Origin of the sequence: Metabacillus indicus, from assembly GCF_046603695.1 — a bacterium.
Classification (GTDB): domain Bacteria; phylum Bacillota; class Bacilli; order Bacillales; family Bacillaceae; genus Bacillus_P; species Bacillus_P indicus.
Map to the genome: position 1 here is coordinate 2,914,242 of NZ_CP176757.1, position 57,257 is coordinate 2,971,498.

Here is a 57,257-nt window from a genome sequence, read left to right on the forward strand (position 1 = left end):
TTCCTGCTTTGCCGGGTACGATTTTACCACTTAATTTGTTACGGCGTTCTGCACAAAAAAACAGGCCCATCCGCCATAATAGCGAACAAACCTGCCGTTTTCCCTAAGGTTTATGAACAGCTCTACATCTCATCAGATGTCTGGCCAATTTGTTTTGCGCCATGAGAACTGCTTTTTGTTTCATCTGGAACGTGTTCCATTTTGAGCTTTTCATTTTCACTCAGCAGCTCGGCATTCTCTTTTTCAAGAGCCTTCACTCTCCGCTGCAGGGAAAAAATTCTGGTCAGTCCGGCAGAAGCAATCATCAGGCCGCCAAGCAGAACAGAGCCTAAAATAATCAGAATCAGAGGCCATCTGGCTTCTCCGAACAGATAATCCACTTCAACCGAATCCACGTTGATGACTGCAAAAACCGCTACAATAAGTGCAAATAGGATGGCAAAAAGAAAACTCCACTGTCTTTTCATCCTGTACTCCCCCTTTCTTTCGATTCTCTTTTATACCCGGATTTTCCAAACCGCAAAACATGGGGGCATAGAGAATCATTTTCCCATTCTACTATGATGTCCTTTTGTATGGAAAGCATGAATGTGTTCATCGGGTAAGGGGGAGCCTTCTGAAACTTGCAGCTTCAGCATCAATAACTGCTGTAAGCTTTAGTAAACACTCGCACATGTTCCTGCTTTAGGTTCATAATAACAATGTTTTTTGAATTGCCCGGAATGAGGCTGGCCGTACCACGTCGGCGGGCATGGCGCATATGGATTGAAATACCACAGAGCATATTTCGCCGGATGATCTCTCCAGGATTCCAAAGTTCTTCTGGCAAGCTTCTGTTCGGAGGATCTTGCTCTGTTGTAAAAGAGATTGCCTTTTTGAACCGCTTCAAACGAATAATTACCGCCCTGAACCTGGTAAATGACCTGCCTGATCGTTCTGACATCTTTAAAATCCAGACAATCCGCCACCGCCCGGTTGACAATGACATTGCCTACATACAGCATTCCCTGCTTTCCTTCCCCCTCTGCTTCTGCTCTCATCATTCTCGCCACTAAATCAACGTCTGCACTTGTGTATTTCACCCTTGGCATTTATATCACCCCATAATTAGTGTATGAGCAGGAGCCGCATTGATGCTATTTGGGGCCTTTTCTGAAGCTGCCGCATAAAACAAAAACCGCGGAATAGTTTCCGCGGTTCCCGTTAAACAATCGGTTCTTCCTGATCCTGTACTTTTTTCGCTTTGCTTTTCTTTTGGATCTCTCTCCACTTCCACATCATCCACAGCTGTGATGCGATGAACAGGGACGAATAGGTTCCTGAAATCAAGCCGATCAGAAGAGCAATGGAGAAGTTCCGGATTGAATCGCTTCCGAAAACAAGTAATGCGATGACACAGAAAACAACGGTCAGGACCGTGTTGACGGATCGCGTAAACGTCTGCTGAAGGCTTCGGTTTACAATGCTTTTCAAATCATCGTATGTTTTAACCTTGGTTTTCTTATAAAGCTCTCTGATCCGGTCAAATGTAACAATTGTATCGTTAATGGAATACCCCACGATCGTGAGTACAGCCGCGATAAACGTGATGTCCACTTCAAGCCTTGTAATGCTGAAAACTGCAATGATAAAGAAGGCATCATACAGCAGGGCAAGAACAGCAGCCACGGCCATTTTGTATTCGAATCTCAAGGATACATAGATAATGATTCCCAAAGAGGCTATAAGCACGCCGTACATCGCGTTTCTCGCCAGTTCTTTTCCTACTTCAGGAGATACCGTGCTGATGCTCGGTTCTTTGCCGTACTTTTCATTAAAGAAGTCTTTAACTTCAGCAATTTCCCCTTTATCAAGCACGCCTACGAACCTCGCAACCGCTGTCTGATTCTGACTGCCTGCAAACACGATATCTTTTGCTTCCAGATCAAGTGTTTCAAGATCTTTCTCTACTTCCTCGGCTGTAAGTGTCTTATCGGCTCCGATTTCAATGCGGGTACCGCTTGAAAAATCGATGCCAAGGTTCAGCCTGAAGATGATCAGCAGGACAAGACCCGCTGCAAGCAGGATGCCTGAAGCAGCAAAGAATTTTTTTCGGTGCTTAACAAAATCGACTTTATCAAATTTAGTCGGAGCATCCACATCTTCTGTTGATTTGCTCAGATCGATAATATCTTTTTTGTTCACGCCGAAATATCCCGGCTTTTTATCAAGCCATCTGCTTTCAACCAGTAATCCAAGCAGCAGTCTGCTCAGGAAAACGGACGTCAGGAAACTCATTAAGATACTGAGAATAAGACTTGTCGCAAATCCTTTGACAGCACTCGTTCCAAAGAAGAACAGCACACCGCCTGCAAGCATCGTCGTAATGTTGGCATCGAAGATTGTCGCAAACGACCTTCTGCTGCCCGCTCTGTAGGCTGACCGGATTGATTTTCCGAGTTTGATTTCTTCTTTTATCCGTTCATATGTAATGATGTTGGCATCAACAGCCATACCCACCCCAAGTATTAAAGCCGCAATACCCGGCAGTGTTAGAACAGCATTCATCCAGTCAAATACCTGCAGGACAAAAAACAGATAGGTTGAAAGAGTGACTACTGCGATAATCCCCGGCAAACGGTAGAAATACATCATGAACAGGAAAATAAACCCGATTCCAATGATACCTGCAAGAACCGTTGTCTGAAGCGCTTCTTCTCCGAATTGGGCTCCTACTGAAGTTGAGTAAGTTTCAACCAGCTTAACCGGCAGTGATCCTGCATTAAGAAGGTTGGCAAGATCTTTTGCCTCTTCTACGCTGAATTGACCCGTAATCGTTACATCTGTCGTATCAAATACTTCATTTACGTTTGGATTTGAAATGAACTTCGGCGACTCTTTTGATACTTCCTCTTTATAGGAATCACCTTCAGCATAATCAAGCCAGATAACAAGCTGATTTTCGTTTTGCGGCGCCATAGCAGAGATCTGCTGGGTTACCTTTTTGAATTTATCAGCGTCTTTCAGCTTTACAGCTACAATCGGCTCCTGTGTATCGGGGTCAAACGTCTGTTTAGACGCTCCCTCTACAAGGTCAGATCCATTCATCATCACCTTGTCATTCACGTCACGGAACGTCAGCTCAGCCTGTGTCGACAGAATCTCCCTCGCCTGATTCTGATCCTTTACACCCGCAAGCTGCACCCGGATCCGGTTTTCGCCTTCAATTTGAATGTTAGGCTCGCTTACACCCAGAACATTCGCTCTTTTTTGGAGGGCATTGACCGTACTGACAAGCGCGCTCCGGTCTATTTTATCCCCGTCATTAGCAGGCTCTACGTCATACAGGATTTCAAAGCCTCCCTGCAGATCAAGACCAAGGAGTATGTTCCCTGTTGCCTTGTTTCCAAAAGCACCAATTAAGCTTCCTACGCAAAGGACGAGTAAGAAAAAAACAATGATGCGTCCCTTTTTAACCATGTTGCATCCTCCTTAGAAAAAAACCGTTCAATATGTATTATTCTTTTGCCGTGCCTAGTTGTCTGCCTTCTTCACTGTCAAACCAGCTGCCCGATTTAAACGACTCAATCGTTGCAAACGTCATGAATTCACTTGGTTTTACAGCCATAATATCAGCTACCATTTCGTGAACCATCAGCTCGGTCTTCTTTTTCCACTTTTTATTTCTCAGGTAATTCCATATCTCTGATTCTGTCACATCGCCGTAGTCAAGAATCTTAAACTCTTCTGCTTTGCTGACAAGAGCCGGTTTCACGTGATGGCGGTATTTTTCAATTTCATCCTTTTGGGTCATGGCACGCTCCTCCATTCATTATGTATGCGTGATCGGGATTTTTACAGCGGCCATGCGCGAACATCTTGTCATGCTTGGCCAATCATAGCGCATATAGTTAATTGTATATGATTAGATGCTATTTGAGAAGGCGGGGAACGTGATGTCAAAGCAAACATTTTTACAGGGGACGCTCATTTTAATAGCCGCCGGCCTGATTACGCGTGTTCTAGGATTTATGAACCGGATTGTAGTCGCCCGATTTATAGGAGAAGAAGGCGTCGGACTTTATATGATGGCTATGCCGACACTTGTGCTGATCATCACCATTACTCAGTTTGGCCTGCCAGTGGCCATTTCCAAGCTTGTGGCAGAAGCAGAAGCGGAAGGAAATCAGAGGAAAATAAAAAAAATCCTGATTGTTTCTCTTGCAGTTACAGGCACTTTAAGCCTTTTATTTACGCCGGCCATCCTTTTTCTGGCCCCGTATTTATCAAATTCGCTGCTGACCGATCCTAGAACGCTCTACCCGCTGCTTGCCATTGCACCGGTTGTCCCGATCATTGCGGTATCTTCTGTCCTCAGAGGATATTTTCAGGGTAAGCAGAATATGCGGCCCGCTGCGATTTCACAAGTGCTTGAGCAGGTTGTGCGGATTTCTTTAATTGCCGTCTGCACGAAAACCTTTTTGCCTTACGGAATTGAATATGCTGCTGCAGGGGCGATGGCATCTGCTGTGGCAGGAGAGCTCATTTCCCTCTTGTATATGTTCTCCATGTTTAAAATGAAAAAGAAGTTCCGGGTACGCCGCAAGTTTTTCACTTCCCTGAAAGAAGGGAAAACAACCTTTCAGAACTTAATGAGCATCGCCCTTCCGACTACAGGAAGCCGCATGATCGGTTCGATTGCCTGGTTTTTCGAGCCAATCGTTGTGGCGCAGAGCCTTGCCATTGCAGGATTTACCGCCACAATGGCAACAAAGCAGTACGGAGAGCTGACAGGATATGCCCTGCCCCTTTTGATGCTCCCGTCATTTATTACGTATTCTCTCTCAACGGCTTTAGTTCCCGCGATAAGCGAAGCAATGGCCCAAAAAAAGCTGCACGTCGTTCAGCACAGGCTCCAGCAGGCCTTCAGGCTCTCTCTAGTAACCGGAGGATTTGCCGTCGTCATTCTGTACATCTATGCAGAACCGCTCATGAAAGCTATGTACGGCAGCAGCCATGCCGCTATTTTTGTTCAGGTCATGGCCCCGTTTTTTATCTTTTACTATTTCCAGGGTCCTCTCCAGGCAGTCCTGCAGGCGCTTAACCTGGCAAAGGCAGCCATGATCAACAGCTTCGTCGGCTCTGCGGTGAAAACCGCACTGATCTTTCTGCTGGCGACAAGACCGTCTCTCGGCATTATGGGAGCAGCGCTTGCCATTATGGCAGGCATCATGCTTGTCACGCTTCTTCATTTGGCAACAGTGATGAAAGTGATTTCCCTGACCATTAAAGTGAGTGAATATATCAGATGCTTTTTAACGATGATCTTATCCGGCATTGCAGGCTATTTCTTTTTCAAGATTCTGCCGCTCGGTTTGGGAATGAACCTGATTTTATCGGTTTGCTTCACTTTTTCGGTATACTGCATCCTGCTTGTTGCCTTCAGGCTTGTAATGAAAGACGATGTCGGCAGACTGCCGTTTATCGGCGGTCATCTTTCAAAATTTGTGCCGCGGTAATGCCTACTTGTCATCAATCAGATCTATAAAAAAAGTTTGTTTGTTGTGGGTGCAAAGTGAGATATTCTTCACATCAAAGTACCCGAGCTTTCTCAGCTGCTGTCTCAGCCATAAGTTCGTTTTTCCGATCCGGTACAGGTTTTCCTCCTGAATCAGTCCGTCCACAATAAGCGGCAGCTGCAGCTCCTGATGCTCGCTGCCATTCTCTTTTTTTATTACAGAGAGCTTGCCGGACGGTTCAAGAATGGCAAAATCAACCTCGCTTATATCATTCACATCCTTTTCTCTAAGCTGGGTCATGAGGTCATCGAAATTATAGCGCTGGGTTTTCATGGCATGCTCATTGATTTTCCCTCTGTCAATGATGATGGTCGGCTTGCCGTCGATCCATGCACGCACCTTTTGATTTTTCAGCGAAAAGTAGGCAAGGCTGATTTGAATGCCGAGAAGAAGAAACATTGGAATGATGGTATGTATCAGCGGATCATTCGTGTCTTCTATCGCCATGACCGCCATTTCTGCAATCATCAGAAAGACCACAAGATCCAATATACTGAGCTCCCCGATCTCCCGTTTGCCCATCAGTCTGAAAATAATCAGAATGAGCACGTACAGGAAAATGGTGCGTCCGATGATAATGAAATGCACTTCCATTTTTAAAGTCCTCCTTGCTGCATCGATACCTTTATTTTGAACGGATAAACCTTTTTCATGTAGAACAATTTCGATTCTATTTTTGCTTCATGTGAATAGGATGGTAGTAAGACGAGCGAAAACAAGCTAAGGAACAGAGGGGGAGATTAAAATGAATACACGCAGATGGGGAAAAGCCATCATGTATGGCTTATCAAGTATTTTAATCGCAGCGCTGGCTGTAAGCTTATTATTTTCTCTGCTGCTTAAATTCACTTCATTAACAGAGGATTCCATTAAGTGGGTTATTTTAGGCCTCTCATTTCTGGCTGTCTTTATAGGAGGATTTATAGCGGGCGGAAAAGGGAAAGAACGGGGATGGCTCGTTGGAGGCACAACAGCGCTTCTTTACACGCTGATCATTTTTTTCTTTCAGTTTTTGGGCTACGGCAAGACGTTTACAATGGAGCAGACGATGTACCACGGGGGATTTCTTGCGATCGCCATGCTTGGCGGCGTGATGGGAGTCAACTTGTCAGGTTCCAAATAGGCATAAAAAAAGAAGCGCCCGCGGGCGCTTCTTTTCTTTTTGCCGTATGTATTAGGCTTTTTCCATTGAGATGCCTTTTTGTTCAACAACGTCGCGGACTGCGCGGCGGTCAAATGTCAGACGGGATCCGTCTCCTGCTTTGATGACAACTTTCTCTTCATCGATTGAATCAACGATGCCATGCATTCCGCCGATTGTAACGACTTTGTCGCCTTTAGACAGACTGTCCTGCATTTCACGCACTTTTTTCTGCTGCTTCTGCTGAGGACGAATCAGCAAAAAGTAAAAAATCGCAAACATCAGTATCAGCGGTCCAACTGTAGTCAATAGTTCCATTTTTTTCACCCCTTTCAAGTCTCTCATCTGCAGTGCAGACACCGTATCTATGAAGCCGCCTGCATAGCAGGCAGCCGAACTAACTAGAAGTTTTTCGCGTTTGGTTTATTAAACCCGTACTGCTCGAAGAATTCATCTCTGAAATCCCCGAGGCGGTCTTCGCGGATTGCCTGTCTCACCTGCTCCATTAAGTTTAACAGAAAATGAAGGTTATGGTAAGAAGTTAATCGGATGCCGAATGTTTCATCACATTTCATGAGATGGCGGATATAGGCGCGGCTGTAATTGCGGCATGTATAGCAATCGCAATTCTCGTCAATCGGACCGTAGTCACGGGCAAATGCTGCGTTTTTGACGACCAGGCGGCCTTTGCTTGTCATAAGGGTTCCATTGCGCGCAATGCGTGTAGGAAGCACACAGTCAAACATATCAATGCCTCTTACCGCCCCGTCAATCAGTGAATCAGGCGAACCTACGCCCATCAAATAGCGCGGCTTATCAGAAGGCAATAGCGGTGTTGTAAACTCAAGCACGCGGTTCATCACATCTTTCGGCTCTCCGACTGACAGCCCTCCGACTGCGTAACCAGGGAAATCCATCGAAATCAGATCTCTTGCGCTCTGTTTCCTGAGCTCCTCATATTCTCCGCCCTGAACGATTCCGAAAAGACCCTGATCGTTTGGACGTTCATGTGCAGTCAGACAGCGCTCTGCCCATCTGCTTGTCCGCTCAACAGATTTTTTCATGTAATCATACTCTGCCGGGAACGGAGGGCATTCATCAAATGCCATCATTATATCTGATCCCAGGTCATTTTGGATCTGCATCGCTTTTTCAGGAGACAGGAAAAGCTTGTCGCCATTCAGATGGTTTCTGAAGTGGACGCCCTCTTCTTCGATCTTTCGGAATTCACTTAAACTGAAGACCTGGAAACCGCCTGAATCTGTCAAAATGGCGCGGTCCCAGTTCATAAACTTATGAAGGCCGCCCGCTTCTTTGACAATTTCATTTCCTGGACGAAGCCATAAATGATACGTATTGCTTAAAATAATGCCTGCTCCCATTTGAACAAGCTCTTCCGGAGACATCGTTTTAACCGTCGCAAGCGTTCCCACCGGCATAAAAACAGGCGTTTCAAATGACCCGTGCGGTGTATGGACCCGTCCGAGCCTAGCTCCTGTCTGCTTGCACGTTTTAATTAATTCATAGCGAATTGGTGGATATGACACCTTTTTTCCTCCTTCAAGGCAGTATTTCTAGATGATCAGCATGGCATCGCCAAAGCTGAAGAACCGGTATTTTTCCTTAACAGCCGTTTCGTAGGCATGCATGACGTGCTCTCTTGTTGCAAGAGCACTGACGAGCATAATCAGGGATGATTTAGGCAAGTGGAAATTGGTCACCATGCCGTCGATTGCCTTGAATTCATAGCCGGGATAAATGAAAATGCTGGTCCAGCCGCTGTCTTCCTTAAATGTACCGTTATTTGCAGACGCGATTGTTTCAAGAGTGCGGGTCGACGTCGTTCCGACAGAGATGATCCGGCCGCCTTTTTCCCTGACCTGATTTAGCAGCTGGGCAGTGCCTGCGCTCATCTGATAGAACTCGGCATGCATTTCGTGCTCTTCCACAACGTCAGCACTAACCGGACGGAATGTACCGAGGCCGACATGCAGCGTAATAAACGCAAGATGGACTCCTTTTTCTTTCAGAGCTTCAAGAATCTCTTCGGTAAAATGAAGACCGGCCGTAGGGGCTGCAGCAGACCCGACCTCTCTTGAGAATACCGTCTGATAACGTTCCTGATCATCAAGCTGTTCTTTAATGTACGGCGGCAATGGCATTTTACCGAGAGAGTCAAGCGCCTCATAAAAAATACCCTCGTACTTGAATTCAAGCATTCTGCCTCCGTGATCAGCCTCTCCTGTGCAGACCGCACGCAAAATGCCGTCGCCAAATACGATTTCAGTTCCGACTTTCACGCGTTTGGCAGGCTTCGCAAGAACTTCCCATACATCTCCCTGTTCCTGTTTTAACAAGAGCAGTTCAATTTTGGCGCCTGTATCTTTTTTCTCGCCAATGAGTCTTGCAGGCAGAACACGTGTATTGTTTAAAACAAGACAGTCGCCTTCATGAAAATAATCAATAATCGACTTAAACTTGCCATGTACCACCGATCCGGATTCTTTATCAAGCACCATCAGTCTTGACGCGTCCCGCTCGAGCAGCGGAACCTGCGCGATCAATTCTTCAGGCAAATCAAAATCAAACAAATCTACTTTCATTATTTCTCACCTTTTCCGTTATGCAAATCTCTAGTGTTTTGGAACTTCCATTTGAAAGTGATGATAAACTGCATCTGTTACCATTCTTCCCCTAGGAGTCCGCTGTATAAAACCAATCTGCAAAAGATATGGTTCATATACATCTTCAATCGTGTGCGATTCTTCGCCTATTGTAGCAGAAATCGTGTCGAGTCCCACGGGTCCGCCTTTAAATTTTTCAATAATGCCCATCAGCAGCTTGTGATCGATATGATCAAGGCCAAGTCTGTCCACCTGCAGCCTTTCAAGCGCTTCATTTGCGAGGCTGCCTGTAATGGCCGGTTTTCCGAGAACCTGAGCAAAGTCTCTTACCCTTCTGAGCAGCCTGTTCGCTATCCTCGGAGTCCCCCGTGACCTGCGCGCGAGTTCAAGTGATGCTTCTTTTTCGAGGCCAATGCCAAGAATATCCCCTGTCCGTTCGGCAATCAGGGAGAGCTGCTCTTCATTGTAGTACTCAAGACGGCTTAATACACCGAAACGGTCCCTGAGGGGGGCAGTCAGCAGGCCGACTCTTGTTGTAGCTCCAATGAGCGTAAACGGGGGCAGATCAAGACGCACGGACCGAGCTTGCGGTCCTTTTCCAATGACAATATCAAGACAGAAATCTTCCATTGCAGGATACAGCACTTCTTCAATGGAACGCTGAAGGCGGTGAATTTCATCAATAAATAAAACATCACCGGGTTCAAGGGCGGTCAGAATGGCGGCAAGGTCGCCCGGCCTTTCAATGGCCGGTCCTGAAGTCGTTCTGATATTTACGCCCATTTCATTTGCTATGATGGTGGCAAGGGTCGTTTTGCCAAGCCCGGGAGGCCCGTAAAGAAGCACGTGATCCAGTGTTTCGCTTCTCATCTTTGCTGCTTCAATAAACACCTTAAGATTATCCTTTACTTTATCCTGCCCAATGTACTGTGATAAAGTCCTCGGTCTCAGGGAGAGCTCAAGAGCTCCTTCATCAAGCTCCGCTTCACCGGAAACAAGACGTTCGTCCATAAATGATCACCTTACTTTAATAGCTTTTGCAACGCTTTTTTCACATACTGGTCTGTGGAAAGCTCCTCTTCCATCAGAGCAGGAACAACTTTGCTGATTTCCCGTTCTGCATAACCTAGAACCTTCAGGGCTTCAAGTGCTTCACTCAGTGATTTGGAGGCTGTTTCTGTTGCAGCATGCTCTTCGTGGGTAAATAAGTCAGGAGCAAGCCCGCCTGCTATGTCTCCAAGCTTTCCTTTAAGATCGAGAATGATTTGTCTCGCCGTTTTTTTGCCTACTCCCGGAAATTTCAAAAGGAATTTTTCATCCTCATTCTCTATGGCTCCGACTACTTGTGACGGATTCCCGGAAGCAAGTATCGCAAGAGCTCCTTTAGGACCAATGCCTGTCACATTTAAAAGCTTCATAAATAAGGCTTTTTCTTCTCTTGTATGAAAACCGTACAGCGCGAGGATATCTTCTCTGACATGCTGATACGTATAGATCGTCACTTCCGAGGAACGGCTGCGCTGGTAGCTGAATGGGTTAGGAGTGTGAACTTGATAGCCAATGCCCCCGCGGTCAATCACCACATACTCGGGAGTCACCAGATCAATGGTTCCTTTTATAAATTCGATCAAACTTTTCACCTCTTTATAACTGTACCTCATTGTAACATACTTTTTTTCTCTGACTGTAGTATTAAACAGCGGATTTTGACTAAAGAAAACAAAAAAATGCACCCGTTCAAAAGATCGGGCACACAAGACAGCTTCAGTTCACCTCTGCGGGTGACGAATAGGCTTTATAGGATTGTATGACTTTTAAGTAATGGTCTTTCGACTGGATGCGAATGCCGTGTCTCAGCTCGTCATGTTTCCGGGTCTCGAGCTTCCCTACATCAATCTGGAAGAAGGAATGGATGATCTCTGACGCATCATCAGGCTTGCCGTTGAAAATAGAAAATACCCCTTCTGATGAAAGGCCGAAATACCCGTTTGCTTTTAACAATGGGGAGATATCATCAACTTCTTTTTGAAAAATGATCTGATTATCATCCTGATCGACAAGCTGCCAGCCTTCATACTTAGCCCAGAAATCTTCCATCGCGAGGATGGTTTCTGTTTTAACCTCTTCGCTGATCTCCCCGTCAAGGTAGATCCGTTCAAGAACCACTGTCACAGTCAGGGGACCGCTGACTTCATAGGCCTGATCGTCATTGCCGGCTGCATCGTACGGTTCATGCACAGCAGGAAAAGAAAGAAAAAAGATTCCAATGAACGCAACTGCAGCTGTAAACAGGAAACGATGAGATGACATCATCTTTTACACCCCCATCCATTTACCGTTCTGGTAAAGAAATATTGATTCCTTACTAGTTTGACCATTATTAGCAGGTTTAACCATAGAAAAGCGGAATCAGCCGTTTAGCTCCGATAGGCAGATAAGAAATCACCGGAAAAGTCCGGTTTTGACTTTTTCGGGGATTTCGTTCTGGCGGAGGAGCTGGCTGATGGAGCTGGACACCATAGAAAAGCGGAAGCGCTCGTTTAGCTCCGGGAGTCAGATAAGGAAACAGCGGAAAAGGCGCTTTTTGCCTTTGCCGATGGTTCCGTTCTGACAGAGGAGCTGAGCGCTGGAGCTGGACACCATAGAAAAGTCCGAATCAAAATCGGACAAATTAAAAAGAGGCGCACTGAGGCACCTCTTTTCAGCCATTATCGGGCTTGCTGAACGGGCTTATTCATCATGTTCCCAATATCATCAAACAAATCACGGATATCAGCATCGATGGACTTTTTATCCTGCCCATTTTCGATATTGTCGTTGATTGTTCTCACACGGGAAAATGTTCCTTCATCTGTGACAACCTGTACGTCTTTTCCATTGGCGGCAGGTTTTACGGCATCCATTACTGCATTTTTCACATTTTTGTCATTCTTGTCGTCCGTGTCAACAGCAACAAGAACCTGGTCTCCATTTACAAGGGTGCGGACGTCGTCAACGTTTTTCACATCTGCAGCCCGCTCAGAAACCTTTTTAGCCAAAGCTTTCTCATTGTCATTGTAATAGCTGATCTGCTTTACCTGACCATGATAATTTTCATCGTTGCGGCTGAAACGATTATCTCTCTCGAGCATGCCGTCTTCATTTGAAAGCGGCGCAGTGGGATTATCCATTCTTCCATTATGAAAAGCAGTATCCCGATCGTTTACTTTTGTAAAGTAATTATCGTTCATATCGCCTTCCATCATTTCAGTCAGAGGTCCATCATTATCTACGTTGTCTGCATTGCCATTATTGCCTCGGTGCTCATTTGAATAATAGCCGATCGGTCTGGCATTATCATTGTAGCGCGTATCGAGCGCGCCTTCGTTGTTGTTGTTACATGCAGCGAGACCTGATGCAGCGACAGCAATTACAGCAAAAGCAGTAAGTTTATGCCTCAATATAAAAACCCCCTGATTTTTCTGATGCGAGCAAAACCGCTCTTGTATAGGTTGCTCGTTCAGGAGGGGATTAACCTGTTAGTTAAAGGTAAGTTCTTTAAATAATGGAGAGGAATTTTCACTTGTACCAGCTGCTGATTTTATTAAAAAGCATAAAAAAAAGAGACGAACAGATCCGTCTCTTCAGGCGACATTAGTCTTCTTCTTCTTCGTCAAATCTTGGCATGGCAAACTGATCACTCTGACCGAATTGGCCAGGCATCCCTCCGAATTGCCCCTGACCGCCCGGCATTCCTCCGAATTGGCCAGGCATTCCGCCAAATTGTCCTTGACCAAACTGACCTGGCATTCCGCCAAATTGACCAGGCATGCCCATTCCGTACCCCGGCTGGCCTCCGAACCCCGGTCCAGGTCCTCCGCATCCGCAATCCTCTTTATCCATTGCAGGACTGACTTGAGGCGGCTGGTTGTTATCCGGCGCTCCTCCGTATGCCCCCATCACTTGACCTGGCATGTTTGGCGCTCCGCCATATGCACCCATTACTTGACCAGGCATGTTTGGCGCTCCGCCATATGCACCCATTACTTGACCAGGCATGTTTGGCGCTCCGCCGTATGCCCCCATTACCTGACCAGGCATAGGTCCGCCGCCATATCCTCCCTGTTGAGGATATCCGAAACCCGGTCCAGGCATGACTGGGGATACCGGTACACATCCAGGCGGATATCCATAGCCCGGTCCTCCGAATCCCGGTCCGCCAAATCCTGGTCCGCCTCCATACCCTGGGGCTCCTCCAAATCCTGGACCCCCAAATCCTGGTCCTCCGAATCCAGGTCCGCCAAATCCAGGCTGCTGCGGGCTGTATGCACCCATTACATCATCATCGTCATCGTCATCAAACGGCATTTGCTGAGGCATTCCCTGCATTCCGCCATAAGGCTGCATTTGCGGGTATCCTCCAAATCCAGGGCCGCCGCCGAAACCAGGTCCGCCGAATCCCGGTCCGCCACCGAATCCCGGACCTCCAAACCCTGGTCCGCCAAATCCAGGTCCAGGCATGACCGGTGATACTGGATAACAGTCATCTCCTCCTGGTCCCTGATCCATCGCTCCGGCAACCATGCCCGGATTCTGGAACGGCGCTCCCTGCTGGCCTGGAAATCCTTGACCCTGACCCGGGAATCCCTGAGGGCTTTGCTGGCCGGGACCTCCCTGATAGGCACCCATTACCCCTTGCTGAGGCATGCTTGGTTTGTTTTCCATGTCTTTATCAGCCTCCTCTTTGCTTGCCGGCGATACATATTTCGGTTTTTCTTTTTCGGCAGGTTTCTCAGCCGGTTTTTCAGCCGGCTTCATCATTTCCGGCATGACATTTGACGGCTTAGGCGGCAGCTGTGGCTGAGGCGCCTGAGGCATCATCGCCATATTCAGCATGTAATAGTTGTTAATATCAAGCTCCGGATAAGCCGGCTGCTTCATATTAGGTACTGGCGGTACATAAGGGACAGATGGTTTTTCTTTAGGAACTTCTTTTGGTTTCGTATCCGCCTCACCCATGACTTGCTTCGGTTTTTCCTTTGAAAAAGGATGTTCTGATTTCGGCATTTCTTTTTTGCCTGAAAAATTAAGCTTCGTTTCGTTTTTCACAGGCACGCCGCCGGTTGGAACCTTTATTTTCATTCCCGGCATAATTAAATCAGGATTGCTGAGCTGAGAATTCATTTTTTTCACTTCTTCAAAGTCTACACCATATTTTTTGGCAATCTTCCAAAGGGTATCGCCTTTTTGAACAATGTGGATTTTCAACCTTTCCCCCTCCTATGCTTGAAACTTTATCGCATATGATTAGCAGGCAATGATGCCATTCTTCTTCATCACAACTTATGCTTGTGAAGACAAATATATGTTCAGGGGAAAAGAAAAAACTGACAAACCTAAGGCCTGCGCAAGCATCTTTGCTTACTCGGCCAAATGTCTGCCAGTTATGGGTTAGACGTGTTCAAGCATCCTCTCTAGAGCAAGAACAGCATCCTTTGCTGTATGTTCATCAACGCGAATCTGATTGACCGGTTTTCCTTGCGCAATTCCCTCAAGTGACCAAAGCAGGTGCGGGAGATCAATACGGTTCATTGTCAAACAAGGGCACATGAACGGATTCAGCGAAACAATCTCTTTGTCAGGATGCTGATCAATGATCCTCTTAACAAGGTTCATCTCTGTTCCGACTGCCCATTTGCTTCCAGGCTCTGATGCCTCGATGACATCGATAATGTACTTGGTAGAGCCTGCAAGATCGCTTGCCGCCACAACTTCCCTGCTGCATTCAGGGTGAACAATAATGTTCATATCGGGCTTCGTACTTCTGATATGCTCAATGTTCTGCACGGTGAATTTCTCATGTACAGAGCAGTGGCCCTTCCATAGAATCACAATAATTTCTTCGGGATTGCCGTCACATTCAAGCTCATTTGTATGAGGGTTCCAGACAGCCATTTTCTCAAGAGGAATGCCAAGGTTATAAGCTGTGTTTCTTCCAAGATGCTGATCAGGCAAAAAGAGAATTCTTTCCTTCTGCCCGAAAGCCCAGCTAAGCATTTTTTCCGCATTTGAGGATGTGACCGTTGCACCACCATTTCGTCCGACAAACGCTTTAATGGCAGCCGTTGAATTCACATATGTCAGCGGAAGGATGGTGTCGCCAAACAATTCCTGAAGCTTGATCCATGCCTGCTCTGTCTGGCTGATATCCGCCATATCGGCCATCGAGCAGCCGGCCCTCAAATCCGGCAAAAAGACCTTCTGCTGTTCAGTTGTCAGCATATCGGCTGTTTCAGCCATAAAATGCACGCCGCAAAAGACGATGTACTCTGCTTCTTTGTTTGCAGCTGCCGCCTGTGCAAGCTGCAGGGAATCACCCGTTATATCCGCAAACTGAATCACTTCATCTTTTTGATAATGATGGCCGGGAATCAGCAGTTTTTTCCCGTACCTTTCTTTAATTGCTTTCACTCGTTCAATCATTTCGTTTTCGCTTAGCTCTTTATAGTGCGGCGGCATTTTTTCATTTGTTTCAAATTGAAGCATATCCAAAACGTTCATGTCACGTTCCCCCTTCTATTCTACATTCATGCTCAAATCAAGCGCTTTTGCGGAATGAGTCAGCATACCGAGTGAAACATAATCCACTCCTGTGCGCCCGTAATCTGCTAAATTTTCAAGCGTTATGCCCCCTGATGCTTCTGTAATGATGGATTCAGGTGTGATGGCTGCAAATGCTGCCGCTTCATCCGGGGTCCGGTTATCAAACATAATGATATCTGCGCGTGCCGAGATGGCCTCGTGCAGCTGCTGTTCCGTTTCAATCTCAACCTCAATTTTGATCATATGACCGGCATGCGCTCTTGCTTTTTGAACCGCTTCAGCTATTGAACCCGCGCTTGCAATATGGTTATCTTTCAGCATGATGCCGTCATACAGTCCAAATCTGTGGTTGTACCCTCCTCCGCACCTGACTGCATATTTTTCAATCATTCTGAGGCCCGGGGTCGTTTTTCTTGTATCGCAGATTTTCGTATGATCTGAATTCAGCAGCTTTACCGCCTGATTGGTCAGCGTCGCAATTCCGCTCATCCGCTGCAGGAGATTCAGCACGACTCGCTCTCCTGTCAATATGGATGCAATCGGTCCGGTCAGGACAGCCGCCTTTTCGCCCCTGGAAATGGCCTCTCCGTCCCGCTTCAGAACCTGGACTGTAACCCGCGGGTCTAACACGGCATATCCGGCTTTCACCACGTCTGCACCGGCGAAAATGCCATCTTCCTTCGCACGGATAACGGCAGAACCTGTCTGGCCTTCCGAAAAAATAAACGTGCTCGTTGCATCAAAATCTCCGATGTCTTCTGCAAAAAAACCTTCCAGCTGCTTTTTTAATTTAAGTAAATTCAATGATCTTCACCTCTGAATGTTGTTGATAGCTGCACCCTTTTTTCGAAAGAAGAATTTGTTTTTTCAGCCAGAATGCATCATTTGAATCTGGAAAATCCAATCTGCAGTGACCCCCTCTGCTTTCTGTCCTCTGCAAAGCAGCAGATATAATCAGCCAGCCTGATGTCATCATGTTAAGACGTTCAGCATGATCATTTGTGAGGTCTTTCACATTAATAGCCCAATACGGCTTCAGCCATTTTTCAAACCAGTGCAAGGCTTTCGCAAGCTCTTCCTCCGTCCGTTCAATTCCCGCATATGCGGTCATAACCTGCTGAATGTCTTCCCGTTCCGGCAATTCGATGTCTGGAGGATATGAGAATACTTGTGTATCCATATTTAGATCAACTGTTTCTAGGATGCTCTGAATCTTGTTTGCCAGACGCTTTCCGAAGACCAGACCTTCAAGCAGGGAGTTGCTCGCCAACCTGTTTGCCCCATGAACCCCCGTGCACGCCGTTTCTCCTGCAGCATAAAGCCTGCTGACAGATGTCCGGCCATGCAGATCGGTCTTGATGCCGCCCATTAAAAAATGCATGCCCGGCGCCACCGGGAGCAGTCCGTTTTCCATTACTATGTTATATTTCCGGCACATCGCCGTAATGGTCGGAAACCGTTCTTCAAAGTTTAAAACCGGCAGGATGTTCAGATAAACGCTGCGCCCTTTTTTGATCTGCGAAAAGATAACGCGTGCAACGATGTCTCTCGGCGCAAGGTCTTTAAGAGGATGGATGCCTTCCATGATCCGTTCGCCCAAATCATTTTGAAGAAAGGCCCCTTCACCTCTTACTGCTTCAGAGATCAGTCCGGCACACCCTCCGCCTGCAAGCAGCATCGTCGGGTGAAACTGGGTAAATTCCATATCCGCAAGCACCGCGCCTGCTCTGTATGCAAGGGCAAGGCCGTCTCCTGTAATGCCGTCCGCATTCGACGAGTGCTGATACAGCTTTCCGCATCCGCCTGTTGCAAGTATCGTATGCTGTGCCGTATGCCTGTTTACAAGTCCGTTCTGAGATCTTGAAACAGCACCGAGACATATTCCGTTTTCTACAATCAATTCAACCACCATTTCATTTTCAAGAATGACCGTGTTTTCATTCAGACAAGACAAAAGAAAGCGCATCATCGCTCTTCCTGTGGCATCTCCCCCTGCGTGGAGAATTCTGCTGAAGCTGTGAGCGCCTTCCATGCCGAGAAGGAGCTCGCCTCTGCTGTCCCTGTCAAAAGGAAGCCCTTTTTCCGCCAGTGAAAGAACGTCTTTTGCTCCCTCCCTGACAAGCAGCTCAACTGCCTCTTCATCATTATGAAAATGGCCGGCATTAAGCGTATCCTCCGAGTGGCTCCTGTAACTGTCATTTGCACGAATGGCTGCAGCAATCCCGCCTTGAGCAAGCATTGAATTGCTGCTGACTTTCGCCCCTTTGGTGAGGATGGTCACATGTTTCGTTTTTTGCAGCTGACAAGCTGCAGATAAGGCTGCGATGCCGCTTCCAATGATTAATACGTCCGTTTGAGGCAAAAAAATAACCCCCATTCTTTACAAGTGTCTTGACACCTATATTTACACAAAACTAAACTAATGACAAGAGATTTTTTTGGAGGAGAGAATGGGATGATCTATCTTGATTACGCAGCAGCAGCTCCGCTCAGCGAAGAGGCTCTTCATGTTTTTTCTGAAGCGTCCAGGAAGGCGTTTGCCAACAGCAACAGTCTTCATGATGAGGGAGATCTGGCCGGTTCATTGCTTGAGGCATGCCGCAGCAAACTAGCAGGACTTATAGGCGGCACGGCTAAGGGAATTTGCTTTACATCAGGCGGCAGCGAGTCTAATGTGCTTGCTGTTGACACTCTTTTGGCGAATGCGGAGGGAAAGAATCACATCATTGCATCCGCATTAGAACATTCGTCGATCTATAACTACTTGACGTTTTTACAGAGGAAAGGCTATGAGGTAACATTTTTAATGCCGGACAATCATGGTAAACTACATGTGGACAGCATTAGAGAAGCACTGCGCGAGAACACCGCCCTAGTGACCGTTCAGCACGTAAATTCGGAGATAGGATGTATTCAGAATCTGCAGGAGATTGGTGAGTGGCTTTTAAAACAGCCGGTTTATTTTCACAGTGACTGTGTTCAGTCTTTCGGGAAGGTCTCTCTTAAGGCTGATGAATGGGGGCTTGATGCAGTGTCCCTTTCAAGCCATAAAATATACGGGCCAAAAGGGGTCGGCTGTTTATATTTAAATCCGAAACATGTTTTAAAACCGTACATTCACGGGGGAACACACGAAAATGGGTTCAGGGCAGGCACCGTAAACGTTCCCGGTATCGCAGCTTTTGCAGCTGCAGCTGAACAGGCATGTTCGGGTATGGAATCTGAATCTTTAAGGCTCAGCGAATTGCGGGACGTTTTTTTCGAGATGCTGAAGCCCTTTAGAGATCATGTGCACATCATCAATGAGCACAGCCCAGATCAGGTGCCGTCGATTATCGGCCTTCACATAAAAGGAATCGAAGGGCAGTACATGCTGCTTGAGAGCAACCGGAGAGGCGTGGCCATTTCAACAGGAACGGCCTGTCAAATCGGCATGCAGGAGCCTTCCAGAGCTCTTCTTTCCACCGGCTTGCCGCCTCAGGCTGCCCTGCAGTACATCAGGATCTCAACAGGTAAATACACCACGGCTGATGATCTGAAAAAAATGGCCGGCATTATCGGCCGGACGCTCAGTGAAAGACAGGCAGAAAGGACGTAAGAAAGAATGAAAATTCCGGGTAATGAAAGAAGAAATGTGATCCTTAACTGGCTGAAGGAAGCGGATGAACCGCTGAAGGGGAGTGAGATTGCGCAGCGGACCAATGTGAGCAGACAGGTCATTGTGCAGGATATCTCTCTTCTGAAAGCTCAAAATGAACCGATTCTTGCCACAAGTCAGGGCTATGTGTATGTCATGCAGGACAAAGAAGAGCTGCCTGTTTACAAGCGGATCATCGCAAGCAGCCACGGCCCTGAAGCAACAGAAGAAGAGCTGAACCTGATTGTGGATCACGGGGTAACAGTCAGGGATGTGATCATTGAACATCCTGTCTACGGGGAACTGACGGCCTCGATCATGGTCAGCAACCGCAAGGAAGTCAAAGATTTCATCAAAAAAATTGAAGACCGCAACGCCGCCTACTTGTCTCAGCTGACAGAAGGCCTCCACCTTCACACCCTGGCAGCAGACAGGCAGGAAAAAATAGATGAAGCGTGCGATGCACTGAAAGTGGAAGGATTTTTAGTGGATGAAGACGATTAAAAGTAAAAAACCGGCCTGAAGCACAGGCCGGTTTTTTAAATGGCATAAGCCGAATATGTCCCTAAAATCCTGACTCCGCAGCCAAGGGCTTCAAGCTCTGCCGTTGCACCCGGGATAAGGACTTCATCTAATTGCATATCAATGTCCACGATAAAAAAGTAATTGCCGAGGCCCGTTTTCATCGGCCGTGACTCAATCTTTGAGAGATTGAGCTTTCTCCATGAAAAGGCTGAGAGCACCTGATGCAGGGCTCCTGACTGATCGGACGGAAGGGTGATCATCAGGGTTGTTCGGTCAGTTACTTTCCTTAAATTTGTTCTGAAGGATGCTGCCTTGTCGGGATGAAGCACGGCAAAGCGCGTATGGTTATGAGGATAATCGTGAATATCCTTCCTGACCATCTTCAGCCCGTATTCCTCTGCTGCCAGCTCATTTGCAATGGCCGCAACTTTTTCTTCAGGATGTTCCTGTATGTATTTTGCAGCAGCACCGGTTGAGGCGGCATTTTCGTAGGCTGCATCCGGAAGCTCCCGGTGCAGGAATTTATGGCACTGGGCAATGGCGTGAGAGTGGGAGTATACTTTCTCCGTCTCTTCCCAGCAATGTTCTCTTTCAGGATGCACCAATAAATGCTGCTGGATCGGGGCAACAATCTCCCCTACAATCGGCAGCGGCTGTTCGTGCACGAGGTAATCCACTGTTAAATTAACAGATCCTTCAAGAGCATTCTCAAGCGGAACGACCGCCACATCGATTTCACCAGCCGCAACGGCATCTATGCATTTTGGTATATTCAAAAACGGAATCTGCTCTGCTTCATCTTCAAAATATTTCGTCACTGCAAGATGGGTAAATGTAGCTACAGGCCCTAAATAGCCAACCTTAAAAGACATACTCCTAATCCTCTCCTCTAAGCTCCAGATCCTAATATCTCTACTTTCTCAACAAATTCAAGCCGTTTAAGCTTTGCCATGACACTGTTTATATCTTCTCTCATTCCATTTGTGTTCAGGGACAGCGTGACGTTAGCCCTCCCCTGAAGAGGAATGGTCTGGTGAATCGTCAGAACATTGCACCCTGCCGATGCGACAACTGCAAGCAGCTGGGACAATGTGCCGGAACGGTCCTCAAGATGGAAGAAAAGGGTAATAATCCGTTCATTCACCATGGTGTGAAACGGAAAAACGGCATCACGGTATTTATAATAGGCGCTTCTGCTCATATCCACACGCTGAACAGCTTCTGCAACCGATTCCGCTTTTTTCCGCTCAATGAGCTGCTTCACTTCTAGTGTTTTTCTCATGGCTTCCGGCAGAACATCTTCTCTTACTAAAAAAAAGGTTTCTTCTTTCATGACCTTCTCCTTTATGAAAACTGCACTTTTTTCCTTTTGAAAAAAGAAGAGCAGGCAATCGCTCTTCTTTCATGACTATTCAACAAATTCAAATTCAAAATCAAGCAGGCGCACAATATCGCCGTCTTTCGCTCCGCGCTGACGCAGGGCTTCATCGACACCAAGTCCGCGAAGCTGTCTTGCAAAGCGGCGGATGGATTCCTCGCGCTGGAAGTTTGTCATTTTGAAGAGATATTCAACTTTCTCCCCTGTAACATTAAACGTGCCGTCGCTGTCACGGTTAATTTCAAACTCCGCTGCCTCTTTATCAAATTTATAAAGGACACGGTGATCAGACAGATCCTCTTCCTCATAAAGAGGGAACTCAGGCGTCTTCTCAATCGTATTCATCACTTCATAAAGCAGTTCGCGAACACCTTCGCGGGTAATGGCTGAAACAGGGAAAATCGGAAGGTCGTCCTCGAGCTTCTCTTTGAAGATCTTCAGATTTTCTTCTGACTCAGGCATGTCCATTTTGTTGGCGACAATAATCTGCGGTCTTTCAGTCAGGCGCAGGTTGTATTCTTTCAGCTCCGCATTGATCGTCAGATAATCCTCATAAGGATCACGGCCTTCGCCGCTCGACATGTCAATCACATGCACAATGACGCGTGTGCGCTCAATGTGGCGGAGGAACTGGTGACCAAGTCCAACACCTTCATGCGCCCCTTCGATCAGACCAGGAAGATCTGCCATAACGAAGCTGCGGCCATCGCCCGTTTCCACCACTCCAAGGTTTGGAACTAGCGTTGTAAAGTGGTATTCTGCAATTTTCGGCTTTGCCGAACTAACAACAGAAAGAAGCGTTGATTTTCCTACGCTCGGAAAACCGACCAGACCTACATCTGCAAGAAGCTTAAGCTCCATGATGATGTTGCGCTCCTGACCAGGCTCACCGTTTTCAGAAAGCTCCGGTGCCGGGTTGGCAGGAGTGGCAAAACGGCTGTTTCCGCGTCCTCCGCGTCCGCCTTTTGCAATAACAGCCTGCTGGCCGTGCTCTGTTAAATCAGCAATAACCGTTCTTGTTTCTTCTTCCATCACAACGGTGCCCGGCGGAACTTTGACAATCATCGCCTCCGCATTTCGCCCGTGCTGGTTTTTGGACATGCCGTGCTGTCCGCGGTCTGCTTTAAAGTGGCGCTGATAGCGGAAATCCATCAGTGTGCGCAGTCCTTCTTCCACCTGGAAAATGACATCTGCGCCTTTACCGCCGTCTCCGCCTGCAGGTCCGCCCTTCGGCACGTATTTTTCTCTGCGGAACGCGACAAGGCCATTGCCCCCGTCTCCGCCTTTCACATATATTTTCACCTGATCTATAAACATGGTAATCCTCCGTCCAAGCCAATTATGCAAGTTCAACCGCAACGGTCAATTCATTCGGGGAAAGCTCATAGTGCTTCACTTCAACCCCGCTTTGCTCATTTGCTTTCAGCCAGTTTAATAACAGTGCTTTATCTGTTATTATGCCGTTAAAGTCAAAAAAGAACCGGGCTTGTCTTTGATTGGCTTCTGTTTCTATTGTAATGCTCATATGATTTTCAGCGCAGCGGTCCGCAGCATCATCAAGAATCTGAAAGAATTGTCCGCACCAATCTGTAGCTGTCTGATCGAGTTCAGACAGATCACACGCAGTGCCGAGCACCTCGTATTCGAGGGCATACTGATGCCTGTGCCAGTTGAACGTCATCAGCATACTCGCAAACGAAAGCATCTTCAGATTGCAGAGCTTTGATTCATTCTGGGATTCAATCACAATTTCTTCGATAATCTGCTGTACGCGGTCATATTTATTCAGCGTTATGTTTCCTTTTAGTAACTGAAGTTTATTCATCCAGTCGTGGCGGGAATGACTCAGCACCTCGACAATATTCCACTCTTCATTTGTTTTTTTCATGTCGGCACTCCTGCTCCCTTATCTTTCTCTATTCATTTCTCTAGGAGTTTCAACTTGGAAACTGAATGTCGTACTAAATTATAACAAACAATCCAGGGGAAAATAAGGGCAATTTGAAAAAAGCAGAAGGAATCAGCTAGATGGGGGGTATTGAATGAGGCTGCCATCGTTTGCATTTAATAAACAAAAGAAAAACTCTAACCGGGGGCTAGAGTTTTCCTAAAGAAATTATGCTTCTTGTGCTACAGGATATACGCTAACTTTTTTGCGGTCACGTCCGAAACGCTCGAAACGCACAACTCCGTCCACTTTCGCGAAAAGAGTGTCGTCGCCGCCGCGGCCAACGTTTTCACCTGGATAAATTTTCGTACCGCGCTGACGGAAAAGGATAGAACCACCGCTTACGAATTCGCCATCTGCACTCTTAGCGCCAAGACGCTTAGAGATTGAATCACGTCCGTTCTTAGTAGAACCTACTCCTTTTTTAGAAGCGAAGAACTGAAGATCTAAAGTTAAAAACATTCTAGTCCACCTCCTGCTGGTTGTTATTTATAACAATGTGTATGAAATGTCCGTAGCTAAGTTCAATTGACTGCAGAGAGACAAGCATTCCCTCAAGCAGAAGCTGTGCCTTGCCGGCTGCTTCCTGCTCCAGGTCCTGCGGCAGCTGAAACGAAAGATATCCTCCGTCACCGCCCTGCTCGACAATCGGCGTTATGCCTGTTAATTTATGTACTGCATTAACAGCGCCGAATACGACAGCAGATGCTCCAGCACAGACAATGTCCTTGCCGTGAACATCGAAATCGGCATGTCCAGATAATGTAAACGATTCAATTAAGCCGCTGCTGGAGCGGTTAATGACTGCTTGTATCATCTTAAAAAGCCTTAAGCGTTGATTGCATCAATAACAAGTTTCGTGTATGGCTGACGATGACCTTGCTTTTTGCGGTAGTTTTTCTTAGCCTTGTATTTGAATACAGTGATCTTTTTAGCGCGGCCCTGTTTTTCAACTTTCGCTGTAACAGTCGCACCAGCAACGATCGGGCTTCCAACTTTCACGTCATCTCCGCCGATAAATAATACTCGGTCAAAAGTAACAGTGTCGCCTTGCTCACCAGCAAGCTTTTCAACGTAGATCGCCTGACCAGCTTCTACCTTGATTTGTTTGCCACCAGTTTCAATAATTGCGTACATTCCTATGCACCTCCTAATTAGACTCAGACTCGCCAGCAGACAGGTGTTCCGGATGAACCGAAAGGCTTAAAACCTGCATCTGAGCGGTTGTAGCACGGGTGCTACAATCAATAACATAACAATACTATCAAAAGCAGGCTATCTGTGTCAATCACATTTTCTCTTTCTTTTTCAGCAGGCGGATGATTTCTTCCGTGTCTCCCTCGTGCACAATTCTGTATGTGCCTGATTCAGATGAAGGATTCAGGAAGATGCGAAAGCGCAGAACGCTCTCAAGGCGCTTTATATGTTCGTCCTGTTCTCCCCTGAAAATCTGCGCTGCGTCTGCCGGAAGTTCGACTAAAACAGCTTCATGCTCCATATACTGACGCTCCCACAGCTCCCGCTCAAGCCTGAACGCTGTTGTTTCCGCTGAAACGACCGTACCGGTGCCGCTGCAGTGCGGGCAGGGGCTCATCAGCAGGGAAGCAAGATCCGGCCGCACTCTTTTTCTTGTCATCTGAAAGATATTCATCTGGGTAAACCCGATAATCCTTGACTGCACCTTATCACGCTTAGCCTCTTTCAGCATTTGTGAGAGAACAGCCTGCCTGTCCTCCTGCCTGTCCATATCAATAAAATCAATGATGATCATTCCGCTCAGATTGCGGAGCCTGATTTGGCGGGCGGCTTCCTTTGCAGCTGCAAGATTCGTCTTCAGCACTGTATCCTGAAGAGAGCTCTTGCCGGAAAATTTCCCTGTATTAACATCAATGACTGTCATGGCTTCAGTCTTGTCGATCACAAGGTACGAGCCATTAGACAGCCAAACAATCCTCTTGAGAGCTTTCTCTATTTCCTGTTCAACATCATACGCTTCAAAAATCGGCTGCTTAGACTGGTGAAAGATCACCTCCGTCCCGCTGCAACGAGCTTTAAGATCCAAAGCAAGCTCACTTTCATCACAGACGATCCGGTCAATTTCCCCCAAGTCATACTCCCGCAGCATCCGGTCAAAAAACGGCGTGCCCTCGGCAAGCAGACATGGTACTTTATCCGATTTCTTTCTTTTTGCTTCTTCGTATTTCCCTTTTAAATAATCAAATTCACGGCTGAGCTCCTCTTTCTCTCTTCCGTTTGCCGCGGTTCTGAAAACAAGGCCTTCACCTTCCTTGCAAAGAGAGGCTCCGATGGCAAGCAGCCTCTCTCTTTCAGCGGAGTCTTCAATTTTTTTCGAGACGGCTGTATATCCAGAATCAGGCATATAAACAAGATACTGTCCGCCAAACTCCAATTTTGCCGTGAGTTTTGGCCCCTTATGATCTGTCGCCTCTTTTACCACCTGAACGATGATCTGCTGTCCTTCTCTTATTCTTTTTTCCATAGAGGAAGGAAGGTCGTGGACAGACAGATAGCCGTTTTTCTCGGACCCAATATCAACAAACGCAGCCGCCATTCCCTTCAGAACATTTAAAACACGGCCCGCGTAAATGGCGCCGGCCGTTTCATGTATATGATGAATGTGTATCTCCTGGATCTGGCTGTCTTCAAGCAGCGCGCAGCGGTTCTCGCTGCCCTTTGCATTGAAAAGTAACGTACGCAATGAAACATCCTCATTTCTATAAGTGCTTTCTCTTATTTACTCATTTTATGAGGCCAGCGTCAATAGAGGTAGTTCAGCTCACCGACTGTCGACTGCACGCGTTTATCGGCAAAATAAGCATGCAGCAGCTCATTCTCATCAAGCTCAAACAGTTTTTTTCCGTCACGTTCAACAATAATTGGATGCTTGCATCCCCGCCTGAACTTCAGGAGGGTCTGATAGATCATCTCATCCTCATCTACTACAATCGGCTCAAGGATTCCCGGGTCCTGTTTATTGCCGTAATACCTCTCAAGCAGAAAACGCATGCTTACGAAGCTTCGGTGTTTGTACTCAGTATATAAGGAATAGATGAGAAATCCTGCAATGATCCAGACATTCAGCTGCTGCGGAGAGAACAGGAGAAAAAACAGCAAATACACTGCAAGAAAGACAGCTGACACAAGCAGCATCAATTTGTGGGCCTCCTGATAGGACCGCTTGGCGGAAACAAACAAAAACAGCAGCTTTCCGCCATCCAGCGGCCAGATCGGCAGCAGATTAAACAGAAAGATCATTCCGTTGTAAAACGTAAAAAGCTGAAATGTTTCCGGGCTCATATAGCCTGCTGAAAACAAAAGAAAGGCAGCTCCCTGCAGAGGAAGATGCTGAAACGGTCCCGCAGCAATCGTAATAAGCTCTTCCTTCAGCGGCCTGTTCCCATGCTCCTCAACCTCTGCAACCCCTCCAAATGGAAGGAGGACAATTGATTTCAGCCTCCAGTCAAAATGTCTTGCAGCCATCGCGTGCCCAAGCTCATGCACAAGAATGATCACAAGCAGAATCAGCAGTGACTGAAAGTGGGCAGTCATGACTGAGATTCCCATGATCAGCCATAGAATGGGGTGAATATGAATGTGAAGAAACACAGACAAATATTTATTCAAAGGAGATCACCTGTATCGGGTCTATAAATTGCTCACCCTTTTTAATAGCGAAATAATACGTTCCCTTCTGATCTTCTGCTGCTTTGATTTTGCCGATTTCCTTTCCGTTTTCAACGAAGTCATACAGGGAGACCTGCACTTCTTCGAGGTTTCCGTACCAGCTTTCTGTTGAATCGTCATGCTGGACGACTACCGTCAGACCTGACTCTTCCTTCTTTCCAATTTCAATGACAACCCCTTCATTCATCGCTTCCACAAGCGTGCTGCTTGTTTCAACCATGACCCCCTGGCCGTTATCTTCAAACGTTTCGAGCACCTTGCCTGACGCAGGAGCGGTATACTGGTCTGAAGCAGGCTGTTTGTCGGCAGCAGGCTTGATCAGAGCCAGCGGGTCACCGAACTGTTCCCCGTACCATTTCGATAGTCTCGCAAACTGGAACTCTTCTTCAAACGTGCCTGTTACAACATGCTGCACCTTTTCAAACGGAGGCGAATCATTTTTAAACACGATCGCTGATACCAGCACAAGACAGGCGCCGATCAGCAGCTTGAACATAAACACATCCGGCTTAAACAGCGGATGCTGTCCTCTCCCGCCGTCACTGCCGGGATCGTACGAATGATACGCAGCGCCGCTGTATTTTTCCTCATCATCCGTGTAAGGAAGAGCTGAAAACGGTTTGGGATCCCGTTTAGAAGCATCTCCCAATCGGAGCTCCCGTTTTCTCTTCGCCATTTTTTTCCGCAGATCATCCGCACGATTTCCCATTGCAGCTCCCATCCCCTCATAGCACATTTACTGCATCATATGCCTTGTCCGACGGGTTTATGACAAGCCCTCAATGGAATTGCCTGAATGCACTAAAAAAACAGCCTCCCTGAATAAGGAGACTGTCCGTTTATACTCTTACACCGAAAAAGCGTTTGATTTTTGTAAACATGCCTGGATTTGCATCCTCTAGCGACTGAAGAGGAACGGCTTCGCCAAGGATCCGGCGCGCGATGTTACGGTAGGCAATGGATGCGCGGTTTGATGCGTCCATTGCAATCGGCTCGCCTTTATTGGAAGCCTTAATGACATCATCGTCATCCGCTACAATCCCAATGAGGTCAATCGACAGATGAGCAACAATATCATCTATATCAAGCATATCGCCGTCTTTTACAAGATGATTCCGTATCCGGTTAATCACAAGTTTTGGAGGTTCAATGCCTTCTTCACGTTCAAGCAGTCCGATAATGCGGTCTGCATCCCGCACCGCAGACGTTTCGGGAGTTGTTACGACAATTGCCTTGTCCGCCCCTGCGACTGCGTTTTTAAAGCCCTGCTCAATGCCTGCCGGACAGTCAATGACGATATAATCGTAGTCCTGTTTCAGCTCATCAACAAGCTTTTTCATCTGATCAGGATTCACAGCAGATTTGTCGCTCGTCTGAGCAGCAGGAAGCAGGTAAAGCCTGTCTTCAAAGCGTTTATCTTTAACGAGAGCCTGATGAATTTTGCAGCGCCCTTCTACAACATCCACCAGATCATAAATGATCCGGTTTTCAAGTCCCATTACAACATCGAGGTTGCGAAGACCGATGTCAGTATCTATGAGACATACCCGTTTTCCTAAAATCGCCAATGATGTTCCCAGATTGGCAGAAGTCGTTGTTTTTCCAACTCCGCCTTTGCCAGAGGTAATAACGATTGCCTCACCCACGGTTAAATTCCTCCCTCAAACCTTGTCAATTCAGGTCGTAAATGAGTTAACTGCTGCAGCCGGTCAATGACGATCGACTCGCTTTCATCTATGTACGCACATTCCATCTCATGCGTTTCTTCCCGGTCATAATCAGGCGCTCTGCCGACTGTCGAGCCAATCCGGATCTGCGACGGCATCATCACGGATGCGGCAATGACAGCTGAGCTCTTCCCGTTATATCCGGCATGAGCAATTCCTCTGAGTGTTCCCATAATGAAGATGTTGCCCCCGGCAATCACTGTGCCGCCAGGATTCACATCTCCTATCAAAAGAAGATCACCGTCAACCTTCAGAACCTGGCCTGAGCGGATGACCTTTGCCGCAGAAACGATTTCCGCTTCTTTTTTCATGCGTGCGGCATGTTCTTTTGTAACCACATTGCTTTCAAATGTTTCAACAACCAGATTCCGCTTTTTCTGGATCACAGCCTCAATTTGTTCCTGATGGTTTCTGTGAAGCAGACGGTTGCCCGCTTTAACGTTAACGGTGATCGTTGGCCCATCTTCATGTATATACTGTTTTAGAGACAGCATCTGCTCAAGATCATTCAGCAGTTCTTCAAACGAACACGAATCATCAAGATGCAGGGTTAGGCCGTCTTTCGTGCCTTTTATCGTGACATAATGCTGTTTTTGAGCCTTCATGACGTTCACCTCAACGACTATACAATTTCGACAGATCGATGCCTTCTTCCTCTTTTTAAAACGCAATTTCTGAAACTTTGTCCGTTTCCTGATTCAGGAAGAATGGATCACAAGCAGTACTCATTTCACCCGGCCATCTGTTTGCACAGGCCGTAATCTGCTGTCAGATTACAGTCTACAAATCGTCCATATAGTCCCTTTTCACTTTTGAAATAAAACGGCTCATCGGATAGATCAGGACGATGGCGCCAACTGAGTTTGCAAGAATCGTCGGAAGAAGCCTCAGATTTGTAAAATCATAGAATGGCAGATTCGAATAGCCGATCAGCATCTGAATGCCGTAAGAATAAAATTCCAGAAGAGTCACTGCCAGCAGAGACAGGAAAAGCACAACAAGCATGTTCCCCTGAAGAGCCTTCAGCGCTTTTGAGATCAGGTAGGCAAACAGCGGATAGGCAAACAAATAGATGCCGAGGATTTCGGTATACACAATATCATGCAGCAGACCGAAAACCATCCCGTAGATAATCCCCATCTTCTGGCTGTAGTAAGCCGTAATAAAAACGATGGAAAGCATCACAAACCTCGGGATAATCACTTGATCTTCAGATGTAAACGGAAGCTCAATCAGATCGGTAAACGTGCTTTCCGATATAAAAACGAACAAAATGAAAAGAGGAAGGAGGATACGGTTCATGATTCCTCCTCCTCCTCTGGATCCATATTTGTAATATCGATCGTTTCTTTTACTCTGTCTGTTACAAATACCCGGTCGATATCATAGAGATCTGCTTCCGGCTTAATGTAGGCCATTTGCGAAAGGCCGTATGAATCAGGTTCTACTTCAAGCACTTCGCCGATGACAAGACCTTCAGGGAAGATCCCGCTGCTTCCGGACGTCACGACTTTCTGGCCTTTTTCGATTTTGACATCCGATTCAATCTTCTTAAGCAGAAGAGCTTTTTTCTTCTCGTCATATCCTTCGATCAGACCGAAAATATTTGGCTGTCCGTCCTTGCCCTCAATTTCAGCCGCGATCCGGTTTTTCCGGTCAGGAGAACTTAAAAGCTGAACAGTGGAATTGAATTTCGAGGTGCTTTTCACTTTTCCGATCAGGCCTTTATGTGTAATTACGGCCATATCCTTTTCAACACCGTGCTGTGAACCTTTATCAATCGTAATCAAATCAAACCATCTGCCCGGGTCCGGATTTCTCGCAATCAGCGCTGCCGGAATCGGATTGTATTCTCTCAGTGATTCCTGTGCACCAAGCTCTTCGCGCAGCTTTTCATTGTCGCGTCTGAGAGCCTGCAGCTCTGTTTCAATTTTCATATGCTCATCAATCTTGCTTTTGAGGAGCTTGTTTTCTTCATACGTATTTTTAAGATCGCCGACATTCTCAAAGAAGCCCGCTACATATTGTGCGGGCTTATGAAAGACTGTCTGAAATAATCCTGTTGAATCTTTGACAAATTGCTCCGGCCAAGTAAGCTGTCTGTCTTCTTTTAGCGAATAGCCGATCAATGCCACTAAAAAGATAATACTGACCAGGAGCAGGATAAGACGTTTATTCAAGAAAAACTGCGGCATGTGACTTTACACCCTCTAACTATTTGCTGTGTTCGCAGGAATCAGTCCGTGCAAATGCAGCTGTTTTAAAACGAACCTTCCGAAGGCACGTGTATTATCTGCTGTCTTTTGCTTTTGTTTTGAAAAGATGAATATGCTCAAGAGCTTTGCCGGTGCCGACTGCTACACAATCAAGAGGATTCTCGGCAATGAGGACAGGCATGTTCGTTTCTTCACTAATCACTTTATCAATATTGCGAAGCAAAGCGCCGCCGCCAGTAAGGACGATGCCGCGGTCCATAATGTCCGCTGCAAGCTCAGGCGGAGTCTTTTCAAGTGTATTTTTAACAGAATCGACAATTGAATTCACCGTATCGCGAAGAGCTTCCGCAATTTCTTTCGCCGTAATTTCGATTGTTTTCGGAAGACCTGTCAGAAGATCGCGGCCGCGGATGTCCATGTTCTCAACGCCCTCAGGAGATCCTGCTGAACCGATTTCCATTTTGATGGATTCAGACGTACGGTCACCGATCATTAAATTGTACGTTTTGCGGATGTAGTTGACGATCGCATCATCCATTTCATCGCCTGCTACGCGGATTGACTGTGACGTTACAATCCCGCCAAGAGAGATGATGGCTACTTCAGTTGTACCGCCGCCAATATCAACAACCATGCTTCCAGTCGGTTCCCAGACAGGAAGATTTGCACCGATTGCAGCTGCAAACGGCTCTTCTATCGTATAAGCATCACGTGCACCAGCCTGTCTGGTTGCATCGATTACTGCACGTTCTTCTACTGCTGTAATGCCGGAAGGAACACAGACCATAACGTAAGGCTTGCTTGAGAAAATGCCTTTTCCTTTTGTTGCTTGTTTTATGTAATACTTCATCATTGCTGCCGTTGTTTCATAGTCGGCAATAACCCCGTCTTTCATCGGGCGGAGCGCCACTACATTGCCGGGTGTGCGTCCGATCATATTTTTCGCGTCGTTTCCTACTGCCACGATCGACTTCGTGTCCGTCTGCATCGCAACCACAGAAGGCTCGCGCACAACAATTCCTTTTCCTTTAACAAATACCAGTGTATTGGCCGTACCCAAATCTATACCAAGGTCTCTTGTCCCAATTCCAAACATTACATGTATCTCCCTTTCTAAAAACCGAATTACTTATTTTAAAAGCAGTCAAATGCGACGGCGAAAAAAACTCATAAACATTATTATAGCGTAATTACACAAAAATAAAAGTGTTACAAATATCCTTTTTCTTTTAAACTCACATATTTTTGCTCGCCGATAATAAGATGGTCCAAAAGCTCTATCCCTAACATTTTACCACACTCTGTTAATCTTTTAGTAACTTCAATATCTTCTCTGCTCGGGGAAGGGTCGCCTGACGGGTGGTTATGAATGCAGATAATCGAAGCGGCAGAACGTTTCAGCGCTTCTTTAAATACTTCGCGGGGATGAACAATTGAGGCATTCAGGCTTCCGATAAAAACGGTTTGTTTATGAAGCACCTGATTTTTCGTATTTAAATAGAGACAGACAAAATGCTCCTGTGACAAAAAGCGCATTTCTTCCATTACATAATTGGCGCCGTCCTGAGGAGATTTAATGACATATCTGTCTTCATAGGCAAGACGGTTGATCCGTCTGCCGAGCTCAAGCGCTGCCAGAACCTGAACGGCCTTTGCCTCTCCAATTCCGGAAATGCTCGTCAGCTCGGCGACTGATGCTTCTTTTAAAAACCTCAAGCCTTCAAAGTGGTTGAGCAGACGGTTGGCAAGCTGCAGAACAGACTCTTTTTTTGAACCTGTCCGAAGCAGGATGGCCAGCAGCTCATGGTTGGCAAGACTTTCAGGACCGTCATGAATCAGCCTTTCACGCGGCCTGTCTTCCAGCGGGAAATCATGGATTTTCAGCACTTCCAATCTGTTTCTCCTCCTGATTCCCTCTCTGCCTTTCTCTTAACGGATATAGCCCGCTTTTTTAAGCTCTCTCGCTGTCCTTGACAAAGGAAGTCCTACGACAGAAAAATAATCGCCTCGGATTTCTTTTACAAACAGCGATCCAAGACCCTGTATGCCGTAGGATCCCGCCTTGTCCATCGGCTCTCCGGACAGCACGTACTCTTCAATGTCTTCATCTGTGAGCGGCCAGAATGTCACATCTGTCTGCTCGTAAAAAACGATTTTCTTCTCTTGATGCAAAATGGCAACACCTGTGAGCACCTGATGTGTCCTGCCTGAAAGCTTGGCAAGCGTTGTTTTTGCATCCTCTTCATCTGCAGGTTTTCCTAGAATTTCGCCGCCGTACACGACTACTGTATCCGATCCAAGAACAACGGAGTCTCTGAAGCGCTCTGCAACGGCAGCGGCCTTCTGCTCAGCGAGCGACATGACAATGTCAGAGGGCGAAAGCGCCGGGTCCACTTTCTCTTCCACATCACTGACAACAACTGTAAACGGGATGCTGACCTTTTCAAGAAGCTCTTTTCTGCGCGGAGATCCTGACGCTAAAATAAGATGATGTTCCATTCTTCAACATCCTTTCATTCGGTTTAAAGGGAGATACACTCGTATCTTAGCAAACACAGGCAGGATGCACAAACGGCCAAAATGGAATTTTGCACGGAAAACAGCAGCTTTTTCCGCAATAAAAAAAGCATCTCTTTTCATCGAGATGCCCCGGGAAATTTAATTTAGCGAAACGAGCAGGTCCATCAGCTTCTGCTGCGCGGCCCATCCTGTCTTTTCATCCGCGCCTTTCGAAAGCATTGACGACACATCCGTTAACTCTTTTTTCATCGAAACAAGACTTTCATCCTTCGGTTTAAGCTTACCAAGCTCTGAGAGAACAGCTTCAGATTTCGATTTTACCTCTTTGCTGTTCCCTTCCACTGCGGCAGTTGAAAGGGTAACGAGTGTTTTGAAATGGCCGATGAATGCTGACGCATCTTCATTTGATTTCACAGAGAAGTCAGCTGTTTTTCCGCTCCATGTATCAATGGAGCTGGATTTATAGACATTGCTCAGCCCGTCTGCCTCCTGTTTTTCATTGCCGACTCCACCGTAAACGAAGTAGGAGCCGTCTTCCTCAACTGCTGCAGCGGGAAACCCTTTGGCTTTTAAGTCGGCAGCCGTGGCATCGGCGCCCTCTTTAGAAGAGAACTTTCCGATTTGAGCGAAGTAAAGCTGGATTGTTTGTTCTGCAGCTCCTGAGCCCGCATCCTCGCCTGCTGCCTCAGGTGCCGCCGCCACGTCCTCAGCCTGTCCTGCGCCTGTCTGAAGGGCTGCAGGCAGATCCTCATCTGACATGAAATTCAGGGCAAGAAATCCGAAGCTCACGCCCAGCACAATCGCAAGCACAATGGTGATGGCATATTGCTTAAAAGGGTATGCACTTAAATGAACCTTCTTCCCTGTACTGAAATATGGAGAATGCTTTGATTTTGAGGACACCTTTTTAACGGCGACAACCTTGGGATCATCCTGGAAAACCTCCCCGTCATCCTCCGGGAGAACCCATGTGAACTCATCCTCTTTTTCAGCATCGGACGCGGCGGCCTCCTGTTCAGCCATCGCTTTCTCATTCCAGCTCGTTACAGGAATGTCAGGCTTTTCTGCCTCCTCCCCTTTCTTTCCTTTCTTCCGGCTGTTCTTGTCTTTCCAATTCCGTTCCTCCCCGTTGATCTTCACCTTCATTGCATGTGCACGCTTGTCCACCTCTACACCGCCTATCTGTACGATTCAAGTATTTGGTATTCATGCTAGCACAGCAAAAATAAAAAAGAACAAGACATTTGTCGTCTTGTTCAGAAAGGTTTTCGTCAAATACCCGCTCTATTCGCCATCTTCTTCCTTTACAAGCGAAGGATTAAGAGGATTGAGCTTGCCCACCGGCTCCGGAGCTGCCACTTTTGGAGTCTCATCCTTAAGGTCCTGAAGGGTATCCATATAAAAGGCAGAGACCTGCAGCGAATACTTAAGCGGCTCCGCTTCCTGATCAAGCGAAGTCAGCTCTTTCACCCCGTTGAATGTCAGCAGATCCACTTTCGCGACGCGCTGCTGATTTTCTAGCTCCGAGATAAACGCCTCCATATCAAAATAGCGGCTGGACGTCACTTCAAGGGAAATGAGGATTCGCTTTAGTCCCTCAGGTGCTGCAGGCAGCCCAGCGCTCTCCTGAGCACTTACAGGCTGTGCAGGCGGTGCGTCCGCTGATTCTGACGGCACCTCTGCAGTTCCAGATTGATCCGCAGGAGCCTCTGAGCTTTCAGCCCCGTCAGCCGGAGCTTCACTTGGGACAGCTTCCGGTTCGGCCGGCGGCAGGAATGCATCTTCGCTTTCAGCGAATGTGACGCTTTCTATTTTACTGTTTGAAACCGTTTCAGCCTTTTCAAGATCCAGCACAAGCTGTTCCACCATCGGGGAAACCGGGACTTTTCGCTGTAATTCTACAGAATGAACAGGCGCCTTTGTTTCTGTCGAAGGATTTTCACCTAACGTTCCGATTTGGGTCAAATACATGTCCCTTGAATTCTCAAGCGAGCTGATTTCTGCCTTAACAGGCTTTATAAAGAGGTGGTACGAACCGAAATAGAGCAAACCGAGAGTGAAGGCTGCTGCAAGCAGGAGGAAAAAATGTTTTTTATGAAGATGAATCGTCATCAGTTTGTTCCCCGCTCTCTGCTTGTAAATAATCCGGATTCAATGTAAGAATATACTGCGCTTCCGACCGAGGGAGCCCGCCTGATTCTTCTCCCTCAGGAGCCTCTGTCCCCTCTTCTTTGACAGCGGTGATGCTGATTAAATCGGCTTTGGTGAAGTAGGCAGATTCTTTTAATCTTGCAAGATAGTACGCTGCCTCTCGGTTTGTGTCAAATTGAACGGAAAGCGTCAGCTCTCCAGCATCATTATAGGAGAAGGTTTTAAAGAACCCCCGTTCAGGAAGCTTGCCTGCGAGTTCTTTCACAACCGGAACAGAATCGAGCGATACGCCGTCAGCGTATTCAACAGCGCTTTGAAGAGAGGAAACCGAAGAGCTTGTATTGCTTTTTGTTCCTTTTTCAGCTGCGAGCCGCTCATACTCTGATTGGAGTGCCCCAGCCTGACTCTTCAGCTCTGCTTTTTCTCCATTGGCAGAAGTCAGCTGAATGATAAAAAGCCCCGCAAAGATGACGGCGATAAAAGCAAGAAGAATATAGAGAGTGGCATTGGCCACATTCCTGGGATCTTTCTTCGGCAGCAAATTAATATCAGCCAGCATTTAACGCACCTCTTTTAATGCCAGACCGGCAGTCAGATAAAACGAAGCAGGCAGCGGAGTTTTATTCGAACTTTCAGCTTGCGCATTCTTTAATGAATCAACAGGATAGTCATACCGTTCAGCCAGAAGCCGCTCTGCTTCATGGAGCAGTGGGTGATCTCCCGTCAGGATGAAGGATGAGACTTCATCATTCCCCTGATTCAGTGAAAATCTGTAGAAATTGAGGACATGGTCGATTTCTTTCATGATTTCGTTTGACTGAAGCCGAAATTCTTCGGCTGTCATGGTCCCGCTCACGCTGTCCAATTCACGGACATTCTTCTCAACCTCTATGTTCCGCATAAATACAGGCTGCTCCTGCTGAAAGATGCTCAGGTTTACACCTGACAGATCATACTGGATAAGCATGACAGAGGCTGCATGATCCACTTTTGGTTTTTGATTCAAATAAAAACGGTACTGACAAAGGGGAGAGATATCGGCGGCATCCGGCTTCAGGCCCGCACTGTCAAACAGGTCGGAATAGCTCCTGACAAGCTCTTCGCTCGACGCAAACAGCAGCAGGTGAAGCTCTTTGTCCGTCCGGCCTGTCACGATGTAATCAAAAACAGCCTCATCAAAAGGCAGATGGATCGACGAACCGATTTCCACATAGAGATGTCCGCGTATCTCATCGTCGATTAAATCACCGGGGACATTCACCTTCCGGATGACGACATGAGAATCCGGAACCGTAAACCGGACTTTCCTGCCCTTTATGCCCCATTCACTCACACACTCATCCAGTATGAGGGAAAGGGTGTCAAAATCCTGGATGACCCCTCCGCGGATGAGCCCTTCAGGAAGCAGGCGCTCTTCGCACATCCCCATCATCAATGGTTCTGCCTGCTTTAATTCTGCGTAGCGAATGGCATCATCTTTAATCGTAAAATTTCCTGTCTTTTTGCTGAAACGAAATCCAGAAAGCCCCAATATGCTCCCTCCTTTCCTAGTAACCGATCAAACGGATATACCAGTCTATTAATGGTTCTCCGAAAAAGTAGGCTGCAAGAGTCCCCGCCATGATGGAAGGTCCGAACGGCATCGGCTCCTTCCGCTTTGCTTTTCCAAGAAGCATCGCTATTCCTCCGGCAAGCGAGCCGGCGAGACACGAGAGAAAGAAGGCAAGCAGAACAAGCTTCCATCCAAGAGCAAGGCCAAGAACGGCAAAAAGCTTGATATCCCCGCCGCCCATTCCTTTGCCCCTCGTCACGAAAGCAATCGCATAAAGCAGCGAAAATCCGGCTGCAGCGCCTGCAAGCGGATCCCACCAAGGCGAAAGCGGAATTAAAATTCTTTCAAAAACCAATAGTCCGCCGAAAAACAGCAGCACTTTATCTGGGATCACCATATATTTCACATCAGACACAAAGATAATCATAAACAGCGAAATAAGCGTCAGAGCAACAGCCAGTTCCCCTGTCCACCCCAAAAGCAAAGCCGCCGCTGCAAAAAGCAGCGCCGTCATTCCTTCCACAAACGGATACAGCGGAGAGATGCGGGCTTTGCATTTTTTGCACTTACCGCCCTGTAAAACATAAGAAACAACAGGAATAAGCTCGCCTGCTGTTAATGTATGTCCGCACCCCGGACACGCGGAACGTGGTGCGACTATGGATTGTTTCATTGGAACACGGAGGCCGACTACGTTGTAGAAGGAGCCTAGTAGGAGGCCGTAAGTAACTATGAAAAATAAAAAAGTTACCATTATTGAGAAGTGTCGTTAGCACGCAACTTAGCCTCAGTGGCATAAGTTTTAGTAATATTATTTTTTGTAACTTTAATATTGGTATAAGTGTACTTCCCATTAGTAACAGCCATTGTAATAGAGTATTGGCCCACTCCATTTAAATTATCGTTTAACGCTGTACTTGGGTTAGTTCCTTGGTTGGTGTTTGTATAAGTAACACCGCTAGTTGAACCATTAGTTGAATCATATAATTTCGCAGCTTCTAAGACAGATATTGCCTCTGCATGAACTGCATCTTCTTTAGATTTCTGTATCACATTCCCAATAGCTGGAACAGCAATAGCCGCAATAATCCCCAAAATCACAACAACAGCAAGCAATTCGATCAGCGTTAATCCCCGTTCGTTCTTAAGCATTTTTTTAAACATGTCTCTTTCTCCTCATCTAGTAATTTAGAAGTATAGGTCTTTGTGTTTAGTCTATCGTCATTATAGCATACAAAATTGGATTTTACTGCTAATTTTTTCTCGAAAATCAATTTATTTTGTTGAAAATATCAAACATAGGTACTAGGATGGAAGTCACGACAACACCGACAATTCCTGCAAGAAAGACAATCATCAGCGGCTCGATCAGCGACTTCAGTCTGTCTGTCGCCTGCTCGACTTCATCTTCGTAAAAATCCGCAACTTTCGAGAGCATTTCATCGAGTGATCCCGTCTCCTCCCCAATCGCAATCATCTGCGTAACGAGCGGCGGAAACACCCAGTGATCTCTCATTGGCTCTGTAAGAGAATGACCTTTTTCAAGTGCATTTCTCGACTCTTTCAGCACCCGGCTGATCACTTCGTTTTCTACGATGCTTTCTACAATTGAAATCGCCTGCAGGATCGGAACAGAGCTTGAGAACAGAGAACTGAGTGTTCTCGTCATTCTTGCAAGCGCCGCCTTCTGCAGCATTTTTCCGAAGATCGGCATTCTCAGAGTCGCTGCATCCAGATAATACTTTGTTGAAGGCTGCGATTTCATGGCTGCAAGGCCCGCTAAGAACAGGAGAATGAAGATAATCACAAGCCACCAGAACGACTGCATCCATTCACTAGCCCCTAGAACAAACTTCGTAATAAGAGGAAGTTCTGCCCCGAAGTCCTGGAACATATCCACAAACGTCGGCACAACGGCCACTAACAAGAAAATGACGACAGCTATGGCAACAATCCCGACAACGGCAGGATAGGCAAGTGCGGAAATGATTTTCTGCTTTGTTTTATGCTGCTTTTCATAGTGCAGCGCCAGCCTGTCGAGCGTTTCGTCCATATTCCCTGCAGCTTCCCCGGCTTTGACCATATTCGTAAACATATTGGAGAAGATTTTCTTATGCTTTGCCGCTGCGGCAGACAGCGGATTTCCTGACCTGAGCTCTTCTTCTACGTCAAAAAGCGCTTTTCCGAGTGCTTTGCTTTCTGTTTGTCTGGCAAGAATGTTCGTCGCATCTACCACGGAAATTCCCGCTTTTAGAAGCGTGGAAAACTGCCGAAGATAAATGACAAAATCCTGCAGCTTAACAGGATTGCCTATGCTGATTTCTTTGGTCAGCAGGGTTTCCTGCAGCTCCTCAATCTTTGTAATTCTAAGGCCTTTTTCCTGCAGTTTCACCATGGCATCCCGTTTTGAAGTGCCGGCGATCACGCCGCTTGTCTGGCCCGCTTTTCCCCGGCCTTCATATTTGAACCGCGCCATTACCGTATTGTCTCCTGCAAGAAGGGCTCTGCCATTTCCCTCAAAATTACGCCCGATTGAACAAGTTCTCTTATTGATCCTTCTAGCGTCATCATTCCCTGATCACGGCTTGTCTGCAAAATGTTATGAATCTGGTGGATTTTCTCATTTCGAATTAAATTCGCAATGGCAGGGTTGTTCACTAAAATTTCCGTGGCCGCTCTTCTTCCTCTGAAGTCCGCCGTCTGAAAAAGGCGCTGAGACAGAATGCCGGTCAGCACGGATGCTAGCTGAATCCTTACCTGCGCCTGCTGGTTCGGAGGGAAAACATCTATGATTCTGTCAATCGTTGAAGGTGCGCTGGATGTGTGCAGCGTCCCAAGGACCAGATGCCCTGTTTCAGCAGCAGTAATAGCCGTATGAACAGTCTCTAAATCCCTCATTTCACCGACAAGAATGACATCCGGGTCCTGCCTGAGCGCTGCCCTTAATCCATTGGCAAAGTTCAATGTATCAAATCCCACTTCTCGCTGATCGATGATGCACGAGCCATGCTTATGAAGATATTCAATCGGATCTTCAAGAGTAATAATATGCTTTCTCGCTGACTGGTTCATATGATGAATCATTGCTGCAAGGGTGGTCGATTTGCCGCTTCCTGTCGGGCCTGTCACTAAAATAAGCCCCTGAGGTTTATGGGACAGTGTTTTCAGGACTTCCGGAAGATGCAGGTCCTCAAGTGTCGGGATGGACGTTGGAATAATTCGGATGGCAAGCGCAGTACAAGAACGCTGCTTATAGGCGTTCACTCTGAATCTTGAAACGCCGGATATTCCGTATGAGAAATCCAGCTCCCCTTTTTCCTGAAACTTTTCCCACATCGCCTGGGGAAGGATGGATTTCGCCATTTCTTCCGTATCCTCCGGTAGCAGAGCGACACCGCTGTAGCTTCTCAACTCACCGTTGATTCTCAGCATAGGCGCTATCCCTACGGTAAGGTGAATATCTGATGCCTTTAGTTCAAAGGCCTCTCTCATAATTCCTTCAAGTTTCATTTTCATCATTATCACTCCGATAGGGCGACGCGCAGTATTTCTTCCGTCGTCGTCAGCCCCTGCTTTACTTTCAGCAATCCATCGTCTATCAGGAAAAGTGTTTTGTTTTTAATGGCAAGCTCACGTATTCCCGAGAAGGATTCTGCATTCATAATCACTTTTTTCATTTCATCTGTGACAACAAGCAGTTCATGGATTGCAAGGCGGCCTTTGTACCCTGTCATATTGCATGTTCCGCAGCCTCTTCCTCTTACAATGGATTCAACCGTTAAGCCACGCTTTGCGAAAATTTCCTTTTCCCGCACAGTCGGCTGAACGGTTTCCGCGCAATCACGGCATACTTTTCTGACAAGCCTCTGGGCCACGACTCCAGACAGCGAAGTAGCAACGAGAAACGGCTCTACGCCCATATCAATAAGACGGGTGATTGTACCGACCGAATCATTCGTATGGAGAGTGCTGAGTACAAGGTGACCTGTCAAAGACGCACGTATGGCCACTTCCGCTGTTTCTTTATCCCTTATTTCTCCGACCATGATGATGTTCGGATCCTGCCTTAAGATGGATCTGAGCCCTTTTGCAAACGTCATGCCCACAGTCTGGTTGACCTGAATCTGATTGATCCCTTCAAGCTGATACTCGACTGGATCTTCAATGGTAATGATGTTAACATCCTCAGAGTTCAATTTATTTAAAGCCGCATACAGCGTCGAAGATTTCCCTGAACCGGTCGGGCCGGTAATCAGCACAATGCCCGACGGCCGTTCAATCAGCTGCGAGAACCGCTCCAGATTCCTTGGATGGAAGCCGAGCTTCGTCATGTCATTTAGCGCACTGCTGAGATCGAGCACCCTGAGAACAATTTTTTCCCCGTAAACGGTGGGCAAGGTGGCGACACGCAAATCAATCGGATGATAATCAAGTGTCAGCTTAATTCTTCCGTCCTGGGGAACACGCTGCTCTGTAATATCGAGGTTGGACATAATTTTAATCCTGGCGGTAAGAACGCTCTGCATGTGCTTCGGAAGAATCCGCTCCGTTTTCAGGACGCCGTCTATTCTGTAGCGAACAGCGAGCTTTGTTTCCTGCGGATCGATATGAATATCACTTGCCCGCTGCTGCACGGCATTTTGAAGCAGCTGATTGACAAGCCTGACAATCGGCGAATCCGCTTCTGTTGCTTTCTCATCCTGCACCGCCTCCTGAGGCGCCCCGATCAGCTGGTCTATTTCTTCTTCCATATCAAAATACTTTGTGATCGTTCTTAAGATATCATCCTTTGTGGCAATGGCCGGTTCTACCTGAAAGCCTGTGGAAAGCCTGAGATCTTCAATCGCATAATAATCCATCGGATCTGCCATCGCGACATACAGCTTGTCCCCTTCTTTTTTCAGGGGAATCATGTAATTCCGTTTAGCGGTTTCTTTTGGGATCAAGGTGAAAAGCTTTGTATCAAAGGGGTATCTGAACAGGCTCACATGCGGTATGCCCAGCTGAAATTCAAGCACTTCAATCAGCTGCTGCTCCGTTATATAGCCTCTCTGAAGGAGCGCATCCCCAAGCTTCTGCCGCTCGCTTTTCTCTTTTAACGTGACCTTCAGCTGTTCATCCGTTATCAGGCCTGTTTCCACAAGAAGATCTCCAAGCCTTTTTCGCGTCTGCTTCAAAGTGTTATTCATCTCCTTTTTCAACTGCAGGTTCTTCCCACAGCTCCTGATCACTGCTTGTTTAAGGACTGTTCTCAGGAAGGTTTTCTAGTGCAGGGTTCTCCGCATTGGCCGGAGCTTCAGTTTGACCGGATTCAACGCCCGGCTGAACTCCTTCACCTGGAGCAGCCGGAACGGACTCCTGCTGTTCTTTCTTGAGCGGCTTCACTTCCACTCTGTGAACAGGTGCATAATAGTCATCAGAGATCAGGGTGCTTGAAAGAAGCTTTCCTTCACGGTTCAATTCATTTCTGTAGACCGCAGCTGACTGACCGTTTCTGCCTTCTTCTATGACTCTCGTTGTATTGTCATTAAGAGCCGAATCGTATTGGATGATTTTTTTCGGCTTGTAGCTTTTCTCATTTTCCATCGTCAAACTGTACGTGTTTTCAAATGCGGCACCTTCAATGCTGATGGTTAAAGAAGCGCCGTCCTGAGCAAGCTTCAGCTCGTATGCAGCATCGTTGGGATTGTAGAAAACAAGGTCCCGTTTTCCTTTTGCAAATGCCGCTTCTTTCCCGAGTTCTGCATAAGACGGTAGCTCCGCACTAATGTGCCGCTCAAGAATTTCAAAGTTGGTCAGCAGAATGGTCTGATAGATTCCGGTGGCCAGCTGGCTCAGAGCGTCATCCTCCATCTCAAGGGCAACCTCTTCCACATAAGCTTCTAACGAGAACGATCCGAAGGGTGCAATTTCTATAACAGCAGGCTGCTCTAAAACAGCTGAGCCGGCAGGAATCACCGTACCTGCAAGCAGCGTTTTAGGCAGCTTTTCTTTCAGAAGGTAGTTTTCAATTGACAGGGTGAAGATCCCCTCCGTTAATTCAGAAGCTGCAAGCTCAATTTCTGATGCAAGTGCTTTCTGATCAACAGCAGGTAATATGTCCGGACTAAGCTCATTTTCCAGAAAAACGCCAAGAGCTTCAGCATCAACAGCGGCAATCAGCTTGTTCAATTTATTTTCAAGTGCAAGCTCTGCCGTTTTCTTCACATCAAATGTGACAAGGTTGGAATCAAGGCCAAGCTCCCGGTCTGTCTGAAGAAAATAAAAGCTGTTTTCCTTCCAGCCTGTGACAGCCTGATTCAGCTTCTCTTCCGCTTCTGCCTGTGTTAAACCCGATAATACAATACCGCCGGCCACCACACCTTCCGGAACCGTTTTTTCATTAAAAAGCGCCCCATACGCTTTCACACCGAAAAAAGAAAATCCAAAGAGAATAAAAACACATCCGAACAAAACAAGTAACACTCTTCCTTTTGATGATGTACCCACTTCATGCCCCCCCTTTTGTCACAATACGCTTTCTACTAGTTAAATAAACCTAAGTCATTCGAATTATTATTTTCCAAATACTAGACAAAAATCGACTAGTTTTATTGTATAATAGCTTTATTCAGATGAAAAGAAAGATTTTCCTTGAAATCCATAAATTATAATAGAAAGTACGGGGATGCCTATGAAAAAGGCTTTACAAAAGGAACAGGGGTTCACACTGATTGAAGTTTTAGCCTCCATCATCATTTTGACCATCATGTTTTCTGTATTAAGCAGTTTTTTCGTGAATAGTGCTTCTTACTCAAATTCTTTCGACAAAAACATTACATCCCAGCAGTTAAGCAAAAGTCTTCTCGAGGCCTATCAGGCGGAAGGATTTATTGAAGCAAAAAGAAAAATAAACACAGGAGAGAATCTTGCCCCTGATGTCATAAAGCAGAAACTCGCGCTTCATGAAGATGCTTTTTCTCTGAACGGATATTCTGCCAATGTCTCCTTCAGAGAACCGTCTCAGGCAAATTTGCGGGGAAAGCTTGTAGAGATTTCTGTCACAGTGACAAACCGTGACGGGATATCCTCCTCTTCAACACTCGAGGGGTATGTGCGCAAATGAAGAAACTTCATTTAAATCAAAAGGGAATAACACTGATCGAGCTGCTTTTGGTGCTTGTCCTCTCATCTATCATTCTCACAATGAGCACGGGATTTTTACTATCTATGATGAAAGCAGGGGAATCTACGCTTTCTAAAACCAATCTCAGAAATGAGGCGGTCCTGATTATTGACTCTTTAAATAAGGCGCTTGAGAACGCGGATGAGTTTGGACTTGGAGATATAAAAGGACAAGAGCTTACAAAAGTTACTCCCATTAAAATCACTAAAAGGGTCAATGCTTCAAATGTATTGGAAGAAACAAGAATGCCTATTCCGGTCATTTTTTCAGGCGGAAATTTAAGCATTGACGGAAAACCCGTCAACAATGAAAACATTTCTTTAGAAGGCAGCCATTTTTTTATTGCAGAGGATTCCTCGCAATTGATCTGCAAGCTTGTCCTGAAAGAAAAAAACACAGATTCAAAACCGTATGAAATCCTGAAAATATATAACCTGGCAGATTGAGGTGATTGGTTTGAAAAAGTTAAATCAGAATGGCTATGCCCTGCTTAACGTGCTGATGGTTTTTACATTGGTCACCATTTTGGGAATCTCACTCCTCAGCATAACAATCAGTTCTCAAGCATATGTAAAGCATTCTAAAACGTACCTTGAGGATATGACGAAAGCAGAAAAACGCCTTGACGAAGCGTCCGCAGAATATGAAGTTCTTTTAGAAGGCATCAACAATGAAGTGCTGAATTCTCAAACTCTGCTCACTAAATTGGGCAGTTTGGAGGCAAGAATTGAACAGCGGTCAGGTATTGAGGTAACCGCAAAAACACTTAAGCAGATCACTGCAACCAACAATCTGTTTGTGCAGACTGTCGATATTACTGCTCCGGTCGGGCCTGAACATGCCGGAAAAAAATTAAAGAGAACTCTAAAGGTGTCTACAATTGCAGATATCTTTAATTACGGGGTAGTAACGAATGGAGATTTAACATTAAACGGTGCAGTAGATATTAAGGGGAACATCTTTGTACAGAAAAGGCTTTATTTAAGCAATAGAGGAAAGTTCATTCAATCTGGTACAACGTATTATCCTGGAACCGTTTATCCGTCGATACAGGGTGATATGACAGTAAAAGGGCTGGATGCTTCGGGTCAGCCCTATTCATCTGCCTATTTTTACAACAGTTCTTCTTCCAGCACCACCGCTCAAAATTTCCGGCCGATAACGAATACAGGCAGCCTGTCGAGTTATTTTGTGTCATCTCCAAGAATAAGAGATGCAATTGTTTCAACAAACCAGATTAACATTCTGGGCCGGATTAATGAAAAACATGCAGCTTACACAGCAAGAAAAGGACAAATAGCAAACGGTTTAAACAACAGCCTCCTTTCCGGCACCACCGTTTACAATACCAGCAAAAAGTTTCTTCAAAATCTTGAATTGACCGGTGTTCTCAACGTAGCAGGCGATGTTTTGATGGAAGGCAATTTCACTATGGGGGAAGCAGGCAGGCTCATTACAAGCGGCAATGTCTTTATTAATGGACAGGCGGATCTAAAAGGCACCATCGAATTAACAAACTCGAACAGCTATGTCTATATTAACGGAAAAGCTGCGATATCAAATCTGAATCTCGATGGACAAATGTATATCTCGGATGCAGCAGATATCCGATCAGATTTTAATACGAACGGAACGGTTTATGTGGAAAAGAATACATCAATCGAAAATCTCAACAATGTAAGCGGCGGAACAGCGGTTATCTTGAGCAACGGCAGCATGCTTGTCGCAAACAATAATGAGTACAGCAGTACACCGAAGATTATTGATGCTTTTCTTTATTCCAATGAAACGCTTGAAATGTACGGAGTAGGTTCCAACATTAAAATTAAAGGAGGCGTTTATGGATCGAATATTATCTTGAACGCCACCAAGGGAGAAACAAGAAATAGCCTAGGTGGACGATATGTCTGGGTTGGCCCTAAATGGTATCATTATGAATGGCGCTATGATTTAGATCCTGAACTTTATAACAACGTCGGCGGACTGTATTTTGAAAAAAATCAGCAAAAGCCGGGATTGCCCTCAAGGCTGCAAATAGAATTCAAAGAGGACCTGATCCTTAATCCCCCTACAGGCATTCCGACAGTAGAAAAACTGAAAGTCGAGACCATTGATACCGAAGTTAAATAACAAAAAAAGCCGGCATTTTTTATGCCGGCTTTTCCTATTTCACATATTCCGCAACCCTGTTCCGCCCCGCCTGCTTTGCACCGATGTACATGGCGCGGTCTGCGTGGCGGATGAGGTCGAGCGGTCCTTCTGCATCTTCAGGGGCTGTAGCATAGCCGATGCTTGCTGTAATGGAGACGGGCTGCCTCTTTCCGTGATGCTGGATGCTTTGTTCGACGATAAAGGGGCGGTTTGCAATGCTTTGGCGGATGCCCTCAGCGGTGGCGAAGCACGCGGGCTTGTCCATATTTGGAAGAAGGATCACAAATTCTTCCCCGCCGTACCTTGCAACCGTACCTCTGTCACCTATAAATCTCGTAAGACGCTCAGCAAGCGAGATCAGAATTTCATTCCCTGCCTGGTGCCCGTATGTATCATTCACCTTTTTAAAGTGATCAATGTCGAGCAGGATCAGAGAAAGTTTCTGCCCTTTGAGCTGAACAAGTTCAGTATATTCATATTCAAGAAGCTTTTCCATATAGCGGTAATTGTAAAGGCCCGTTAATGGACAGCGTTCACTTTGCTTTTTCGTTTCTTCGTAGCTCTTTGCATTTTCAATTGCCACACCGAGGTAGGCGGTCAATAGATCAGTAATCATCAGCTGCGCCCGGTCATAAAACCGTTTCTTGTTAGACGCCAGAATGACAATCCCGACGACCTTCTGGTTTCTGACAATTGGAACGGCGATCACGCTTTCTATGCTTTCCGGCAGGAGTGTTCTCTCAAGCTTTGCCCAGTGGTCCCGCTTTTTGTAGAGCACGCTTTTTTTGGTTGCATAGACGAGGCCGCTGACGCCCTGGTGAACGGAAATGGACTCTTTTGCGTGTTTCACAATTTTTCCGTTGTCGAGCTTTCGGATGACCTTCAGTTCATTGTCGCTGATGACATCAATGATATAAGCATAGTCCGCTTTGATCATGGACGTCAGTTTGTCCAGATACACTTCAACGACTTCCTTCACTTCAAGCCTTTCAGTAAGCTGATGGCCGATTTCGCTCGCCTGCTGAAGATAGGTATTCAGCCGCTGGCTCTGCGAGAGAAGCAGGAGGATAAACGAGATTCCCACAAAAGGAATTCCTACAAAGAAGAGTGCCTGCGGTCCAAGGTCAAGATAGAGCAGGTAGAGCAGAATTCCGACCGGCAAAAACATGAGCGTTGTGAAGATCTCCCACAGAAAATCCCTGGAAAAAAACTTTTCTTTCTTTTTGTAGAAGATTCCTCTGATGACATGCTGCAGAAAGAAATGATTCACAAGACAGATCGTAAACGAATAGGCAATGACCTTCAGGATAAACGGCAGCGTTAGAGCCTCATGATCATGTGTGCCGCCAATCGCATAATAAACGGCTGCCCCTGCTGCTGATACGATCAAAAACATCAGAGAGTTAGTCGGATACCGGTAAATTTCCCGTTTTCCGATTCTGAGCTTCAGCAGGAGCACGGTGAGCGCTGCCTGCATAAGAATCATTTCAACAAAAGGCCCGAAAAGGAGAAAAACGGATATGGAAACACCCTGTGCGAAAAAGACAGGCGTTTCGTTGACAATGATCGGGAAGATCGAAACAATGCACATGAAAACCAGAAAAGCGGCAATCGTCCATTCATTTCCTGAAATCTTTACCGGCCAGAGAGTGTAAGCTGCAAATAATGCTGAAGGAAATACAAAAGCCCAGACGGCCCATAATATGGACTTCAGCTTTGTTTCCATGGATTGTCCCCCTCTCCCGCCGTGCTGTTTTTTATATTTTAACAAAAATTCAGATTTTTGTCATTTATTTCGGGACTATCAGCCTAATTTTCATGTGATATTTTTCGACAATAAGGCCTAACCTCAGAAATGAAGTAGAGAGAACCTGTGACTAAATAGATGTCCCCGCTCTCACCTGCTGCCATCATTTCATCAATCGCCTCTTTCCAGTCTTCATGGAACGATTTTACCGGATGCGTGCATGCTTCATACAGCTCTGATGCGCAAGCAGCTCTCGGAAAATCAAAGGTTGTGAAATGCATGCTGTCTGCTATTCCAGCTAGAATTGAGATCATCGGGCTGTATTCCTTGTCTTTCAGGGCTGAAAAAAGAACATGAATCCGTTTGCCGGCATAGTGCCTTCTCATCACTGCGGCAAGACTTTCCGCTCCCTCTTTATTGTGGGCGCCGTCAAGGATGATGGCAGGATACTCAGAAACCTGTTCAAACCTTCCGCTCCAATTTGTCTGATGAAGGCCTTTTCTAATGTGCTCATCACCGGCAGCAAACAAGTCGTGAACCCGTAAATAATCCAGAGCCATAACAGCAAGCGCGGCATTTTGCACCTGATGCTCTCCCCTCATGGAGATCTCAAGCCCTTCGAATGAGTGATACGGTGTTTTCATATCGAACCTCTCCCCGCCTCTTAGCGGTTCGTGTTTCAGAACAGGAAAAGAATCGTGGAAAAGATCAGCGTTTTTTTCTGCCGCTCTTCTTTTTATAACGTTCAGAGCGCGCTCATCCGTTACTGCCGTAAGCATTGGTACACCATGCTTGATGATGCCCGCTTTTTCACCGGCAATTTCCTCTATGGTGTTCCCGAGGATATGCATGTGATCATAGCCGATGCTAGTAATCATGGTCAGAACCGGCTCTGAAATATTCGTTGAATCTAATGTGCCTCCTAGCCCTGTTTCAAGCAGCAGCACATCTGTTTTTTCATGGTTTCCGAAATAATAGAAAGCCATGGCTGTGATGATTTCAAACTCGGTCGGCCCTCCAAGCTCTGTTTGCTCAAGCTCGTCTGACAGCGGTTTTATCGTATTTGCCAAAAACAGCATCTCCGCATCCGGAATAGGAATTCCGTTCATGCTGATCCGCTCGTTGAAGGTTTCAAGGAACGGGGATGTAAAGGTGCCGGTTTTATAACCTGCTTCTGTAAGCACGTTTCTCATGTAGGCAATGGTCGATCCTTTTCCGTTTGTGCCTGCCACATGGACGGTTTTCACTTTTTTATGGGGATTACCGAGTCTGTTCATCAGCCATTCCATACGCTTCAGGCCGGGTTTGATGCCGAATCTGAGGCGGGAATGTATCCACCCGACAGCTTCTTCGTACGTTTGAAACATATCATCTGCCCCTTCTTTTATGTACATGAAAACTCGGGCATGATCATCAATCACACCCGAGTCTTTGTCATTCAGCCTTTCAGCTCTCCGATTCTTGAAAGAACGGCTTCTCTTTTTTCTGTATAATCTTTCTCTTTCGCACGTTCTTCTTCTATTACCTTCTCAGGCGCTTTTTTAACGAAGCCTTCATTGCTCAGCTTTTTCTGAACACGTTCAACTTCTTTATTTAATTTATCAAGCTCTTTCTCAAGGCGTGCAATTTCTTCATCGAGGTTAATCAAGCCTTCAAGAGGGAAGATTAGTTCCGCCCCTGTTACAACAGATGTCATCGCTTTGTCGCCAGTTTCAGCATCCGTGCCGATTGAAAGGCTGGACGTGTTGCAGAAACGCTCGATGTAGGCGCGGTTCTGCTGGAGCTGATTTTGGATGTCCGCTGATTTTGCTTTAATCATCATCGGAATTTGCTTGCTCATCGGCGTGTTCACTTCTGCTCTTACATTTCGAACCGACCGGATCACTTCAACTAGAAGCTTCATATCTGCCGCCGCAGCTTCATCCGTAAGTGAAGGATCAGCAACCGGCCATTTGGCGATTGTAATGGATTCCCCTTCGTGAGGGAGGTTCTGCCAAATTTCCTCGGTAATAAACGGCATGAACGGATGAAGAAGTCTCATCGTGTTATCTAGTACATATGCAAGAATTGAACGGGTTGTCTTTTTCGCCGCTTCGTCGTCGCCATAAAGCGGAAGCTTCGCCATTTCAATGTACCAGTCACAGAAATCATCCCAGATAAAGTTGTACAGATGACGGCCGATTTCACCAAATTCGTATTTATCGGCAAGCTTTGTCACGTGCTCGATTGTTTCATTCAGGCGTGTCAGAATCCACTTGTCAGCCACTGATTTTTCACCGGTCAAATCGATTTCATCATATTTCAGGCCGTCCATGTTCATCAGCGCAAAGCGTGAAGCGTTCCAGATCTTATTGGCAAAGTTCCATGTTGCTTCTACTTTTTCGTAGCTGAAACGCAGATCCTGGCCAGGCGAGCTTCCTGTTGAAAGGAAGTAACGAAGAGAATCCGCTCCGTACTTATCGATTACATCCATCGGGTCTACGCCGTTTCCAAGTGATTTACTCATTTTGCGTCCCTGCTCATCGCGGACAAGTCCGTGAATCAGCACGTCTTTGAATGGACGCTTGCCGGTAAATTCAAGACCCTGGAAAATCATGCGGGAAACCCAGAAGAAAATGATGTCATAGCCTGTTACAAGCACATCTGTCGGATAGTAGCGCTGATAGTCAACTGAATCCTCATCCGGCCAGCCCATTGTAGAAAACGGCCACAGTGCCGAGCTGAACCACGTATCAAGCACGTCTGTATCCTGTTCCCAGTTTTCAAGGTCTGCAGGCGGTGCGTGATCAACATGCACCTCGCCTGTTTCTTTATGATACCAGGCAGGTATGCGGTGTCCCCACCAAAGCTGTCTTGAAATACACCAGTCGCGGATATTTTCCATCCAGCGCATGTACGTGTTTTCAAAACGGTTTGGAACAAAGTTGACTTTGTCCTCTTTGTCCTGAAGCTCAATCGCTGCATCTGCAAGAGGCTGCATCTTAACGAACCACTGCGTAGAAAGGTACGGCTCAACAACCGCTCCGCTCCGCTCGCTGTGCCCGACTGAATGCATGTGCTCTTCAATTTTGAACAGAACATCCATTTCCTGAAGATCCTTCACGATCTGCTTTCTGCACTCAAAACGGTCAAGTCCGCTGTAGATTCCTGCTTTTGCATTCATCGTTCCGTCCTCATTCATCACAAGAACACGCTCAAGGCTGTGGCGGTTTCCGATTTCAAAGTCATTCGGGTCATGCGCAGGAGTAATCTTAACCGCTCCGGAACCGAATTCCATATCAACATAGTCATCTCCGACAATCGGAATTTCGCGTCCTACAATCGGGAGAACAACGGTTTTGCCGATCAAATGCTTGTAGCGCTCATCTTCTGGGTGAACAGCAACCGCTGTATCGCCAAGCATCGTTTCAGGGCGTGTAGTCGCAACTTCAATGGCACCGGAACCGTCTGACAGCGGGTAGCGCATGTGATAAAAAGCACCCTGAACATCTTTATAGATAACTTCTATATCAGAAAGAGCTGTTTTTGTCTGTGGATCCCAGTTGATTATATATTCGCCGCGGTAGATGAGTCCTTTTTTATAAAGAGAGACAAATACTTCATTTACCGCTTTTGAAAGTCCTTCATCAAGCGTAAACCGCTCTCTTGAATAATCAAGGCCAAGACCAAGCTTAGACCACTGCGCACGGATATGAGATGCGTATTCTTCTTTCCATTTCCATGTTTCCTCAACAAACTTTTCGCGGCCAAGGTCATAGCGGGACTTGCCTTCCTCGCGCAGCTTTCCTTCAACTTTTGCCTGAGTGGCAATTCCGGCATGGTCCATTCCAGGCAGCCAGAGAACGTCATAGCCCTGCATGCGTTTCATGCGCGTCACGATATCCTGAAGCGTCGTGTCCCAGGCATGGCCAAGGTGTAGCTTTCCTGTTACGTTCGGCGGAGGGATGACAACCGTGTACGGCTGCTTTTCCTGGTCGTTTGAAGCTTCAAAAAACTTTCCCTTCAGCCAGTAGTCGTAGCGATCGCGCTCAATTGCCTGCGGATCATATTTTGTAGAGAGTGTCTGCTCCTTGTTCTCCATGTTTCTTCCTCCTTAAAATCTTCAAATCAGTTCATTTCCGCACTTTTCGGAAAATAAAAAACTCCCCTCGTCCGGTAAAAGGACGAAAGGAGTTGATTTCGCGGTGCCACCTTTTTTCACAGGCAAAAAAGAACCTGTGCTCTCAAATGGGATAACGGCGTTCATGCCGATTCTCTCTACTTCATGGTTCAAGAGAATTACTCCAGGGCGACCTTCAAGCAAGCTTGTTTAAGAAATCTCTCAGCAGGCGATTTCTCTCTCTGAAAACAGCTTTCCGCTTTACTCTTCCCTATCACGGTATGTGTTCGATTATGAAAACATGATATATGTTGTATTGTATACAATCCAGTCATTTCACGTCAATCATCTTCTCCATTTTTCACAGCCTTTATTCCCGAAAAGGCACAAAACTGGGTAAATGCACATATTCTTTATACAAGAAGGATTCAGTGAGGAGAGTTTTAGGATGCGCAGAAAAATAAACGATTATAACCTGTCGCCTTATGTAAAGCAGTTTAAACTCATTGCCGGACAGTTCATCGTGCCGATTACCATCTTCCAGACCGTCCGGACCCTGATTTTCCCGTCACCTGTCGACCTTGTCCTGCTGGCGCTGCTGATTTTGCTTGGTGTCGCTTTATACATGGAATGGATATAACGAAATGCGGAATCGCCCGTTTAGCCCTGACAGGCAGAAAAGAAATCACCGGAAAAGTCCGGTTTTGACTTTTTCGGGGATTTTGTTCTGACGGAAGGGCTGGGCGATGGAGCTAGACACCACGAAATATTATTCAGACAGGTAAACATTGTTATACTGAGGCTACATTCACATGTAAAAAACCCAATCACCGATTGGGTTTTGTTTATGTCGACTGATCTGCGGCCAGTTTTTTGTTTTCTTCGATTTGCGTCACCTTCATGACGAAGTACTCGATGTTTTTAAAGGTCCAGTAAGATTTGATCAGGTCCTGATTTTTCTGAAGCTGCGACGCGCTTCTGTCATTCAGGTTCATGTGCTTTTTCACTTGTTTGTAGACAAAATCCGGATAGGCAAGATAACAGATGAACAGCTGCATTTCCTCTTCTCTGTATGGAAACGTCTGCTGATAGGTGTAAAACCAGTCGGCACAGTTATCGTCTGCAAACGGGTACGTATGGAACGTCCTGTGATAAAAGAGAAGCGCATCATCAATAGGCGATGAATACCTGGCATGTTCAAAATTGGTGAAATACCCTGTTCCCTGTTCATCATACAAGTAGTGATGAATGGATGCTCTGCCGTGGATCATGACTTGCCGCACATCCTCTTTTTCCTTCATCATCTCATACCACTCATCAAGTTTTTTGCGGGCAAATTCTGTCGCACGGGCGGTTTCAAAGTAATACGTGACGGCCTGCAGTTCAAACGGCGAGAGATACCACTTCTTCTCGCATTCCTCCACGTATTTTTCATACTGGGCTTTGTTGTCGTCCCATTGCTTGGCAAGGGTATCGTAGTGAATTTTCAGGGCATTCTGATTCAGCTTTTCCTCAGCAGCCGTTCTCTGGTGAAGCGCTGCAAGTTCCCTGAACATATTTTTATGCCGCTCATCCCGCTCTTCTTCTGTTTCGTTGGTGAGCCAGGGCATAATGTAGTACCAGTTTTCTCCGTCAGAGGTGAAAAACTGCCGGTGCCTGTTTCTGAAGATGGGTACATACCCTGAATAGCCTTTTTGATGAGCACCGTGAAGCGTTTCAATGAATTGGCCATTCCGGTTCGATGACATCTTTTTCAAGGCGTAGGAGGCACCTGAACTGGCATAGACCTTCGTCAGTTTATCTGTAACAGACTCCGCATATTCCGCTTTCAGCTCATACTCTTTTAAAACCTCCGCAAGTTTATCCATATTTTCTCTCATCATTTTTTGTCCCACTTCCTTTTAGCCGGGTCTCATTTAAAGAGACTTACAAAAAAAACAGCTGAGGAACTCTCCTCCCCAAGCTGCTTTCTTTTCTTAATGAGTATTTGCGTAAACAGGAATGTAAAGTGTCTGGCCTTCGTGCACATCTGCGCTTGAATTCAGCTGATTGACTCTGTGCAGCTGCTGGACCGTAATCCCGTAGCGGTCGCAAATGCTGTCAATAGTGTCACCCTGCTGGACAAGGCAAATCTTAAGCTTTGTAAACTCCTCTTCTTCATCCCGTTCAAAAAGCTTCGTCAAGTAGAGGGAGTTTTCCGTCTGCTTTGGTTCCTCCTGCTTTCTTGCCTGTTCTTCTTTTCTTGCTTTCGGACTTTGCTTTTGAGGCGCCTTATACGGTTCCTCATACTGCGGCCTGCTTGCAAAATAAGAAATGTCCGGTGCAGCGGCTTCTTCCTCTGCAGCCTCTTTTTTCACTTCTACATGAAACGGTTCATACAGATCGTCATGATTTTGGCTGCCTGCATGCGCAAAAGCATCATATTCTTCTACTTGCGTTTCCTCTTCATACAGTGCCTGAGGTGAGCGGAACAGCGGCTGGAGCTCTGGTTCCTGCTCCTGCTCAAACACATATTCCTGCTCCTGCTCCTGTTCTTCTTCCGCCTCTACAGCCGCATCCCCGCTTGCAATACCACTGATTTCAAGGTCAGCTACGAGCCTAAGGTTTCTGCTTTCTGACAGATCATAATCAAAAGACTCAATCGTTACATACACTTCTTCCAAGTTTCCAATGCGGTTTCTCGGAATCGTGATATCTACAGGAAAACCGTGAACAAGCTGCGATATGCCGTCTTCTCTTGTTTCTACACTGCTGATAAACCGGAGATTGGCATATTCAAATTCCTCTTCGCTATAATCCTCATCTATTTTGTACTCACCCGTAAGCTTAAGCGCACCCCGAATCGAGATGTACTGGTCAAACTCCTGGATGGTGATGTCTGGATCTAATGAGATGGATAACAGCTCACCCACTTCCTGTCCCTTTTGAAACCAAACGGATTCCTCAACAGAGAACCGCAATGATGATTGTTGATCCTGTGACAACTTGAACTCCTCCTTTCAGGTGTCCTTACGAAAATACCTGTGACATTAAAGGAATATGCCGCACGGTGAAGGTTTATGATTTTTTTGATCAAATGCCTGGTTTAAGCTCAGGAAATGCAGGGAACATGAAGGATACAAGAAGAAAGGAGTGTTTGATGATGTCAAAAGATCACGGCATGAGCGACAAAGTAAAAGGCAAGGTAAACCAGGCTAAAGGCGAAGTGAAAGATCAGGTGGGCAATGCAGCAAACAATCCTGAGCTTCAGCGTGAAGGAAAGAAAGACAAACTGAAAGGGAACCTTCAGGAAGGCGCCGGAAAAGCCAAAGAAGGTTCAGCTAAATACTGAGTACATAGAGAACCTGCCGTCTGCAGGTTCTCTTTTTTCCGCCCCATTTGCTATACTAAAAGAAAAACATTCAGGAGATTCGTATGAGACCCCTATTCTTTGTTATCATCGGCGCAATTTTTCTGCTTCAGATTCCGTTATGGATCACGATTGTATCTGATTTGCTTATGATTGCCGTCGCCATTATCGGACTGACCATTATCCTTGCCAGCAAATGGCTGAGCCGGAAATCAGGATATACGCCCAAATAATAAAACCCCCTGCACATTGACGCGCAGGGGGTCTTCACTTTATTTAAGGGCAGCAAATGCTTTATCTGCCGCTGCAATCGTTTTTTCAAGATCTTCATCACTGTGGGCAGTGGAAAGGAAAAGACCTTCAAACTGTGACGGCGGAAGGAACACACCTTCGTTTGCCATTTCGCGATAGAACTTTGAGAAGTACTCGAGATTGGATGTTTTCGCTTTTTCGAAATTGATGACGTTCTCGTCTGTGAAGAAAAAGCCAATCATCGATCCCGCACGATTCACTGTAATCGGAATGCCGTGTTTTTCAGCAGCCGCTGTTAATCCTTCTTCAAGGATGTCCGCTTTTCTGCCGAACTCTTTGTAGGTTTCCGGAGTAAGCTGGCTGAGCGTTGCATAGCCTGCTGTCATCGCAAGAGGGTTTCCGGACAGGGTGCCTGCCTGGTAAATCGGTCCGCTCGGGGCAACCTGTTTCATAATGTCGGCACGGCCGCCATACGCTCCGACAGGAAGTCCGCCGCCGATCACTTTCCCGAGGCATGTCAGGTCAGGCGTAACGCCAAAGTACCCTTGAGCACAGCCGTAATCAACGCGGAAGCCTGTCATCACCTCATCAAAGATTAACAGCGAGCCGTACTCCTGTGTGATGCTGCGCAGGCTTTCGAGGAAGCCTGGAAGCGGAGGGACAACTCCCATGTTTCCTGCAACCGGCTCCACAATCACACCGGCAATGTCATCACCGAACTGTTCAAAGGCATATTTTACGCTTTCCATGTCGTTGTAAGGAACAGTGATCGTGTTTTTGGCTACTCCCTCCGGAACTCCCGGGCTGTCAGGCAGTCCAAGTGTTGCAACGCCTGAACCTGCTTTGATCAGCAGAGAATCCCCGTGGCCGTGATAGCAGCCTTCGAATTTCAAAATCTTATTTCTTCCGGTAAAACCGCGTGCAAGTCTCAGGGCACTCATCGTTGCTTCTGTTCCCGAACTCACCATCCGGATGATTTCAATAGATGGCACGCGGTCAATCACAAGCTTTGCAAGCTCATTTTCAATCAGCGTCGGAGCCCCGAAGCTTGTACCGGATTCTGTCACCTTTTTAATGGCTTCAACAACCGCGTCATTTGTATGGCCTAAAATAAGCGGTCCCCATGAAAGCACATAATCAATATATTCATTTCCATCAATATCGTAAATTTTAGAGCCTTTTCCCCGCTCCATGAAAATGGGATCCATGGCGACCGATTTAAAGGCGCGA

General features: G+C 46.5%; 59 protein-coding genes and 2 other annotated features (1 of these 61 only partly in view). Of the genes, 10 read left to right on the top strand and 49 right to left on the bottom strand.

Annotated elements, in window-relative coordinates:
* Window positions 1-122: 122 nt before the first annotated feature.
* The 4 genes from ACK1LH_RS15000 to ACK1LH_RS15015 all read right to left on the bottom strand — a co-directional run bounded on the left by ACK1LH_RS15000 (window position 123) and on the right by ACK1LH_RS15015 (window position 3,793).
* Window positions 123-467 carry a lipopolysaccharide assembly LapA domain-containing protein gene (locus ACK1LH_RS15000; protein ID WP_203288241.1) on the bottom strand — a complete coding sequence of 115 codons (345 nt, stop codon included), beginning with the start codon at window positions 465-467 and terminating at the stop codon, window positions 123-125.
* Window positions 468-656: 189 nt separating this feature from the next.
* The gene (locus ACK1LH_RS15005) at window positions 657-1,091 is read right to left on the bottom strand and encodes a cell wall hydrolase (RefSeq protein ID WP_029279428.1); all 435 of its coding nucleotides are present in this window, start codon (window positions 1,089-1,091) and stop codon (window positions 657-659) included.
* A 112-nt stretch (window positions 1,092-1,203) separates the two neighbouring features.
* Complete coding sequence (gene secDF / locus ACK1LH_RS15010; protein WP_029566766.1) at window positions 1,204-3,459, bottom strand: protein translocase subunit SecDF; 2,256 nt, start codon at window positions 3,457-3,459, stop codon at window positions 1,204-1,206.
* A gap of 37 nt (window positions 3,460-3,496) precedes the next feature.
* Entirely contained in the window at window positions 3,497-3,793 is a 297-nt protein-coding gene (locus ACK1LH_RS15015; RefSeq protein ID WP_029279425.1) for a post-transcriptional regulator, read from the bottom strand.
* 142 nt (window positions 3,794-3,935) lie between these two features.
* Here ACK1LH_RS15015 and spoVB point away from each other — a divergent pair, with 142 nt between their 5' ends.
* Window positions 3,936-5,498, top strand: a complete 1,563-nt coding sequence (gene spoVB, locus ACK1LH_RS15020) for a stage V sporulation protein B (RefSeq protein WP_411333498.1) — start codon at window positions 3,936-3,938, stop codon at window positions 5,496-5,498.
* Window positions 5,499-5,501: 3 nt separating this feature from the next.
* On the opposite strand, the gene ACK1LH_RS15025 is transcribed toward spoVB, so the two are convergent.
* Entirely contained in the window at window positions 5,502-6,152 is a 651-nt protein-coding gene (locus tag ACK1LH_RS15025; RefSeq protein ID WP_029279423.1) for a DUF421 domain-containing protein, read from the bottom strand.
* A gap of 151 nt (window positions 6,153-6,303) precedes the next feature.
* On the opposite strand from ACK1LH_RS15025, the gene ACK1LH_RS15030 reads away from it, so the two are divergent.
* Window positions 6,304-6,681 carry a TIGR04086 family membrane protein gene (locus ACK1LH_RS15030; RefSeq protein WP_029279421.1) on the top strand — a complete coding sequence of 126 codons (378 nt, stop codon included), beginning with the start codon at window positions 6,304-6,306 and terminating at the stop codon, window positions 6,679-6,681.
* 51 nt (window positions 6,682-6,732) lie between these two features.
* On the opposite strand, the gene yajC is transcribed toward ACK1LH_RS15030, so the two are convergent.
* From yajC to nadB, 11 genes are all read right to left on the bottom strand, one after another.
* Complete coding sequence (gene yajC / locus ACK1LH_RS15035; protein ID WP_029279419.1) at window positions 6,733-7,017, bottom strand: preprotein translocase subunit YajC; 285 nt, start codon at window positions 7,015-7,017, stop codon at window positions 6,733-6,735.
* An 83-nt stretch (window positions 7,018-7,100) separates the two neighbouring features.
* Entirely contained in the window at window positions 7,101-8,246 is a 1,146-nt protein-coding gene (tgt, locus tag ACK1LH_RS15040) for a tRNA guanosine(34) transglycosylase Tgt (protein WP_029279418.1), read from the bottom strand.
* Window positions 8,247-8,273: 27 nt separating this feature from the next.
* On the bottom strand, window positions 8,274-9,302 hold the full coding sequence (queA, locus tag ACK1LH_RS15045) for a tRNA preQ1(34) S-adenosylmethionine ribosyltransferase-isomerase QueA (RefSeq protein ID WP_411333500.1): 1,029 nt from the start codon (window positions 9,300-9,302) through the stop codon (window positions 8,274-8,276).
* A gap of 30 nt (window positions 9,303-9,332) precedes the next feature.
* Window positions 9,333-10,334 (bottom strand): Holliday junction branch migration DNA helicase RuvB, encoded by a 1,002-nt coding sequence (gene ruvB, locus ACK1LH_RS15050; RefSeq protein WP_029279414.1) that lies wholly within the window; start codon window positions 10,332-10,334, stop codon window positions 9,333-9,335.
* Between the two features lie 11 nt (window positions 10,335-10,345).
* Complete coding sequence (gene ruvA, locus ACK1LH_RS15055; protein ID WP_411333501.1) at window positions 10,346-10,954, bottom strand: Holliday junction branch migration protein RuvA; 609 nt, start codon at window positions 10,952-10,954, stop codon at window positions 10,346-10,348.
* Between the two features lie 133 nt (window positions 10,955-11,087).
* Window positions 11,088-11,636 carry an intercompartmental signaling factor BofC gene (locus ACK1LH_RS15060; RefSeq protein WP_051827304.1) on the bottom strand — a complete coding sequence of 183 codons (549 nt, stop codon included), beginning with the start codon at window positions 11,634-11,636 and terminating at the stop codon, window positions 11,088-11,090.
* A gap of 395 nt (window positions 11,637-12,031) precedes the next feature.
* Complete coding sequence (locus tag ACK1LH_RS15065) at window positions 12,032-12,763, bottom strand: YhcN/YlaJ family sporulation lipoprotein (protein WP_411333502.1); 732 nt, start codon at window positions 12,761-12,763, stop codon at window positions 12,032-12,034.
* 193 nt (window positions 12,764-12,956) lie between these two features.
* Window positions 12,957-14,570 (bottom strand): SafA/ExsA family spore coat assembly protein, encoded by a 1,614-nt coding sequence (gene safA / locus ACK1LH_RS15070; protein WP_411333503.1) that lies wholly within the window; start codon window positions 14,568-14,570, stop codon window positions 12,957-12,959.
* A 183-nt stretch (window positions 14,571-14,753) separates the two neighbouring features.
* The gene (nadA, locus tag ACK1LH_RS15075) at window positions 14,754-15,863 is read right to left on the bottom strand and encodes a quinolinate synthase NadA (protein ID WP_411333504.1); all 1,110 of its coding nucleotides are present in this window, start codon (window positions 15,861-15,863) and stop codon (window positions 14,754-14,756) included.
* Window positions 15,864-15,878: 15 nt separating this feature from the next.
* Window positions 15,879-16,709 carry a carboxylating nicotinate-nucleotide diphosphorylase gene (nadC, locus tag ACK1LH_RS15080; RefSeq protein WP_029279403.1) on the bottom strand — a complete coding sequence of 277 codons (831 nt, stop codon included), beginning with the start codon at window positions 16,707-16,709 and terminating at the stop codon, window positions 15,879-15,881.
* Entirely contained in the window at window positions 16,696-18,267 is a 1,572-nt protein-coding gene (gene nadB, locus ACK1LH_RS15085) for an L-aspartate oxidase (RefSeq protein WP_411333505.1), read from the bottom strand. The genes nadC and nadB overlap by 14 nt, the downstream gene beginning before the upstream one ends.
* Before the next feature lie 93 nt (window positions 18,268-18,360).
* On the opposite strand from nadB, the gene ACK1LH_RS15090 reads away from it, so the two are divergent.
* Together ACK1LH_RS15090 and ACK1LH_RS15095 are read left to right on the top strand one after the other, a co-directional pair.
* Entirely contained in the window at window positions 18,361-19,503 is a 1,143-nt protein-coding gene (locus ACK1LH_RS15090) for an IscS subfamily cysteine desulfurase (protein WP_411333506.1), read from the top strand.
* Window positions 19,504-19,509: 6 nt separating this feature from the next.
* Entirely contained in the window at window positions 19,510-20,046 is a 537-nt protein-coding gene (locus ACK1LH_RS15095) for a transcription repressor NadR (protein ID WP_411333507.1), read from the top strand.
* A gap of 35 nt (window positions 20,047-20,081) precedes the next feature.
* Here the strand turns inward: ACK1LH_RS15095 and pheA are convergent, their stop codons facing one another.
* From pheA to ACK1LH_RS15230, 27 genes are all read right to left on the bottom strand, one after another.
* Window positions 20,082-20,939 carry a prephenate dehydratase gene (pheA, locus tag ACK1LH_RS15100; protein ID WP_411333508.1) on the bottom strand — a complete coding sequence of 286 codons (858 nt, stop codon included), beginning with the start codon at window positions 20,937-20,939 and terminating at the stop codon, window positions 20,082-20,084.
* Between the two features lie 17 nt (window positions 20,940-20,956).
* Window positions 20,957-21,400, bottom strand: a complete 444-nt coding sequence (locus tag ACK1LH_RS15105; protein WP_029279393.1) for an ACT domain-containing protein — start codon at window positions 21,398-21,400, stop codon at window positions 20,957-20,959.
* Between the two features lie 75 nt (window positions 21,401-21,475).
* Window positions 21,476-22,762 (bottom strand): GTPase ObgE, encoded by a 1,287-nt coding sequence (gene obgE, locus ACK1LH_RS15110; protein ID WP_029279391.1) that lies wholly within the window; start codon window positions 22,760-22,762, stop codon window positions 21,476-21,478.
* A gap of 22 nt (window positions 22,763-22,784) precedes the next feature.
* Complete coding sequence (locus ACK1LH_RS15115) at window positions 22,785-23,333, bottom strand: sporulation initiation phosphotransferase B (protein WP_320155471.1); 549 nt, start codon at window positions 23,331-23,333, stop codon at window positions 22,785-22,787.
* A gap of 228 nt (window positions 23,334-23,561) precedes the next feature.
* Window positions 23,562-23,855, bottom strand: a complete 294-nt coding sequence (gene rpmA, locus ACK1LH_RS15120; protein WP_029279387.1) for a 50S ribosomal protein L27 — start codon at window positions 23,853-23,855, stop codon at window positions 23,562-23,564.
* Window position 23,856: 1 nt separating this feature from the next.
* The gene (locus ACK1LH_RS15125; RefSeq protein WP_282033023.1) at window positions 23,857-24,210 is read right to left on the bottom strand and encodes a ribosomal-processing cysteine protease Prp; all 354 of its coding nucleotides are present in this window, start codon (window positions 24,208-24,210) and stop codon (window positions 23,857-23,859) included.
* Window positions 24,211-24,221: 11 nt separating this feature from the next.
* Window positions 24,222-24,530 carry a 50S ribosomal protein L21 gene (gene rplU, locus ACK1LH_RS15130; RefSeq protein ID WP_029279382.1) on the bottom strand — a complete coding sequence of 103 codons (309 nt, stop codon included), beginning with the start codon at window positions 24,528-24,530 and terminating at the stop codon, window positions 24,222-24,224.
* A gap of 15 nt (window positions 24,531-24,545) precedes the next feature.
* Window positions 24,546-24,629, bottom strand: a sequence feature (ribosomal protein L21 leader region).
* Window positions 24,630-24,681: 52 nt separating this feature from the next.
* Window positions 24,682-26,112: an Rne/Rng family ribonuclease gene (locus ACK1LH_RS15135; protein ID WP_411333509.1), complete on the bottom strand. Its 1,431-nt coding sequence runs from the start codon at window positions 26,110-26,112 to the stop codon at window positions 24,682-24,684.
* A 59-nt stretch (window positions 26,113-26,171) separates the two neighbouring features.
* Window positions 26,172-27,038 (bottom strand): M50 family metallopeptidase, encoded by an 867-nt coding sequence (locus tag ACK1LH_RS15140; protein WP_411333510.1) that lies wholly within the window; start codon window positions 27,036-27,038, stop codon window positions 26,172-26,174.
* Window positions 27,031-27,807: a peptidoglycan DD-metalloendopeptidase family protein gene (locus ACK1LH_RS15145; protein WP_411333511.1), complete on the bottom strand. Its 777-nt coding sequence runs from the start codon at window positions 27,805-27,807 to the stop codon at window positions 27,031-27,033. Before ACK1LH_RS15145 ends, ACK1LH_RS15140 begins: the two co-directional genes overlap by 8 nt.
* Window positions 27,808-27,937: 130 nt before the next feature.
* The gene (minD, locus tag ACK1LH_RS15150; protein WP_029279375.1) at window positions 27,938-28,744 is read right to left on the bottom strand and encodes a septum site-determining protein MinD; all 807 of its coding nucleotides are present in this window, start codon (window positions 28,742-28,744) and stop codon (window positions 27,938-27,940) included.
* Window positions 28,745-28,746: 2 nt separating this feature from the next.
* Complete coding sequence (gene minC / locus ACK1LH_RS15155) at window positions 28,747-29,430, bottom strand: septum site-determining protein MinC (protein WP_029566782.1); 684 nt, start codon at window positions 29,428-29,430, stop codon at window positions 28,747-28,749.
* A gap of 175 nt (window positions 29,431-29,605) precedes the next feature.
* Window positions 29,606-30,127 (bottom strand): rod shape-determining protein MreD, encoded by a 522-nt coding sequence (gene mreD, locus ACK1LH_RS15160; RefSeq protein ID WP_029279371.1) that lies wholly within the window; start codon window positions 30,125-30,127, stop codon window positions 29,606-29,608.
* Window positions 30,124-31,020 carry a rod shape-determining protein MreC gene (gene mreC, locus ACK1LH_RS15165; protein WP_411333513.1) on the bottom strand — a complete coding sequence of 299 codons (897 nt, stop codon included), beginning with the start codon at window positions 31,018-31,020 and terminating at the stop codon, window positions 30,124-30,126. The genes mreD and mreC overlap by 4 nt, the downstream gene beginning before the upstream one ends.
* A 94-nt stretch (window positions 31,021-31,114) precedes the next feature.
* Window positions 31,115-32,137, bottom strand: a complete 1,023-nt coding sequence (locus ACK1LH_RS15170; RefSeq protein ID WP_029279367.1) for a rod shape-determining protein — start codon at window positions 32,135-32,137, stop codon at window positions 31,115-31,117.
* A gap of 113 nt (window positions 32,138-32,250) precedes the next feature.
* Entirely contained in the window at window positions 32,251-32,934 is a 684-nt protein-coding gene (gene radC / locus ACK1LH_RS15175) for a RadC family protein (protein ID WP_029566785.1), read from the bottom strand.
* A 36-nt stretch (window positions 32,935-32,970) separates the two neighbouring features.
* Entirely contained in the window at window positions 32,971-33,540 is a 570-nt protein-coding gene (locus ACK1LH_RS15180; protein ID WP_203288273.1) for a Maf family protein, read from the bottom strand.
* A gap of 159 nt (window positions 33,541-33,699) precedes the next feature.
* Window positions 33,700-34,728: an SPOR domain-containing protein gene (locus ACK1LH_RS15185; protein WP_411333516.1), complete on the bottom strand. Its 1,029-nt coding sequence runs from the start codon at window positions 34,726-34,728 to the stop codon at window positions 33,700-33,702.
* Window positions 34,729-34,845: 117 nt separating this feature from the next.
* Window positions 34,846-35,673 (bottom strand): hypothetical protein, encoded by an 828-nt coding sequence (locus tag ACK1LH_RS15190; RefSeq protein WP_035319196.1) that lies wholly within the window; start codon window positions 35,671-35,673, stop codon window positions 34,846-34,848.
* On the bottom strand, window positions 35,654-36,271 hold the full coding sequence (locus ACK1LH_RS15195; RefSeq protein WP_051865417.1) for a PilN domain-containing protein: 618 nt from the start codon (window positions 36,269-36,271) through the stop codon (window positions 35,654-35,656). The genes ACK1LH_RS15190 and ACK1LH_RS15195 overlap by 20 nt, the downstream gene beginning before the upstream one ends.
* The gene (gene pilM, locus ACK1LH_RS15200; RefSeq protein WP_411333517.1) at window positions 36,272-37,243 is read right to left on the bottom strand and encodes a type IV pilus biogenesis protein PilM; all 972 of its coding nucleotides are present in this window, start codon (window positions 37,241-37,243) and stop codon (window positions 36,272-36,274) included.
* A 16-nt stretch (window positions 37,244-37,259) separates the two neighbouring features.
* Window positions 37,260-38,018, bottom strand: coding sequence for a prepilin peptidase (locus ACK1LH_RS15205; protein ID WP_411333518.1), 759 nt, complete (start codon window positions 38,016-38,018; stop codon window positions 37,260-37,262).
* Window positions 38,018-38,428: a type IV pilin protein gene (locus tag ACK1LH_RS15210; protein ID WP_203288281.1), complete on the bottom strand. Its 411-nt coding sequence runs from the start codon at window positions 38,426-38,428 to the stop codon at window positions 38,018-38,020. Before ACK1LH_RS15210 ends, ACK1LH_RS15205 begins: the two co-directional genes overlap by 1 nt.
* Window positions 38,429-38,534: 106 nt before the next feature.
* Entirely contained in the window at window positions 38,535-39,740 is a 1,206-nt protein-coding gene (locus ACK1LH_RS15215; RefSeq protein ID WP_203288283.1) for a type II secretion system F family protein, read from the bottom strand.
* Entirely contained in the window at window positions 39,740-40,780 is a 1,041-nt protein-coding gene (locus ACK1LH_RS15220) for a type IV pilus twitching motility protein PilT (RefSeq protein WP_203290361.1), read from the bottom strand. The genes ACK1LH_RS15215 and ACK1LH_RS15220 overlap by 1 nt, the downstream gene beginning before the upstream one ends.
* A gap of 5 nt (window positions 40,781-40,785) precedes the next feature.
* Window positions 40,786-42,441: a GspE/PulE family protein gene (locus ACK1LH_RS15225; protein ID WP_411333520.1), complete on the bottom strand. Its 1,656-nt coding sequence runs from the start codon at window positions 42,439-42,441 to the stop codon at window positions 40,786-40,788.
* A 61-nt stretch (window positions 42,442-42,502) separates the two neighbouring features.
* A complete protein-coding gene (locus ACK1LH_RS15230) occupies window positions 42,503-43,753 on the bottom strand; it encodes a VanW family protein (RefSeq protein WP_411333521.1) in 1,251 nt (416 codons plus the stop codon).
* Window positions 43,754-43,937: 184 nt separating this feature from the next.
* On the opposite strand from ACK1LH_RS15230, the gene ACK1LH_RS15235 reads away from it, so the two are divergent.
* From ACK1LH_RS15235 to ACK1LH_RS15245, 3 genes are read left to right on the top strand one after another with little or no spacing between them, the layout of a single operon-like run.
* A complete protein-coding gene (locus ACK1LH_RS15235) occupies window positions 43,938-44,369 on the top strand; it encodes a type II secretion system protein J (RefSeq protein ID WP_411333522.1) in 432 nt (143 codons plus the stop codon).
* Complete coding sequence (locus tag ACK1LH_RS15240) at window positions 44,366-44,875, top strand: prepilin-type N-terminal cleavage/methylation domain-containing protein (protein ID WP_411333523.1); 510 nt, start codon at window positions 44,366-44,368, stop codon at window positions 44,873-44,875. The genes ACK1LH_RS15235 and ACK1LH_RS15240 overlap by 4 nt, the downstream gene beginning before the upstream one ends.
* Window positions 44,876-44,885: 10 nt before the next feature.
* Entirely contained in the window at window positions 44,886-46,559 is a 1,674-nt protein-coding gene (locus ACK1LH_RS15245) for a hypothetical protein (RefSeq protein WP_411333524.1), read from the top strand.
* Window positions 46,560-46,593: 34 nt separating this feature from the next.
* Here ACK1LH_RS15245 and ACK1LH_RS15250 read toward each other — a convergent pair whose 3' ends face one another.
* The 3 genes from ACK1LH_RS15250 to ACK1LH_RS15260 all read right to left on the bottom strand — a co-directional run bounded on the left by ACK1LH_RS15250 (window position 46,594) and on the right by ACK1LH_RS15260 (window position 52,408).
* Window positions 46,594-48,306, bottom strand: coding sequence for a sensor domain-containing diguanylate cyclase (locus ACK1LH_RS15250; protein ID WP_029279339.1), 1,713 nt, complete (start codon window positions 48,304-48,306; stop codon window positions 46,594-46,596).
* 83 nt (window positions 48,307-48,389) lie between these two features.
* Window positions 48,390-49,694: a bifunctional folylpolyglutamate synthase/dihydrofolate synthase gene (locus ACK1LH_RS15255; RefSeq protein WP_411333526.1), complete on the bottom strand. Its 1,305-nt coding sequence runs from the start codon at window positions 49,692-49,694 to the stop codon at window positions 48,390-48,392.
* A gap of 71 nt (window positions 49,695-49,765) precedes the next feature.
* Window positions 49,766-52,408 carry a valine--tRNA ligase gene (locus ACK1LH_RS15260; RefSeq protein ID WP_029566800.1) on the bottom strand — a complete coding sequence of 881 codons (2,643 nt, stop codon included), beginning with the start codon at window positions 52,406-52,408 and terminating at the stop codon, window positions 49,766-49,768.
* A 75-nt stretch (window positions 52,409-52,483) separates the two neighbouring features.
* Window positions 52,484-52,713: a binding site (T-box leader), on the bottom strand.
* A gap of 161 nt (window positions 52,714-52,874) precedes the next feature.
* Between ACK1LH_RS15260 and ACK1LH_RS15265 the strand changes: the two genes are divergently transcribed.
* Window positions 52,875-53,066: a hypothetical protein gene (locus tag ACK1LH_RS15265; protein ID WP_029279333.1), complete on the top strand. Its 192-nt coding sequence runs from the start codon at window positions 52,875-52,877 to the stop codon at window positions 53,064-53,066.
* Window positions 53,067-53,271: 205 nt separating this feature from the next.
* Here the strand turns inward: ACK1LH_RS15265 and ysxE are convergent, their stop codons facing one another.
* Window positions 53,272-54,309 (bottom strand): spore coat protein YsxE, encoded by a 1,038-nt coding sequence (ysxE, locus tag ACK1LH_RS15270; RefSeq protein ID WP_411333528.1) that lies wholly within the window; start codon window positions 54,307-54,309, stop codon window positions 53,272-53,274.
* Window positions 54,310-54,402: 93 nt separating this feature from the next.
* Entirely contained in the window at window positions 54,403-55,410 is a 1,008-nt protein-coding gene (gene spoVID / locus ACK1LH_RS15275) for a stage VI sporulation protein D (protein WP_029566801.1), read from the bottom strand.
* A gap of 158 nt (window positions 55,411-55,568) precedes the next feature.
* On the opposite strand from spoVID, the gene ACK1LH_RS15280 reads away from it, so the two are divergent.
* Complete coding sequence (locus ACK1LH_RS15280; protein ID WP_029566802.1) at window positions 55,569-55,757, top strand: CsbD family protein; 189 nt, start codon at window positions 55,569-55,571, stop codon at window positions 55,755-55,757.
* An 83-nt stretch (window positions 55,758-55,840) separates the two neighbouring features.
* Window positions 55,841-56,008 (top strand): SoxR reducing system RseC family protein, encoded by a 168-nt coding sequence (locus ACK1LH_RS15285; RefSeq protein WP_139015502.1) that lies wholly within the window; start codon window positions 55,841-55,843, stop codon window positions 56,006-56,008.
* A 39-nt stretch (window positions 56,009-56,047) separates the two neighbouring features.
* On the opposite strand, the gene hemL is transcribed toward ACK1LH_RS15285, so the two are convergent.
* Window positions 56,048-57,257, bottom strand: the 3' portion of a protein-coding gene (gene hemL, locus ACK1LH_RS15290) for a glutamate-1-semialdehyde 2,1-aminomutase (RefSeq protein ID WP_411333530.1). It continues 77 nt past the right edge of the window; 1,210 of the gene's 1,287 nt are visible here — the last part of the coding sequence; its start codon lies beyond the right edge, outside the window; its stop codon occupies window positions 56,048-56,050.

What these genes read in the sequence shown, in the direction of transcription:
- ACK1LH_RS15000 (WP_203288241.1), bottom strand. Translation starts at nt 467, where the DNA reads ATGAAAAGACAGTGGAGTTTTCTTTTTGCCATCCTATTTGCACTTATT.
- ACK1LH_RS15005 (WP_029279428.1), bottom strand. Translation starts at nt 1,091, where the DNA reads ATGCCAAGGGTGAAATACACAAGTGCAGACGTTGATTTAGTGGCGAGA.
- secDF (WP_029566766.1), bottom strand. Translation starts at nt 3,459, where the DNA reads ATGGTTAAAAAGGGACGCATCATTGTTTTTTTCTTACTCGTCCTTTGC.
- ACK1LH_RS15015 (WP_029279425.1), bottom strand. Translation starts at nt 3,793, where the DNA reads ATGACCCAAAAGGATGAAATTGAAAAATACCGCCATCACGTGAAACCG.
- spoVB (WP_411333498.1), top strand. Translation starts at nt 3,936, where the DNA reads ATGTCAAAGCAAACATTTTTACAGGGGACGCTCATTTTAATAGCCGCC.
- ACK1LH_RS15025 (WP_029279423.1), bottom strand. Translation starts at nt 6,152, where the DNA reads ATGGAAGTGCATTTCATTATCATCGGACGCACCATTTTCCTGTACGTG.
- ACK1LH_RS15030 (WP_029279421.1), top strand. Translation starts at nt 6,304, where the DNA reads ATGAATACACGCAGATGGGGAAAAGCCATCATGTATGGCTTATCAAGT.
- yajC (WP_029279419.1), bottom strand. Translation starts at nt 7,017, where the DNA reads ATGGAACTATTGACTACAGTTGGACCGCTGATACTGATGTTTGCGATT.
- queA (WP_411333500.1), bottom strand. Translation starts at nt 9,302, where the DNA reads ATGAAAGTAGATTTGTTTGATTTTGATTTGCCTGAAGAATTGATCGCG.
- ruvB (WP_029279414.1), bottom strand. Translation starts at nt 10,334, where the DNA reads ATGGACGAACGTCTTGTTTCCGGTGAAGCGGAGCTTGATGAAGGAGCT.
- ACK1LH_RS15060 (WP_051827304.1), bottom strand. Translation starts at nt 11,636, where the DNA reads ATGATGTCATCTCATCGTTTCCTGTTTACAGCTGCAGTTGCGTTCATT.
- nadA (WP_411333504.1), bottom strand. Translation starts at nt 15,863, where the DNA reads ATGAACGTTTTGGATATGCTTCAATTTGAAACAAATGAAAAAATGCCG.
- ACK1LH_RS15090 (WP_411333506.1), top strand. Translation starts at nt 18,361, where the DNA reads ATGATCTATCTTGATTACGCAGCAGCAGCTCCGCTCAGCGAAGAGGCT.
- ACK1LH_RS15095 (WP_411333507.1), top strand. Translation starts at nt 19,510, where the DNA reads ATGAAAATTCCGGGTAATGAAAGAAGAAATGTGATCCTTAACTGGCTG.
- pheA (WP_411333508.1), bottom strand. Translation starts at nt 20,939, where the DNA reads ATGTCTTTTAAGGTTGGCTATTTAGGGCCTGTAGCTACATTTACCCAT.
- ACK1LH_RS15105 (WP_029279393.1), bottom strand. Translation starts at nt 21,400, where the DNA reads ATGAAAGAAGAAACCTTTTTTTTAGTAAGAGAAGATGTTCTGCCGGAA.
- obgE (WP_029279391.1), bottom strand. Translation starts at nt 22,762, where the DNA reads ATGTTTATAGATCAGGTGAAAATATATGTGAAAGGCGGAGACGGGGGC.
- ACK1LH_RS15115 (WP_320155471.1), bottom strand. Translation starts at nt 23,333, where the DNA reads ATGAAAAAAACAAATGAAGAGTGGAATATTGTCGAGGTGCTGAGTCAT.
- rpmA (WP_029279387.1), bottom strand. Translation starts at nt 23,855, where the DNA reads ATGTTTTTAACTTTAGATCTTCAGTTCTTCGCTTCTAAAAAAGGAGTA.
- ACK1LH_RS15125 (WP_282033023.1), bottom strand. Translation starts at nt 24,210, where the DNA reads ATGATACAAGCAGTCATTAACCGCTCCAGCAGCGGCTTAATTGAATCG.
- rplU (WP_029279382.1), bottom strand. Translation starts at nt 24,530, where the DNA reads ATGTACGCAATTATTGAAACTGGTGGCAAACAAATCAAGGTAGAAGCT.
- ACK1LH_RS15145 (WP_411333511.1), bottom strand. Translation starts at nt 27,807, where the DNA reads ATGGGAAATCGTGCGGATGATCTGCGGAAAAAAATGGCGAAGAGAAAA.
- minC (WP_029566782.1), bottom strand. Translation starts at nt 29,430, where the DNA reads ATGAAGGCTCAAAAACAGCATTATGTCACGATAAAAGGCACGAAAGAC.
- mreD (WP_029279371.1), bottom strand. Translation starts at nt 30,127, where the DNA reads ATGAACCGTATCCTCCTTCCTCTTTTCATTTTGTTCGTTTTTATATCG.
- mreC (WP_411333513.1), bottom strand. Translation starts at nt 31,020, where the DNA reads ATGCCGCAGTTTTTCTTGAATAAACGTCTTATCCTGCTCCTGGTCAGT.
- ACK1LH_RS15170 (WP_029279367.1), bottom strand. Translation starts at nt 32,137, where the DNA reads ATGTTTGGAATTGGGACAAGAGACCTTGGTATAGATTTGGGTACGGCC.
- ACK1LH_RS15180 (WP_203288273.1), bottom strand. Translation starts at nt 33,540, where the DNA reads ATGGAACATCATCTTATTTTAGCGTCAGGATCTCCGCGCAGAAAAGAG.
- ACK1LH_RS15190 (WP_035319196.1), bottom strand. Translation starts at nt 35,673, where the DNA reads ATGACGATTCATCTTCATAAAAAACATTTTTTCCTCCTGCTTGCAGCA.
- ACK1LH_RS15195 (WP_051865417.1), bottom strand. Translation starts at nt 36,271, where the DNA reads ATGCTGGCTGATATTAATTTGCTGCCGAAGAAAGATCCCAGGAATGTG.
- ACK1LH_RS15205 (WP_411333518.1), bottom strand. Translation starts at nt 38,018, where the DNA reads ATGGTAACTTTTTTATTTTTCATAGTTACTTACGGCCTCCTACTAGGC.
- ACK1LH_RS15210 (WP_203288281.1), bottom strand. Translation starts at nt 38,428, where the DNA reads ATGTTTAAAAAAATGCTTAAGAACGAACGGGGATTAACGCTGATCGAA.
- ACK1LH_RS15215 (WP_203288283.1), bottom strand. Translation starts at nt 39,740, where the DNA reads ATGGCGCGGTTCAAATATGAAGGCCGGGGAAAAGCGGGCCAGACAAGC.
- ACK1LH_RS15220 (WP_203290361.1), bottom strand. Translation starts at nt 40,780, where the DNA reads ATGAAAATGAAACTTGAAGGAATTATGAGAGAGGCCTTTGAACTAAAG.
- ACK1LH_RS15235 (WP_411333522.1), top strand. Translation starts at nt 43,938, where the DNA reads ATGAAAAAGGCTTTACAAAAGGAACAGGGGTTCACACTGATTGAAGTT.
- ACK1LH_RS15240 (WP_411333523.1), top strand. Translation starts at nt 44,366, where the DNA reads ATGAAGAAACTTCATTTAAATCAAAAGGGAATAACACTGATCGAGCTG.
- ACK1LH_RS15250 (WP_029279339.1), bottom strand. Translation starts at nt 48,306, where the DNA reads ATGGAAACAAAGCTGAAGTCCATATTATGGGCCGTCTGGGCTTTTGTA.
- ACK1LH_RS15255 (WP_411333526.1), bottom strand. Translation starts at nt 49,694, where the DNA reads ATGTTTCAAACGTACGAAGAAGCTGTCGGGTGGATACATTCCCGCCTC.
- ACK1LH_RS15260 (WP_029566800.1), bottom strand. Translation starts at nt 52,408, where the DNA reads ATGGAGAACAAGGAGCAGACACTCTCTACAAAATATGATCCGCAGGCA.
- ACK1LH_RS15265 (WP_029279333.1), top strand. Translation starts at nt 52,875, where the DNA reads ATGCGCAGAAAAATAAACGATTATAACCTGTCGCCTTATGTAAAGCAG.
- ysxE (WP_411333528.1), bottom strand. Translation starts at nt 54,309, where the DNA reads ATGATGAGAGAAAATATGGATAAACTTGCGGAGGTTTTAAAAGAGTAT.
- ACK1LH_RS15280 (WP_029566802.1), top strand. Translation starts at nt 55,569, where the DNA reads ATGTCAAAAGATCACGGCATGAGCGACAAAGTAAAAGGCAAGGTAAAC.
- ACK1LH_RS15285 (WP_139015502.1), top strand. Translation starts at nt 55,841, where the DNA reads ATGAGACCCCTATTCTTTGTTATCATCGGCGCAATTTTTCTGCTTCAG.